The organism is Brenneria nigrifluens DSM 30175 = ATCC 13028 (assembly GCF_005484965.1).
GTDB lineage: Bacteria > Pseudomonadota > Gammaproteobacteria > Enterobacterales > Enterobacteriaceae > Brenneria > Brenneria nigrifluens.
Genome location: NZ_CP034036.1, coordinates 2,235,913 through 2,293,583 on the forward strand (window position 1 = coordinate 2,235,913; position 57,671 = coordinate 2,293,583).

Here is a 57,671-nt window from a genome sequence, read left to right on the forward strand (position 1 = left end):
TAGCGATAGCCGTGTTCCAGCTCCGCCAACAGGATCTGCATGCTGAGTCCGTCAAGCAACAGGTTATCCAGACACAGCCACAGGCGGGCGGGCATGCCGTCCAGGTATCCTGCCTGCAGATCGAATACCGGCCAGACTTCGGGGTCGAGCACCTGGTGCGCCAGCTTTTCGCGCACCAGCAATGCCTCTTCAGGCGTATCGAGGGCGTGTATCGGTATCACATAGGCGGGAATCTGTTCGAGTACCTGTTGCCGTCCATCACGAACTACCGCCCGCAACATGTCGTGTCGGGCGATTAATCGGTTCCAAACCCTCTCCAGCCGCGCGATGTCCAGATCGACGATTTCAAATTCAACAAAAAAGTGTGAACCTACGCCGCCCAGGGCAAAGCCCGGCTGGCGCCCCACCAGATAGGCCTGTTGAACGTCGGTAAGCGCGAAAGGCTGGTAGCGTTCTTCAGGGTAATGAACGAATTGTTCTTCAACCGGGACGTCGGTTTTACGCAGCGTGGCGGCAAAATCCGCCAGTCGGGGATGGTTGAACAGGTCGCTTAATTGCGTTTCATAACCTGCCTGGTGGAGTTGCCCGGTCACACGGGTTGCCAGCAGGCTGTCGCCGCCTTGCCGGAAGAAGTCTGTCTCCCTGGTGACGTCGCCAATAGATAAGAGTTGCTGCCAAATGACGGCAACCTGTTTTTCAGTGTCGCCCTGGGGTAAATCCGCCTCGGCCCGGTTTTCAGCTTCAGGAGCGTGGCGACGCTTCAGCGCCTGATAGTCAATTTTCCCGTTAGCCGTCAGCGGTAAGGCGTCGACGAAGAAGAGTCGGTGCGGCACCATCCACCCCGGCAGGCGTTCGGCGAGGGCGGCCTGAAGTTTACGGGGCTCACGACGTAGTTGAATATCAGGAACCTGCAGAAGGAAACGCTGTAATCCCGCCACCTCATCGCCGTGCTGGCAATTCAGGGAGGCGTCGGAGAATAATGCTATCCAGTCAGCGCTATCCTGTAGCAATGCCTCCGGCTGCCCATGGGTCAATAACAGCGTGCTGAGCAAGGCGGATGGCGTTAACCGGCTGAATTCCATGACGTACATCAGCGCGCCGGGTACGGCAAGCTGCTGTAATGACGTTAGCATTTCTGCATTATCGGGCAGCAGACGATGCAGGGCGTTATTAACCCAAATAACGTCAGCAGAGTGAGACAGCGCCGCCAGCGTATCTGCGTTCCAGGGTAACAGGCGGGCGCCGGGCCAGGGGGCAAGCCTCTGCCGGGCGCTTAGTATCATCTCTTGGGCATGCTCAAGCCCGACATACTCAATCTGTTCGGCGTTGAGCAGTGTCAACAGGTACTCTGCGGCGCACCCCGTGCGGGCGCTTACCTCAAGCAGACGTACCGGGCGCCGTAAGCGCAGTGAAAGCCGTTGGCAAATTCTCGCCAGCTCCTCGATAAACAACGTGCTGGCTGGATGATTGAACGCCAGATTTTCCGGCGACCACTGCGCATCCCTCAGTAACGACAGCTCGTCGCGTGTGCCGTTAAGAATTTGCGATAAGGTTAATTCATGCCCTACTAAACGTGGGTTTTCACCACCGCATACTTCGCGGTCACAGACCAGATAACCTGATGCCGTAGGGGTCAGTCGTTGCTGCGCAACGAGAAATGCCAACCAGCGCTCCACCACGGCCTGCCAGCGCGGCTGGATAGCGAGTGAGTTCATCAGGGGAAGCGGATCGGCATAAAGGGATTGATTAGCCGCCAGTTTCAACAGGCGATGCTGAAGGAAATCGGCTATCTGCTCTGCGGATATCTCCGGTGAGATGACACGGCAGGGCAACGTTCCTGCAAGAGCGCTCCACTCCTCCGGTAGGGTCGGATCCCGGTGATGGGTAACGCAAAAAGCGTCGCCCTGAGGAACAACGTATGCCGCCAGCGTCTTTTCCTTTTCGCCGATCGTCAAAACGGTTGACTGCTTCACCCCGGCAAGCTGACTGAGCGCGTTTTCGATTTCGCCCAGTTCAATTCGATATCCTCCGACCTTGACCTGCTTATCGCGACGGCCCAGGAACTCTAATGTGCCGTCTGGCCAGTAGCATCCGAGATCTCCGGTGCGGTACCAGCACTCGTCCGACTGCGTCAAAAATTGCTGCTCGCTGCGTAGCGGATCGTTGAAATAGCCTTTCGCGACCCCGGAGCCGCCGATCCATAATTCACCCGGCACCCAGTCAGGGCAGTCCCGGCCCAGTTCATCCACCACCCGGTAACGTTGGTTGGTCAGCGGAAAACCGTAAGGGATGGAGCGCCAGTGGCCAGGTACATCTTTAATCTCGCAGGCGTTAGACCAGATAGAAGCCTCGGTGGCGCCGCCCATGGCGATAAATTGCCCTTGCGGCCGGAAGGCCCGATAGCGGATGGGGAGATCAAGACCTATCCAGTCGCCGGAAAGCATGACCGCTCGCAGGTTTTCCGGCGCGGAGTTGGCGAATCCTTCACACCAGGTCAGCAGCATATCGAACAGTGCCGGGACGCTGTTCCAGAGGGTGACCTGGTGGCGTTGGATCAATTCACACCATGCGTGAGGATCGCGCCGTTGATTTTCCATGACGATAACCAGCGCGCCGCCGGCGCTCAGTACGCCAAAAATATCATAGACCGATAAATCAAAATGCAGGGCGGAGAGGGCCAGTACCCTGTCATGCGGGCCAACCTGATAGCGCGTATTGATATCGCAGCAGGTGTTCAGCGCTCCCCGGTGAGAAATGACCACCCCTTTCGGCGTGCCGGTAGAACCGGAGGTGTAGATAATATAGGCCGGTTGCGCGGGGGAGCGTAAAACCGGATTGGCGATCGGTTCCGCCTCAATGGCCTGCTGCCAGATAAGGACGGGGACATCGTCTGACCAGACGTTGGCGTCGTGCTGGCAAATGAGCACCAGCCGGACGCTGGCGTCAGCGTAGATTTTCTCACGCCGCGCGGCGGGCTGGTCCAGCGAAACCGGAACGTAAACCGCGCCGGCCAGCAGGACGGCCAGAACGGCAACGATTTGCCCCGCGCCTTTCGACATCGTGATAACCACATTGTCGCCCGGACGGACCCCGCGTTCGATAAGCCTGCCCGCGCAACGGCGGGCATATTCGGTCAGCTCGCGATAATTCCACTGATAATGAGGGTCCGTCACCGCCAGCGCTTGCGGTTGCTGGAGGGCGATGCGGAAAATGCCTTCATGTAGCAGGCCTTCGGGAATGGGGGCGTCGGTGGCGTTGACCCGTTTGCGTATGGCCCGCTGGCTGGCGGGCATCATATCTGCGAAAGGTTTTCGCCAGACGGTTTCGTCATCACAGAGTTGGTTAATCAACTGGCAGTATGCGCCAAACAACGTCTCGACTAAGGCCGGAGGGAACAACGCGTCGTTGCTGTCCCATTGCAGGTAGACCTCGCCTTGATGCTCGAATGCCAGATGATCTATCCAGACCTGCGGGGTTTGCGAGATACCCCATTCCGGCTCGCCCAACGGTGAGTCTGCGCGGCTGCTGTAGAGAGAACGGCCTAAATTGCTGGTAAACACCACCGGGGCGCCATGGGGGTAACGCTGCTGGCGTTTGAGTTCACGGAGTAACTCGACGCCGGACCAATGGCGATGCTCCCAATCCTCGGTAAATGTTAGCTGGTTTTTGCGCGCCAGGTTGCCGACGGTATCGCCGTCGCAGGCGGTATCCAGCAGAAGAATATTGGTGAAATCGGCAAGCATCGCGCCGACGGCAGGGTGCAGCGGCTGGCGGTCGAATAACGTGACGTTAAGCAGCAACCGCGCCAGGCCGCCCCAGCGAGCCAGAACGGCAGAAAAACAGGTGCCCAGCGCCATTGTCGGCGTTACGCCATACTCACCGGCCAGTTTGCTAAAGGACATCCAACGTTTCGCCGGGACAATCATACGGCGCCGGGTATTACGGACTTCACGCAGCGTGGCTGGCTCACAGACCAGGGGCAAGACTGGCGCTGGCGGCAGCGCATCCGCTTTCGCCAGCCAGTAAGAGCGCGCTTCGTCTCTCAGTGGTTGATTGATGTTTTGCCTGTGCAGCAAATAGGAGCGGAAATCATAACCGGTATCGATAGCCGCCAGCGATTCTCCAGCCAGCAGCGCGTTAAGTTCATCGAAGAAGAGTGTAAAACTCGAGGCATCCATGATCAGCAGGTCAATGTTGACATGGAGGCAATGGCGATTGCCCGGCAAGAGCGTCAACTGAAAATCAAACGTTTCGCCAGCCTCCACACGTAAAAGACGGTGGCTCAGGCGCTGGCGCAGTGCCTGCAGGTAGGCCTGGCCTCTCTCTGCATCGTTCTGGCGCAAATCATGAACGGTGACGCCATTCCAGTAAGGTTGTTGCAGATAGATTTGCTGGCCGTCGGTGCGAAAGGCGATATGCAACATCGGGTGACGTTGCAGCAATATATTGATGGCCTGCTCCAATCGCGGCGCCGTCAGGCCGCTGCCTTCGAACTCTTGATACAGGTGGCAACCCACACCGCCAAGCACCTGTCCCGGTATACGGCCTGTCAGATAGGAGTGTTGCACCGGAGTCAGGGGGAAAGGGACGCTATCGGTCATGTTCGGCCAGGCCGATTCGTCCGGCGGCGTTTCGTCATCCGGTTTTCCGGCTGAACGGCTGAGCATTAATTGGCGCCATTCTGCCAGAGTGGGGGCGGCATACAGTTCGCGAAGGGAAAGGCGATATCCATTCTTACGAAACCAGTGCAACCATCTCATTAATCTTATTGAATCCAGTCCTAACTGGATCAGATTGCTCTCTTCATGTAACTGTTTCGGCGTTAAATTCAGTTCCTGCGTTAGCCGCTGGCGTAATTGTTGATAATCAACTGCGTGTCGGTTGTCCGGTAACAGCGAATCCTGAGATGGGGCGCCAGAAATCATTCTCCCTCCTGATGGCACGTCTTACAGAAAAGCATTTCTCATATGAGAATAATTATTATTAACAATTGAATGCTACCCGAAACGGATTTATTTATGCCCGTTTCGGGTTAGTGAAAGTCGGAAAGAACAGAGGCCCGGATGACGGTATCCAGGCCTCTGTAAGGGAAGGTTTTACGGGGAGCGGAACTCAGGGTTACATCACGCGCTTAAAGGTAGAAGGGGTTACGCCAAACTGTTTCTGGAACGCGACGGAGAAATGGCTGGCGTTGGTATAGCCCAGATCGGCCGCCACCGTCATTACCGATGTATTACCGTTGGCCAGTCGTTTTCTTGCTTCCTGCATTCGCTCCGCCTGGAACAGACCATAGACGCTGTTGTTGAACATAACGCGGAACCCCCGCTTAATTTTGAGTACGCTCAGACCTGCCTCCCTGGCCAGATCGGCAACGCCCGGCGCTTGCGTCAGGTCAGCCAGCAGCAGATCCTTCGCCCGCAGCAGTTTTTGCCGTTCCACCGGGTTGAAGTGACAGGAGAGACAGTTAGCGTCTTCGCGGTGTTCATCCAGCACCAGGCTGAGCATGACCAGACTTTGTCCCTGCAACCATAGCGTTGACGGCTTTTGTTCATGGCTGAAGCCGCTGTGCATCCGCATCAGCGCGTGGCGCAAGGCCTGAGCCGTTAAGTGGGTTTCGGCATTACAATGCTGCTGCTGGCAACAGCAGTGGGAGTCGATCTTATTCTTGATGACCGCGCTAATATCCGGCACCCACTGCGCAAGGATTTCAGGGCTGAATGAGAGGGTAATGCTCTCGAATCGGCCACAATAGGAGGCGCTGCCGCGGCAGTCTGGCGTATGGGTAATGTAATGGCGATTGCGCGCGAGCTCCCAATCGATATGGCGCCTGATGCCCTGGATCGCAAAGCGCGATGTGCCTTCCAGGATGCACGAGAAGTTAATCCTGCCCAGATCGTCGTGCAACTGCAGCGTCTCAGGCTGCGCAAAATGGCCCCTCCAGAGCAAAATATCCATGCCTTCCTGCAACGAATAGCGCAGCAGTTCACACTGGGCAGGCATATTTCCATCGTTTGCGGGTTCCCCGACCACCAACTGGTGAATAGAGATTTCAGATTGCGTTTGTGATGACTCTGTCATGGCCTGGTTATCTCCCTGTGGCTTGGACCAATGCGGGTATAAATAGAACCGAATGGGGTAGATGGATTATTGATAATGGTTATTATTCACATTAATTCTCAGAACGCCACCCTGAATTGTCGTTTTTGGCGTCTGTACAAATTCATCAGGAAATTCAGTCAATCCCATGTCATCTCAATCATCCAATACTGAACCGTTGTCCCGATTTCCTCTTTGGCAGGTGATTACACCGGTTCGCCGGAAGGTTATTTTTGCCATGGCGCTGGCGGGCCTGGCGGCATTGACCAGCCTGGGGGCGCTCCTTTTTCTGGCATGGAGCCTGCGCGACATTCGCGCTATGCCTACCGTTATTCCAGTCTATCCGCTGAGCGGCGTGATTAGCTGCGTTGTGTTGACCTTTGTTCTGCGCCTGCAGGCATTTAATACCTCTCATTATGCGGCTTTTCATCTGGAGAACATTCTGCGCGGCAGGTTAGCCCATAAGGCATTGCAGCTTCCGCTTGGCGTGTTACAGCAAATGGGCAGCGGGTCAGTGGCGAAGGTGATGCTGGACGATGTTAAGTCGCTACATATTTTTGTGGCTGACAGCTCGCCGCTCTATGCCCGCGCGATAATCATGCCGCTGGCGACAATCATTATTTTATTCTGGCTGGACTGGCGGCTGGCAATTGCGACGCTGGGGGTACTGGCCTTTGGCTTGATTGTACTCATGCTGGCCCGCCAGCGCTCGGAAGACATGGTCCAGCGCTATCATAAGACCCGCGAGCAAGTCAGCGCGGCTGTTATTGAGTTCGTGCAGGCCATGCCCGTGGTGAGAACGTTTGATAGCGGCAGCACCAGCTTTTTGCGCTATCAACGCGCCCTTGAGGAGTGGGTTGATGTGCTCAAAACCTGGTATCGTAAAGCCGGTTTTTCGGCGCGTTTTTCCTTCTCGATTCTGAATCCTCTTCCGACCTTATTTGTCCTGATCTGGTCGGGATACGGCCTGCTGCACTATGGCAGCTTTGATTTTATCGCCTGGGTGGCTGTTTTACTGCTGGGCAGCGGAATGGCCGAAGCCGTGATGCCGATGATGATGCTCAATAATCTGGTCGCGCAAACGCGCTTAAGCGTTCAGCGCATTTATCAGGTTCTGGCGATGCCGGAGTTATCGCTGCCGCGATCCGACCAGCAGCCGAAAGATGCGAGCATTACCTTTGAGCAGGTGAGTTTTCATTATCCGCAGGCGCGCGCCGACGCCGCGTTGCAGGAGGTGAGCTTTCATGTGCCTGCCGGGCAAATTGTGGCGCTGGTCGGGCCAAGCGGCGCCGGGAAAAGCACCGTGGCGCGCTTGCTGCTGCGTTATGCCGATCCAGACAAAGGCCATATTCGCATTGGCGGCGTGGATCTTCGCGATATGCAGACTGACACCCTGATGCGGCAACTCTCGTTCGTGTTTCAGGACAACTTCCTTTTTGCCGACACCATCGCCAATAACATTCGTCTGGGCGCGCCGGATACGCCGCTGGAGGCGGTGATTTCGGCGGCCAGGGTGGCGCAGGCCCATGAATTCATTAGCACGCTGCCAGAGGGCTACAACACGCGGGTAGGGGAACGCGGGGTATTTCTCTCCGGCGGCCAGCGGCAACGCATCACCATCGCGCGAGCGCTTTTGCAAGACCGTCCCATCCTGGTGCTGGATGAGGCGACGGCGTTCGCCGATCCGGAAAACGAAGCCGCGCTTATCAAGGCGCTTGCGGCGGCAATGCGCGGCCGGACGGTCATTATGATCGCGCATCGTCTATCAATGGTGACTCAGTCCGATGTGATATTGCTGTTTTCCGAAGGGCAGCTAAGGGAGTCGGGTAGCCATGCGCAGCTGTTGGATCAAGGCGGCATGTATCAACGGCTTTGGCAACAATATCAGCAGGCGCTGCATTGGGTGCCGGGTGGAACAAGGGAAGAGGTGGTGGAAAATGAAGGTAAGTAATCCTGCGGATAACCTGGCCTGGCGCGTGATTTGGCGCCAACTCATCTCCAGCGTTGGCACTCAGGCAAGCATACTGCGCCGCAGTATGCTTGCCTTGCTGCTGGCTGCAATCATGCAGGGGATCGCCTTTGCCTGTCTCTATCCGATCATTGATGCGCTGTTACGGGGCGAAGCGCCGCAACTTCTCAACTGGGCAGTGGCTTTCAGCATCGTAATGATCGTGACGCTGGCGCTACGGTGGTATGGCCTGGGCTTTGAATACCGTGGACATCTGGCGCAGGCCACCCATGAGTTACGGCTCCGCCTTGGCGAGCAATTACGCCGGATGCCGCTGGAGAGACTCCAGCGCGGCCGGGCGGGCGAAATGAACGCCTTGCTGCTGGGCAGCGTGGATGAAAACCTCAATTATGTAATTGCGATAGCCAATATATTGCTGCTCACCATTGTCACGCCGCTGACCGCGTCAGTGGCGACATTGTGGATAGACTGGCGGCTGGGGCTGATTATGTTGCTGATCTTCCCCTTGCTGGTGCCGTTTTATTACTGGCGACGCCCGGCAATGCGGCGACAAATGCAAACCCAGGGTGAGGCGCACCAGCGGCTGAGCGGCGATATCGTTGAGTTTGCCCAGGGGATGATGGTGTTGCGCACCTGCGGCAACGATGCCGATAAAAGCCGGGCGTTGCTGGAGCATTTCAATGCGTTGGAAGCCTTACAGACCCGCACTCACCGTCAGGGCGCCAGCGCGACGATGTTGATCGCCAGCGTCGTGGAGTTGGGCCTGCAAGTGGTGGTGTTATCCGGGATCGTATGGGTGGTCACGGGCACATTGAACCTCGCCTTTCTGATTGCGGCCGTCGCGATGATTATGCGCTTCGCAGAACCGATGGCGATGTTTATCAGCTACACCTCGGTTGTGGAACTGATAGCCAGCGCCCTGCAGCGTATTGAACAGTTTATGGCGATAGCGCCGCTTCCCGTCTCAGAACAAAGCGAGGTGCCGCAGCGCTACGATATCAGCTTCGAAAACGTTAGCTATCGCTACGATGACGGCGAAGGTCACGCGCTCAATAACGTTTCTTTGACATTCCCGGCCGCCGGTATGAGCGCGCTGGTGGGCGCCTCCGGCGCAGGCAAAACTACGGTCACCAAACTATTAATGCGCTATGCCGATCCGCAACAAGGGCAAATTTCTATTGGCGGCGTCGATATTCGTCATCTGACGCCGAAACAGCTCAATAGCTTGATTTCTGTCGTTTTCCAGGATGTCTGGCTGTTTGATGACACGCTGCTGGCGAATATCCGCATTGCGCGCCCACAAGCGACGCAACAGGAGGTTGAAGAGGCTGCCCGCGCGGCTCAGTGCCTTGAGTTTATTTCCCGTCTTCCGCAAGGCTGGCTGACGCCAATGGGGGAGATGGGCGGACAGCTATCGGGCGGCGAGCGCCAGCGGATTTCTATCGCCAGAGCATTATTGAAAAATGCGCCGGTCGTCATTCTGGATGAACCGACCGCAGCGTTGGATATTGAAAGCGAACTGGCGGTACAGAAAGCTATCGATAACCTGGTCCACAACCGGACGGTGATTATCATCGCCCACCGCTTATCAACCATCGCCGGGGCCGGAAACATCCTGGTGATGGAAGAGGGGCAAGTGGTTGAGCAGGGCGCGCATGCGCAATTGCTCTCCCGCAATGGACGTTATCAGGCGCTGTGGCAGGCGCAAATGGCCGCTCGCGTGTGGCGCGACGAAGGGGTTTCCACGCCTGGAGAATGGATCAATGAGTGAAGTTCAGTCGAATGTGAAACCGCTGACGTTGACGACCGGGCGGGTAATTTTTGCTATTGCAGGCGTCTATGTGACGCAGAGTCTGGTATCGGCATTGTCTATGCAGTCCTTGCCCGCGCTGGTGCGCGCCGCCGGCGGATCGCTGACGCTCGCCGGCGCGACAACCCTGTTCATGCTGCCCTGGGCGCTGAAGTTTATTTGGGCGCCATGGATCGAACGCTGGCGGCTTCCGCCCGATAGCCAGGAGCGCCGTTCTCGAATGTTGATCCTGCGCGGTCAGGTCGCGTTAGCGGCGATCTTGACGATCGCCGCGGCGATTGGCTGGTTCGGGCAAGAGGGGGGATTTCCCGATATGCAAATAGTCGCCTTATTTGTTCTGTTCATGGTGGCGGGCACGGTTGCCTCCACTATTGATATCGCCAGCGACGGCTTTTGCGTCGATCAGTTGACCCATGCCGGCTATGGCTGGGGAAACAGCGTGCAGGTCGGCGGCAGCTATCTGGGAATGATGTGCGGCGGCGGGGTGTTCCTGATGCTGGCGGCAGCGTCTGGCTGGCCTGCCGCAATGCTGATGATGGCGCTGTTGATTATAGTGTTGTCATTCCCGCTGTGGCGCGTTACTGAGCCGACGCGAACGATGAGTATCCCGCATGTTCCGGCGTTAGGTTACGCGTTAAAGAGGAGACAAACGCGCCTGGGATTGCTGCTGGTATTGATTCTGAATTCAGGGATGCGTTTCGTGCTGCCTCTTCCGGCTCCGCTGCTGCTGGATCACGGTTTGAGCATGTCAGCGCTGGGCGCGCTGTTTAGCGGCGGCAATATTGCGGCTGGCGTAATAGGGACGCTGGCAGGCGGGCTACTCATGAAATACAACCCGCCCGGCAGAGCGCTGTTGGTAGCCTATGGCGTCCAGGGGATAGCGCTGCTGGCGGTGGTTATGACGCTCTGGATGGCGCCGAATCATCTGCTGTTGCCGGTACTCAGGTGGGTGGTCATTGTCCAATCCATTACGCTGGCCTGCGCGTTGGTCTGCCTTTACGCCACGCTGATGTCGCTTTCATCGCCTTTGCAGGCCGGCGTCGATTTCACGCTTTTTCAATGTACTGACGCGGCAATTGCCATTTTGGCAGGCATTGCCGGCGGCATTGTTGCTCAACATTTTGGCTATGCAGCCTGCTTCCTGTTTGCCGGGGCATTCACTTTGCTGGCGGCATGGGTTGCTTATATCCGGCTGCATTCGGCAAGAGAACTGATGATTGACTCGGGAGAATAACGATTACACGTTAAACAAAAAGTTCATCACGTCGCCGTCTTTCACTATGTACTCTTTACCTTCCGAGCGCATTTTTCCCGCTTCTTTAGCGCCTTGCTCGCCTTTATAGGTAATGAAGTCTTCATAGGAGATGGTCTGGGCGCGAATAAAGCCTTTTTCAAAGTCGGTGTGAATTTTACCCGCCGCCTGCGGGGCGGTGGCGCCGACGGGAATGGTCCAGGCGCGGACTTCTTTCACCCCGGCGGTGAAGTAGGTTTGCAGATTCAGCAGTTCATAACCGGCGCGGATAACGCGGTTCAGACCCGGCTCGGTCAGCCCCAGCTCGGCCATAAACTCTTCGCGATCGGCGTCGTCCAATTCAGCGATGTCCGACTCTACCGCGGCGCACACTGCCACCACGACGGAACCTTCGCTCGCCGCGATTTCACGGACTTTGTCGAGGTAGGGGTTATTTTCGAAGCCGTCTTCGTTAACGTTGGCGATATACATGGTTGGCTTGAGCGTCAAAAAGCTCAGGTAGCGGATGGCCGCTTTGTCTTCTTCGGACAGATCCAGCGAGCGCAGCATGCCGGCGTTTTCCAGCTGCGGCAGGCATTTCTCCAATGCCGCCAGCTCGGCCTTGGCGTCTTTATCGCCGCCTTTGGCTTTCTTCTGTACGCGATGGATGGCGCGCTCGCAGGTATCGAGGTCGGACAGCGCCAGTTCGGTGTTGATGACGTCAATATCGTCCGCCGGATCAACTTTATTATTCACGTGGATGATGTTGTCGTTTTCGAAACAGCGCACCACGTGGCCGATGGCTTCCGTTTCGCGGATGTTGGTCAGAAACTGGTTACCCAGGCCTTCCCCTTTGGAGGCGCCTTTCACCAGCCCGGCGATATCGACAAATTCCATGGTGGTGGGAAGAATACGCTGCGGCTTGACGATTTCCGCCAGCTTGTCCAGACGCGGATCGGGCATCGGCACCACACCGGTATTCGGCTCAATGGTACAAAACGGGAAGTTGGCCGCTTCGATACCGGCTTTGGTCAACGCATTGAACAGAGTGGATTTACCGACGTTAGGCAGCCCAACGATACCGCATTTGAATCCCATGGTTATATCACCTTAAATTACTTATTAATCAGATAATTAGTTAAAATCATCTGTGAGAATGAAAATCTTCCGGCCGATTATACACGGAATGTCGATTTATCTCGATCCGCATCAGCCTGCGCGTTATGCCGCCTTGAAAGCATGCAGCCGGTTCATCGCCTTGACCATATCCTCTTTGAGCAGGATCTCGGTACAGCGCACCGCCTCGTCAATCGCCTTATCTATCAATGCCAGCTCGCTTGACGGCGGTTTACCCAGCACAAAGCCGGTGACCTTGTTTTTATCGCCGGGGTGGCCGATGCCGATACGCAGCCGATGAAAGTCAGGGTTATTGCCCAGTTTGCTGATGATGTCTTTCAGGCCGTTGTGACCGCCGTGGCCGCCGCCCAGTTTGAGTTTGGCAACCCCCGGCAATAAGTCCAGTTCGTCGTGTGCGACCAGAATTTCAGCGGGCTGAATACGGTAAAACGTCGCCATCGCCGCCACCGCTTTGCCGCTCAGATTCATAAAGGTGGTCGGGACCAACAGGCGAATGTCGTGCCCGGCCAGCGTCAGGCGCGAGGTATAGCCAAAAAATTTGCTCTCTTCCTTCAGCGGCTGGCGCTGGGCCTCGGCCAGGCGGTCCACGTACCAGGCTCCGGCATTATGGCGGGTTGCCGCATATTCGGCGCCGGGGTTGGCCAGGCCGACGATTAACTTGATGCTGCTCACGATAAGTTTCCAGATTGGGCGTTTCAAGCGCTTAACGCCGCGTGATGTACATAAATGACGGTAGAAGTGCGCTAGTTTACACACAGGGCAGGTTGATCGCCAAATATGTGCGGGGTATTCCTCGCCGGCGCCATTGATTACCTATGGTGACTATTTCAATAGTTGTATATTTAGTTGTTAATTCGTAAAAAAATATTAATTTGTCGCATTCATCTGTGATCGTTCACGCAAATGCAATTGCCTCATTGGCTATAATTACAGCAACGCAAGGATGGATTGCTCTATTTCATTCATCCGCCGATGTTTATCTGGAGGTGACAGATGAAACGTAAAAACGCAATCACGATTGGCAACGGTTTAATGGGACTCGGCATGGTGCTGATGGTCGGCGGGATCGCCTATTGCATCATCAGCCAGTTCGCCAAACTGAACCTGCCGCAGTTTATCGCCTATCTGGATCTGATCACTATTTTTGCCGGCGCCATCTCCTGGCTGGCCGGGGCGCGTATCAGCGGCCGTGAAAAAGTGTCCGATCGTTACTGGTGGGTAAAACATTTTGATAAACGCTGTCAGCGCCAGCGCCATTCATAGATCGCGATCATAAAAACTGCACCCTTACTTGTTGCCTTTCGGGGTGCAGTTCCTCTTGTTTATCATTAGTAACCGGATGCCCGGTTAAAAACGATCAATGCTCAAACATGGCGGAGATGGATTCTTCGTTGCTGATACGGCGAATCGCTTCGGCCAGCATTCCCGAGAGAGTCAGGGTACGGACATTCGGCAGCGATTTGATTTTGTCCGTCAGCGGGATGGTATCGCAGACGATCACTTCATCGATAACCGAATTTTTAATGTTGTCGTAGGCGTTCCCGGAAAAGATCGGATGCGTCGCATAGGCAAACACGCGTTTGGCGCCGCGTTCCTTTAACGCCTCGGCCGCCTTGCACAGCGTACCGCCGGTATCGATCATATCGTCAACCAGCACGCAGTCGCGGCCGGCAACGTCGCCGATGATATGCATCACCTGGGACACGTTGGCGCGCGGGCGGCGTTTATCGATAATCGCCATATCGGTATCATTCAACAGCTTGGCGATAGCGCGGGCGCGCACCACCCCGCCAATATCCGGAGAGACCACAATCGGATTCTCCAGATCCTGTTGCAGCATATCTTCCAGCAGAATCGGACTGCCGAAAACGTTATCAACCGGAACGTCAAAAAATCCCTGAATCTGTTCTGCGTGCAAATCCACTGTTAATACGCGGTCAACGCCCACGCTGGAAAGAAAATCGGCAACCACTTTGGCGGTGATCGGCACGCGGGCGGAGCGCACCCGACGGTCCTGACGTGCATAGCCGAAGTAAGGAATAACGGCGGTGATACGCCCCGCGGAAGCGCGACGCAGCGCATCGACCATAACAACCAGTTCCATCAGGTTATCGTTGGTGGGTGCACAGGTGGACTGGATGATGAATATATCACCACCGCGTACATTTTCATTGATTTGCACGCTGACTTCACCATCGCTAAAACGACCGACGGCGGCGTCGCCAAGGCTGGTGTACAAACGGTTGGCAATACGTTGTGCTAGTTCCGGGATGGCGTTACCAGCAAAAAGCTTCATATCAGGCACGAGAAGAACCTCAGGCTTGCGTCCAGAGAAATATTGTGCCCGCTATGATATCCGCAAGCGGGGTGCAACAACAGACACAATATGCATACGGGTGTATGAATTAAGTTTGATAGCACATAACCGAAAGCAGGCTGTTTATTATCAACACTTAACATTGCCCGGAAAGCGTACTTTGCAGCGGTGAGACATTAACGCCTCGCGCCACAAAACCATTTAACCATTCCGGGGCCTGGTCAAGCACCTGACGGGCTTCGGGCTCGGTGTCGAACTCGGCAAACACACAAGCACCCGTTCCGGTCAGGCGCGCCGGGGCGTATTCTAGCAGCCATGAAAGTAGCTGTTCAACCTCACGAAAACGTTTTCTTGCGATACTCTCACAATCATTGACGAAGGTCTGCTTTAATAGCGATTCCAACGATCGCACAGGAGAATTTCGCTTCAGCAGGGGATCGCCGAAGATCAGCGGAGTGGCAATACTGACCCCCGGGTGGGCCACCAGATACCATTTCTCCGGCGGATGAGCGGGCGTTAGTTTCTCGCCGACGCCCTCGGCAAACGCGGCACGGCCGTGAATAAACACCGGTACGTCGGCGCCAAGCCGCAGGCCGAGGTCCGCCAGCGCCTCGGCATCCAGACGGCATTGCCACAGATGATTCAGCGCCACCAGCACCGTGGCCGCATTGGATGAACCTCCTCCCAGACCGCCGCCCATCGGCAGCCGTTTATCGATGCTGATATCGGCGCCAAAGCTATCCGGGCGGATGCCACGGCTGATGCAATGCTGTTGCAGCAGCCGCGCCGCGCGAATAATCAGGTTCTGTTCGTTATCAACGCCGTCCAGCGGCGTAAGCAGGCGCAGGCGCTCGTCCTGACGTGGAATGATGGTCAGGGTGTCGCCATAGTCCAAAAACTGGAACAGGGTCTGCAACAGATGATAGCCGTCGGCGCGCCGTCCGGTGATGTAAAGAAACAGGTTCAGTTTGGCGGGCGAGGGCCATTTCTCAATCGGGGTGGGGCGCATGGGTTATTTGACCGTCCAGTTATCCATTTTTAACTTGATGCGCTGCTCGCCCTGAGTAAGCTCAAGGCTTTCCGGCAACGGCGGATTCACCTTATGGTTATAACTTTGATAGCTTACGGTCCAGTTTTGATCCCCCTGGCGGTAGGTCAGTTTATTAAGCAGATAGCCATCGTCGAGGGAGAAATCGCTCGCTTCCCCAGGCAAACCCAGAATCCACTGGCGCAGATTATTCAGCGGGATCGCCATTCCCGTCAGTTGACGCACCATATCTTCGGCATCTTCCCCCACATAGCGTTTACCCTGATTGTCGGTAATCTGTATGCTGTCCGGCTGTGCGCTCAGCTCCAGTTCGGTGCTGCCAAGCGGATTGGTCAGCAACAGTCGATAGCGCTGCGCCGATGACTCCTGCCAGAAAAAACGGGCATATAGCTTTTTGCTATCGGAGATATAGGCAAAGGAGCCGCGGGTCTGATATTGACTCAATTGCCGCACTTTTTGCTGGTGCTGCTGCCACTGCGGCGAGGTCGGGCTTTTCCCCGGCGACGTGGGTTGGTGAAGGCTACAGGCAACCAGCAGCAAACTGGCTAACGGCATAAGCCGCAGGCTACGGGCGGGATTTAATGGCATGTCGCTCAGTTCCTATCAAACAGATTTAGTATCGCAAAGCAGCCACGCTAACGGGCTTGCCGTTCGTCGTCAATGTTTGTCGTTTTCCAGCGTAAAGTATATACCCCGGATAGAGAACAACGCGCGCTGTCGCTTTTCTTGCTTCCCGGCATCAAGTAGAATGCCATGGCAGACGAAACCCATACTAACATCGGTATTACTCAAGAATTGTCAATGACCCTGCTCGCGCTTGGTATTAATCATAAAACTGCTCCTGTCTCTTTGCGGGAACGCGTTGTATTCTCGCCGGATACCCTGGGGCAGGCGCTGAATAGCCTGCTGCAGCAACCGCTGGTGCAGGGTGGCGTGCTGCTGTCCACCTGCAACCGCACCGAGCTGTACCTCAGCGTTGAAGAGCAGGAAAACCAACGTGAGCAACTGATTGACTGGCTGTGCGAATACCACCGACTGAATCGCGATGACTTCAGCGACAGCCTCTATTGGCATGAGGACAATGCGGCGGTCAGCCATTTGATGCGCGTCGCCAGCGGCCTGGATTCGCTGGTCCTGGGCGAGCCGCAGATCCTGGGGCAGGTGAAAAAAGCGTTTGCCGTATCGCAGCGCGGACAGTCGCTGTCCGGAGAGCTGGAGCGGTTATTTCAAAAATCATTTACCGTGGCCAAGCGGGTGCGCACCGAAACGGATATCGGCGCCAGCGCGGTTTCCGTGGCGTTTGCGGCCTGTACGCTGGCCCGCCAGATTTTTGAATCCCTTGCCGATGTTAATGTATTACTGGTGGGAGCGGGGGAAACCATCGAACTGGTTGCCCGTCACCTGCGCGAGCATCGGGTGCGTCGGATGGTGATTGCCAACCGCACCCGCGAACGCGCTCAGGCGTTGGCCGCAGAGGTAGGCGCTGAAGTTATCACCCTCGCGGAACTGGATGAGCAGCTTGCTCATGCCGATATCGTAATTAGCTCAACGGCCAGCACGCTGCCGATTATTGGAAAAGGGATGATGGAGAGGACGCTGAAAGCAAGACGCAATCAGCCTATGTTGATGGTGGATATCGCCGTCCCGCGCGATATCGAACCGGAAGTCGGCAAACTGCCTAACGTTTATCTCTATAGCGTTGATGATTTACACGCCATTATTCAGCACAACCTTGCTCAACGCCAGGCCGCCGCCATTCAGGCGGAATCGATCGTTCAGCAGGAAAGCGCCGACTTTATGGCCTGGCTGCGGGCGCAGTCCGCGGTCGAAACCATTCGTGATTATCGGGCGCAGGCCGATGAGCTGCGTTCGGAAATGACGGCCAGGGCGCTTGCCGCTATTCAGCAGGGAAACGATGTTGAAACGGTCATTCAGGAATTGACGCATCGCTTAACCAATCGTTTAATCCATGCTCCCACCAAATCTCTGCAGCAGGCCGCTCGCGACGGCGACCTGGATCGTTTACAAATTTTACGCGACAGCCTTGGGCTGGACTAGCATTTATCTCTCTTAACAGGATTTAACAGCCCGCATGAAGCTTTCTATTGTTGCTAAACTGGAAGCGTTACAAGAACGCCATGAGGAAGTTCAGGCGTTGCTCGGCGAGCCGAACGTGATCGCGGATATGGACCGTTTTCGCGCCTTGTCCCGTGAATACGCGCAGCTTACCGATATTACTCGCTGTTTCCAGAAATGGCGGCAGGTACAGGAAGACATACAAACCGCTGAAATGATGCTGGATGATGCGGAAATGCGCGAAATGGCGCAGGAAGAGTTAAAACAGGCAAAATTGACCGGCGAAGAGCTGGAACAGCAGCTTCAACTGCTTTTGCTACCGAAAGACCCCGACGATGAGCGCGGCTGTTTCCTTGAGGTACGTGCCGGCACCGGCGGCGATGAAGCCGCTATTTTCGCCGGCGATCTGTTTCGCATGTATAGCCGTTATGCCGAAACCCGCCGCTGGCGTGTTGAAGTGATCAGCGCCAGCGACGGCGAACATGGCGGCTATAAAGAGATCATCGCCAAAATTTCCGGCGATGGCGTTTACGGTCAGCTCAAGTTCGAATCCGGCGGTCATCGCGTACAGCGCGTTCCGGCGACCGAATCGCAGGGGCGCATTCACACATCGGCCTGCACTGTGGCCGTGATGCCGGAGGTCCCGGAAGCCGAACTGCCGGAGATCAGCCCCGCCGACTTGCGTATCGATACGTTCCGTTCATCGGGCGCCGGCGGTCAGCACGTCAATACCACCGATTCCGCCATCCGCATTACCCATTTGCCGACGGGCATTGTGGTCGAATGTCAGGATGAGCGTTCCCAGCACAAGAACAAAGCGAAAGCGCTGTCGGTGCTGGGGGCGCGTATCCGCGCGGCGGAAATGCAGCGGCGCCAGCAGGAAGAGGCGTCCACGCGGCGTAACCTGCTGGGCAGCGGCGATCGTTCGGACCGTATCCGCACCTATAATTTCCCGCAGGGAAGGGTGACCGATCACCGCATCAACCTGACGCTCTACCGCCTGGATGAGGCGATGGAGGGCAAACTGGATATGCTGATCCAGCCGGTGGTCCAGGAATATCAGGCCGATCTGCTGGCTGCGCTTTCCGAGCAAGAGTGATGAACTATCAAACCTGGCTGGCCGCGGCCAGCGAGCGCCTGGCGGCGGGGGAAAGCCCGAAGCGGGACGCGGAAATATTGCTGAGCTTCGTCACCGGCAAAGGGCGCACCTTTCTGCTGGCGTTTGGCGAAACCCTGCTGACGGATGCCCAGCGCCGGCGGTTGGATGCCTTGCTGGCGCGGCGAATTAGCGGCGAACCCATCGCCTATCTGACCGGGGAGCGGGAGTTTTGGTCGCTGTCGCTTGCGGTATCGCCGGCTACGTTGATCCCCCGTCCCGATACCGAGTGCCTGGTTGAACAGGCGCTGCAATGCCTGCCGCCAGAGCCGTCGAACATACTGGATTTGGGCTCCGGCAGCGGGGCGATTGCGCTGGCGATTGCCAGCGAGCGCCCGGACTGCCGGGTGACCGGCGTGGATGCCCAGCCAGATGCCGTCGCGCTGGCCGAACATAACGCCGCGCGGCTGGGCATTACCAATGCCCGTTTCTTGTTGAGCGACTGGTTTTCGACGCTGGCGCAGCAACGCTTCGCGCTTATCGTCGGTAATCCGCCCTATATCGATGCAGCAGACAGCCACCTGTCGCAGGGCGATGTGCGTTTTGAACCAGCCAGCGCGTTAGTGGCGGCGGAAGAGGGGCTGGCGGACCTGCGTTTTATTATTGCCAACGCGGCCGGCCATTTACTGCCGCGGGGATGGTTACTGCTGGAACATGGCTGGCGGCAAGGGGCGGCGGTGCGCCGACTGCTGCGGGATAACGGTTTTGCACGGATAGCAACCCGTCAGGATTATGGCAACAACGATCGCGTCTCGCTGGGGCAATGGCCGAAAGCGGTAGATAATAATTAGTTATGAGGAAATGCCTGTGGCACTCTTTTTAGGATTTGCCTATCTGCATATGGTGACCGTCGGCGCCAGCTTGTTTCTGTTTGTGCTGCGCTTTTTCTGGCTATGCCGCAAGTCCGCCATGTTGCAGCAACCTTGGGTCAGGATACTGCCGCATATCAACGACAGCTTATTATTGCTTAGCGGCGTCGGTTTGATCTTTGTTAACCACATTTATCCGTTTACCGCACAACAAAGCTGGCTGACGGAAAAACTGTTTGGCGTTATTATTTATATTCTCCTGGGCGCAGTTGCCCTGGGGAAACGCCCACGCAGTCAGAATGTGCGCTGGGTGGCGTTTATATTTGCCTTGGTATGCTTTTATCTGGTTATGCAGGTTTCGTTTACCAGGTTACCGTTGCTGATGGAATAACTATGAGTTCTATTGCTGATTTTGAATTCAACCGTTCACAGTTAAGTGAAGGTGTCGTATTAGTTTCACAGGCCATTCGCCGTGACTTCCCCGCCCTGGACGTGCGGAAAAATCTGCAACAGTTGGTTGACGATGCCCGCGCCGTTATCCCCGAGAACCTCGATCAGGATTTACAGCTGGAAAAACTCATAGAGCTTTTCTTCCACACTTGGGGATTCGGCGGAGCCAGCGGCGTTTATCGGCTTTCCGACGTTTTATGGTTGGATAAGGTGCTGGAATCCCGGCAGGGCATGCCGGTTTCCCTCGGCGTTATTTTTCTGCATATCGCCCATGAGCTTGGGCTGCCGTTGATGCCGGTTATTTTCCCGACCCAGCTGATTCTGCGGGCGGACTGGCTGGATGAAGAGATGTGGCTGATTAATCCGTTAAACGGCGACACCCTGAGCGAGCATGTGCTGGATGTGTGGCTGAAAGGCAACATCGGCCTTTCATCAGAGCTGTTGGATGAAGATCTGGATGAAGCGGAAAACGTGCTGATCGTACGTAAAATGCTGGACACGCTGAAAGTCGCTCTGATGGAAGAAAAGCAGATGGAACTGGCCCTGAGAGCCAGCGAAGCGGTATTACAGTTTGATCCCGATGACCCGTATGAAATCCGCGATCGCGGTCTGATTTACGCCCAGTTGGACTGCGACCATATCGCGCTGTCCGATCTTAACTATTTTGTCGAACAATGCCCGGAAGATCCGGTGAGTGAAATGATCAAAGTCCAGATTCACTCAATAGAGCAAAAACATATCGTTTTGCATTAACGCCTCGTGAGTTTACGCAATTTTGATTTATCCGATATTAAGGTAACTGCATGAAGAACAAAGTGGTCAAGATAGGGGATATCCCGGTAGCCAACGATCTGCCTTTCGTACTGTTCGGCGGTATGAATGTGCTTGAATCGCGCGATCTGGCGATGCGTATCTGCGAGCATTACGTGACGGTGACGCAGAAGCTGGGTATTCCCTACGTGTTCAAGGCGTCATTTGACAAAGCCAATCGTTCCTCCATTCATTCCTACCGCGGGCCGGGCCTTGAAGAGGGGATGAAGATTTTTCAGGAGCTGAAACAAGCCTTTGGAGTAAAAATCATTACCGACGTCCATGAATCAAGCCAGGCGCAACCGGTCGCCGAGGTGGTGGATGTGATTCAGTTGCCTGCGTTTCTGGCCCGTCAAACCGACCTGGTTGAAGCCATGGCGAAAACCGGCGCGGTGATTAATGTGAAAAAACCCCAGTTCGTCAGCCCGGGGCAGATTGGCAATATCGTCGACAAATTTATCGAGGGCGGCAACGATCAGGTTATTCTGTGCGATCGCGGCAGCAACTTCGGCTACGATAATCTGGTGGTGGATATGCTGGGCTTTAACGTTATGAAGCAGGTATCCAACGGTTCGCCGGTGATTTTCGACGTTACTCACGCATTGCAATGCCGCGACCCGTTTGGCGCGGCTTCGGGCGGACGCCGGGCGCAGGTGACAGAACTTGCCCGTGCGGGCATGGCGGTGGGTCTGGCGGGGCTTTTTATCGAGGCGCATCCCGATCCGGCCAACGCGAAATGCGACGGACCTTCCGCATTACCGCTGGATAAGCTGGAGCCTTTCCTGAAGCAGATCAAAGCCATTGACGATCTGGTGAAAAATTTCCCGGAACTGGATACCAGCAACTAAGCGATTACTGTGCCTAAAAAAGCCCGCATAACGCGGGCTTTTTTGCTTCCGCGCTAGCGTTATTTATATAGGTCGGCGCTGATGGTCATGTTCGAGCCTTTATTCTCCCACTTCCTGGTGATGTGATAGTATTTGGCGCCTTTTTCACCGGCGCGTTTGGCGACGGCCTCAGATACCGCGGGTTCGGTGTTGAAGTTACCGCGGAAGGTAATCGAATCAAACGGCACCATCTGCGCGGCGGTGGCGTTATTTAATTCCTCGATCTTGGTGCCGTCAGATAACGTTACGGTGTAACGGCCACCTTTTGATGACTGCGTTTCAAAGAAGTTACCGATATTACGGCTCGGGCTGCCGGAATTGGCGACGCCGGGGATTTCCACTTTGGCGGCTGCGGCTCCGCCGGCTGCCAGGGCGGCCCGGCCGGCATCGGAATCGGCGGGAATAAGGTCGGTGCTTTGGATCTGACGTTTTGGCGCATCGGCTTTATAAACGTAAGCGGTGACTTTCTGATTAGCGCCGTTGGAGTTAATGTCAACCTGGCGCACGATGTAGAACGAATCCGCATTTTTTTCTTTCGCCGCTTTGGCGATGGCATCGTTCAGATCGGGCTGACTGCGGAAGAATCCCCCCACGGTAACGGTATCAAAAGGTTCCAGACCGTAGGCAACGTCTTTCGGTAGTTCTTTAACGCCATGGAAAGTGCGGTATTTGACCTCTTTGCTCACTTTCGGCGCATCTTTATGATAGAGGTCGACCGTGACCTGCGAGTTGCCGCGGGCGTTTACATCCATTATGCCCTGAACATAGAAAGCGTCGGCACCGTGTTTATCTGCCTGTTTCGACGCCGCGGCGACCGCTTCATTGATGGCGTTAAAACGGCCGATAAAGGTAATACGCTCAAATGGCTGCACCGCTTCAGCCTGCTCCGGCGTAAGTTCCTGCGCTGCCTGTGCTGAAAATGCAGCTAATGAAAGTAACGTGGACGCAATAACAGTAGTTTTCAGCTTCATAAAAAATCCTTTCGCCTGACGCATTGGGTTTACAACGTGCTTAGCAATCAAGATGTAACGGGAATAGTCGCCGATTATCGCACGGAATAAACACGCATGCTTTAGCATTTTAAAAAACATCGCAACGATCTTTTATCCGCGTGGATGAAGAAAAACTGTAATAATAACGGTTAATGATTATTTAACTTACATAAGGGATATTTGCGCCGTTCTGCGCATCAACCATGCCCGCAACAGGCCATTTTTGTGAAATACCCCAGAACAATTCGTTAATAATAATGCTACAAAAGAGACGGCTAAGAGTGTTTTTTGACCAAAAAAAGCGAACGACGTCGGTGATGACCCGGCTTTTAGATGAAATTCGTTTTATGTATGGATCATCGATCACATTTTCAGTAGGTTATAGGTGAATTTGCTCAAAGAGCGATATATAGCAAAAGACAGACAGCGTGCAATAAATCTCGGCTGAATCATGTTACCGGTGGGATTATAATAACCTTCGTTAAAAAATAAGCGAAAAAGGGAATCAGTATGCGTATTGGTGTTCCAAAAGAACGGTTGGCCAATGAAGCACGGGTTGCAGCAACGCCGAAAACGGTCGAACAGCTGCTAAAACTCGGCTTTGAGGTCTCGATAGAACAAGGGGCGGGGAAACTTGCGAGTTTTGACGACGCGGCTTATACGGAAGCCGGCGCGTCAATCGCCGACAGTACCGAAGTCTGGCAATCCGACATTGTCCTGAAGGTCAATGCGCCGCAGGAAGATGAAATTGAGCTCACCCGGGCGGGGAGCACCATCGTCAGTTTCATCTGGCCGGCGCAGAATCCTGAACTGCTGGAAAAACTGGCGGCGCGCCAGGTGACGGTACTGGCGATGGACTCGGTTCCCCGCATTTCCCGCGCCCAGTCAATGGATGCGCTTAGCTCGATGGCGAACATCGCCGGTTACCGCGCCATCGTGGAAGCGGCCCATGAGTTTGGCCGTTTCTTTACCGGTCAGATTACCGCAGCGGGCAAGGTTCCGCCGGCCAAGGTGATGATTATCGGCGCCGGGGTTGCCGGTCTGGCGGCGATCGGCGCCGCCGGAAGTTTAGGCGCTATCGTACGTGCTTTTGATACCCGTCCCGAAGTCAAGGAACAGGTCAAAAGTATGGGGGCCGAGTTCCTGGAGCTCGACTTTGAAGAAGAGGCGGGCAGCGGCGACGGTTACGCCAAAGTCATGTCGGAAGCCTTTATCAAAGCGGAAATGGAACTGTTCGCCGCCCAGGCGAAAGAAGTGGATATCATTGTCACCACCGCGCTTATTCCTGGTAAGCCTGCACCGCGGCTGATTACCAAAGAGATGGTGCAGGGCATGAAATCCGGCAGCGTGATCGTCGACCTGGCCGCGCAGACGGGCGGTAACTGTGAGTTAACCGTTGCCGACCGCGTTACCGTCACCGAAAACGGCGTCAAAATTATCGGTTACACCGATCTGCCTAGCCGCCTGCCGACCCAGTCTTCCCAACTTTACGGCACCAACCTGGTCAACCTGCTGAAGCTGTTATGCAAAGAGAAGAACGGCGAAATCGACGTTGATTTTGAAGACAATGTCATTCGCGGCGTGACGGTAGTCAAAAATGGCGAAATCACCTGGCCCGCGCCACCGATTCAGGTTTCCGCCCAGCCGCAACAGGCGAAACCCGCCGCGGCCGCTGTCAAGGCTGAGGAAAAGCCGGCTTCGCCATGGAAGAAATACGCGTTCCTGGCTATTGCGATCCTGCTGTTTGGCTGGCTGGCGAACGTGGCGCCGAAAGAGTTTCTGTCGCATTTCACCGTATTCGCCCTGGCATGCGTGGTGGGATACTACGTGGTGTGGAATGTCAGTCATGCGCTGCATACGCCGTTGATGTCGGTAACCAATGCGATATCGGGCATTATCGTCGTAGGGGCATTGTTGCAAATCGGTCACGGCGGATGGGTATCCTTCCTTTCCTTTATCGCCGTATTGATTGCCAGCATCAATATTTTCGGTGGGTTCACCGTCACTCAGCGCATGCTGAAAATGTTCCGCAAAAACTAAGGGATAACACATGTCTGGTGGATTAGTTACAGCGGCATACATTGTTGCCGCGATTTTGTTTATATTCAGTCTGGCGGGGTTGTCGAAACACGAAACTTCCCGGCAGGGGAATATTTTCGGCGTCGTCGGGATGGCGATTGCGTTGATCGCCACCATCCTGGGACCGGATGCCGGCAACGTTGGCTGGATTATCGTCGCCATGGTGATTGGCGGTTCGATCGGCGTCTATCTGGCGCGCAAAGTTGAAATGACCGAAATGCCGGAGCTGGTCGCCATCCTGCACAGTTTTGTCGGGTTGGCCGCGGTGCTGGTAGGGTTCAACAGCTTTCTCGACCACGGTGAAATTACCGATCCGGTACTGGTGAATATCCATTTGACGGAAGTCTTTCTGGGGATCTTTATCGGTGCGGTAACCTTTACCGGTTCGGTTGTCGCCTTCGGCAAATTGCGCGGCATCATTTCTTCCAAACCGCTGGCGCTGCCTCACCGCCACAAAATGAACCTGGCGGCGCTGGTGGTCTCTTTCCTGCTGCTTCTGCTGTTTGTTAATACCGGCAGCGTGGCGTTGCAGGCCGTCGCCTTACTGTTAATGACGGCGATTGCGCTGGTGTTCGGCTGGCATTTGGTGGCTTCCATCGGCGGCGCCGACATGCCGGTGGTGGTTTCCATGCTGAACTCCTATTCCGGGTGGGCCGCCGCCGCCGCCGGCTTTATGTTGAGCAACGACCTGCTGATCGTAACCGGCGCGCTGGTGGGTTCTTCCGGGGCGATCCTGTCCTATATCATGTGTAAGGCGATGAACCGCTCTTTTATCAGCGTGATTGCCGGCGGTTTCGGTACTGACGGTTCCTCCACAGGTGAAAGCGAAGAGATGGGCGAGTACCGCGAAGCGTCAGCGGAAGAGGTGGCTGACCTGCTCAAGAATTCGAGCTCGGTGATTATCACTCCGGGGTACGGCATGGCGGTGGCGCAGGCGCAATATCCGGTACACGATATTACCGCCAAACTGCGCGCGCGCGGCATCAATGTCCGCTTTGGCATCCATCCGGTGGCGGGCCGTTTGCCGGGCCATATGAACGTTCTGCTGGCTGAAGCGAAAGTGCCTTACGACATCGTGTTGGAGATGGATGAAATCAATGATGATTTCTCCGATACCGATACCGTGCTGGTTATCGGCGCAAACGATACGGTGAATCCGGCGGCGCAGGAAGATCCGCACAGTCCGATTGCCGGGATGCCGGTGCTGGAAGTGTGGAAAGCGCAGAACGTTATCGTGTTCAAGCGCTCGATGAACACCGGCTATGCCGGCGTGCAGAACCCCTTATTCTTCAAAGAAAATACGCAGATGCTGTTTGGCGACGCCAAAGCCAGCGTAGAGGCGATTCTGAAAGCGCTGTAAACAGCGCTGGAAAGCGAAAAAGCAAGGGGCGAGAAATCGCCCCTTTTTTATATCGACTGAACGCTACTTCTTATCATCCTCCTCGACTTCCTCATCCAGCGCGATGGGGGAGACGAAGTCATCAGGCTTGATCGCCAGCAGATCGCATTTCAGATGGTCGATCACATGTTCCACGGTGTTGCCGATAAACGCGGCGGAAAGACCGGTTCGTCCGAGCGAGCCCAACACCACCACGCCCACCTGCAGATGCTCGGCCAAATCGGGAATAACCTCCTCCGGCAGCCCTTTTTCCACATGGGTGACGCGTTCATCCAGATTGAATTTCTGACGCAGCGATTTCATCGCAATCAGATGTTGGCCGCGAATGGCGTCGTTGTAGACGCCGGGGTCGAAATCAGGCAGTTCAATGGCGATATTAATCGGGGTAACCGGATAGGCCCCGACAAGATGGACCTCGGTTTCATTGACCTGCTTAGCCAGCTCCAGCGTTTCCGATACCAGCTTGATATTAAGGGGATCGTGATACGGGTCTTCACTGGACAGATTAACCGCCACCAGCGCGCGGCTCTCCTCCGGCCAGGGTTGGTCTTTGACCATCCACACGGGACAAGGGCATTTACGCAATAGCTGCCAGTCGGTGGGGGTGAAAATAACCGCTTCCAGTCGATCGTGCTGATGCGCCATTTTCAATAACAGGTCATGCTGCCCGGCGATGACCTCGCGGATAATGGCTTCAAACGGCTTATTGTGCCAGACGACTTTGATCTCTATCGGTACGCCCGCTTCAAGATAATATTTGCATTGCTCGGTAATCCACTCGGTACGTTGCTGAATCACGCCCTGACGCATCTCTGTCCGTTCATCGGGAGACAAAAGGGTGGTCATCTCATAAGAAAAATCATAAATAGGCAGAAACGCTTTGATTCGGCCGCCAAGCCGCTGAACCAGATACACCGCCCGACGCAGCGCTGGCTGGTCATCCTGATTTGGGTCAATAGCTACAAGTAAATTCTGATACTTTGCCATAGGTCCTCCAAGCAGCCGTCAATTCACAGCCGGTAAATTAAGAGTACCCCAAGGGAATCGCTTTGGACAACTGATGATGAGAACCGGATCAATAAAATAGGATTATCACTGACCCGGCAATAGCTTAGGATTTATTCTGCGAGACGCCGGCAAGCCCGGAAAGGGCGCTGATATTTTCAATGGTGATATATTTGCCTTTTACGGCAAGAATGCCGCTTTTCTGAAAACGCCCCAGCAGCCGGCTGATGGTTTCCACCGTTAATCCCAGATAGTTACCGATATCGCCGCGCGTCATGGTCAAACGGAATTCACGGGGAGAAAAGCCGCGCTCGGCAAAACGCCGGGAGAGGTTATACACGAAAGCCGCCAGACGTTCCTCCGCATTCTTCTTCGACAGCAGCAGGATCATATCCTGATCGCCGCGAATTTCGCCACTCATCAAACGCATCATTTGCTGACGCAGATTGGGCATTTTGCCGGAAAGGTCATCCAGCGTTTCGAATGGAATTTCACACACCATCGAGGTTTCCAGCGCCTGAGCAAAGCTGGGATGCTGCGCATTGCCAATGGCATCAAAGCCGACCAGATCGCCCGCCAGATGAAAACCGGTGATCTGCTCATCACCCTGTTCGGTGATGGTATAGCTCTTAATCGTACCCGAGCGGATGGCGTATAAAGATTTCAACTCGTCGCCCGCTTTGAACAGCGCCTGTCCTTTCTGGATCGGCTTTTTCCTTTCAATGATATTATCGAGCTGATCGAGCTCGTGCTCATTTAAAGTAAACGGGATACATAGTTGACTGATGCTGCAATCCTGGCAGTGGATTGCACAACCGCCAGACTGGATGCGTCGGATAATGCGCTTTTCCGGTATCATAGTCTCTGCTCAGGCAATAATTGATATCGGTCAATTTTAACAGCTTTTATCGCCGGTGATAAGCCCGGTAATCCTTAGAACAGGCCAATAAATAGTGAACTAACAGAAAAAACGCGATTAGCCGCGAGGCGTAATTATTCGGTCTATCGACTCGCTAAAATAAAATGCAATTAACATCACATATTACAAGTGAAAAAGAGAAACACATCACGTTTCTTGACGACGGTATTAATATCGATGGTGTGCTTGGCGTGATGGTCCGTTATAAAAACAAAGCCATCATGACCTATTAATTAAACGCCTATTTACCCTGGGAAGGGTTAAACGTGGTATTTAATGGCAGTAAAGAGTAAAGGACGACTGGAAATGAAACTGGTCGAAAAATCCTATGTTATTAACGGCGGCGGCGACCAGGTGAAGCTGAATGATCTCTTCGGCACGCCGCAGCGCTTTCGCTGCGGCGTGCGTACATTTCTACTTAATAAATGGTTACTCAATCACGCCGCAGGCCAGACGCGCGCCGCCGCCGCCCAGTTTCTCCGGGCTGTCGGCGTAGTTATCGCCGCCGGCATGGATCATAAGAGCTTGATTTTTCACCTCGGACAGCGACTTTATCCGCGGCGCCAGCACCTGATAGGTGGCGCTGCCATCGGCGTTAACCACCAACCCGGGCAGGTCTCCCAGATGTCCCTGGTCGGTATAAGGCCCCAGATGCTTGCCTGTTTTGTCAGGATCGAGATGCCCGCCGGCCGCCTGCGCAGGCACGGTTTTGCCATCCTGTTCCGCCGGAGCGCAGCTGGCTTTTTCATGAATATGGAAGCCGTGGATCCCCGGGGCCAGTCCGGTTAACTTCGGGGTAAAAAGTAGGCCATAGGGGGTTTCCGTTATCGACACCTCGCCAAGCGCCTTACCGCTGCCGGTTGGCAGCGCTTCATTCAGGGTCACCGTGGTGCTGGCAGCGAATGCGGAACAGGAAAAGAACACGCCTGTCAGGATAAGAGCCTTCAGTTTCATTGTCTTTTGCCTCGATTGTTATTAGATCGGCCGATGGTTCAATAAGCCGATATCGTCATGCAGGATGAATGATGAATACATCTTGGAATGAAATAATAGTTGAGTCAGGGGAGGCGTCAAATCAGGGGGTTGTTTTCTGAGGAAAACAATGATGCCAAAGGCATGAAATGCCCGTTATTCACAGGCAGCAAGCGCCGCTCCCCCGGAACGAACCGGGGGAGGACGGCACTACTTCTCGGCGGGTTTAATCACCTTTAATATCACGCCCAGGCGTTCGCGTTGTTCGTCACCGACTTCGCGTGCGGCGGAATATCCCGCGTTTTGTATAATCATTTCATTAAGCGCGATCAGCCAATCATAAATATAAAACGCCGTATTGTTGGTTGGCGTGAGCGACAGCTTGGTCAGCCGCTGCGCCGCGCCCCAGTTCACCGCCTGTTTTTCCGGCTTGGCGAAAATTTTATGACCGCGATTGATACGGCTGGCGGGGCGCAGCGCCTCGTCCACCTGCTGGAAACCCAGCCAGGCGACGAAGTCTCCCAGCACGGTAAGCACCCGGGATACCTGACGATCGGCTTTACTTTCACGGTGTACGGATAACTGTTCGCTATCCGCCAGCATGCCGACCAGAGCGTCTTCGATCTCCAGCCGGATACTGGCGGTGATCAGTTCTTCCACCAGTATTTCGATGGTCGCTTTAGCCACCCCCAGCAGTTCTATTAACGGCGCATTTTCCGGCAGGCCGCGCAGATGGTTTATCCAGTAACGATAAACATGGTGGGCATATTCCGCTTCATAGCCATGATCGAGCGCCTGAACGGGGGAGGCGGGTTGATCGATATCGACGGGTTCGTCGGCAAACAGATCGATTTCGATCCCGATGCCAAAAGGCTCGGCGCTGCTTAACGGCACGCCGGGTTCATCGGCTTCCTGCTGATAGCCATAGCCCGGTTGCCCCTGCTGCTTCAGGTAGAGGCGGCGCAGCTCGTCGCGCGATGGCAATAATCTCTCCAGCAACTCGCCGTGTACGCCGGTGCGGGTCTGCAACGATTTAAGCAGGGTTTCGGCGATACGCTGTTTTTGCGCCGGATCGTCGATTTCCGCCGGCCGATACCAGTTGCCCAGCAGATTATCTCCCAGCTCGCGCTGGATTTCGCCGAGCTGTTCGCCGATGCGCCCGAGCTTCACTTCACGGTGGACCTCCGTACCCAGCCAGGCCGCCATGCGGCTTACGCCGCGTTTATCCATTGCCAGCATAGTGCCCCAGGCATCGCCGGGATTGCCGACGTAACGCTGTACCGCGGCGTCATAGTTCTGTCCGTGCGTAATGCGGCGATCAAAGCGGGTCACCGCCCAGATCAGCCCCGGCTTGCGGCGGCTGCGAACCTGCGCGTTTTCACCCTGAGTCTGTTTAACCCAGTAATCCAGCGCCTTGCCGACGGCTTTTACCTCGGAACGTTGGCCCGCGGCGCTGCAAACCATCAGTAAATTCATTTCCTGATTGTCGGTATAGCGTTCCAGCAGATAGGCGCGCTTGGCCCGCAACAGGCTATGCGCCAGGGGATGAGGATCCTTTTTCTCATCGCTGTCCCGCGGAGCGGCTACCGGCGGCGTATCGCCGAAACCGGGGAAATCCAGTATATCGACCTGCTCAAACAACGCTTCGCGGGGAGGCGAATGCAACGGGATCAGCAGTTCGGCCGCCAGCATCGTCAGTTCGGCCTGCGATAGCTCAACCGCTTTTCCCGCCCGACCGTTCAATACCGGCCGCAGCAACACCCCCGCGTCATCGGCGGCGTTGAGGCGCTCCAGCGCGGCGCCGTTAATCATGCCGTTGGCGGGACACAGGGCTTCATCCACCAGCACCCGGATCGGCGCCAGCACCTTGTGGGCGCCGGAAAGATGTTGCAGCGTATGGGCGAAATGGCGATAGGCGGCTGTCAGATCCTGACGCGCTCCCCAGAGCGGCGAGAACAGCTGCGCGCGGTCGTCAACGCTGAGGTACGGCGCCAGATCCACCGCCGCGGGCCAGAAGTGCGTCTCCAACTGCTTTTGCCGTTTGGCGTCATGACGCGCCAGATAATCCCACAGGGCGACGACCTCATCCGCGTTAACGCCGGCAACGGGCTCCGGCTGGCGGTGCAGCGACAGCACGCTCAGATGGTCGGCGATCTGCCGTTCGTCCAGCTCCTCGAACGCGTTTTCCTGTTGCTGCTCGTGCAGAAAGGCGTTGGCGATAATCTTGCCGATATCCGCTTCGCTGAGCAGTTGCAGCTGAACGGGAAAGGATTTATTTTTCACCGCCGCCTGACGGCTAAAGCGGGTCACCAACGCGGTGAGATGATTATCCGCGTTGATATGGGTAAGAAAATCAAGCTGCTGTCCCTCCAAAGAGGTTTCCAGCCGGCCATTCTCTCCCGCCGCCAGGGCGGAAATCAGATAAGATTTCCCCGCCTGCGACAGGCCAAAGAAACCGATGGCGATATCTTTCAGCGCTACGTCCGACAGATGTTGCGCCTTATTGCGGTGACGACGCAGTTTAACAATCAGCCTGTCGGCCTCAATGTCCAGCCGCGGCGCATGTTGCCGCGTGGTTTCGATCCAGTCGATCGCCCGATCAACGCCTTGCGCTACTGACTGTAGCTGGCTATGGAGTCGGCTCGACTGTTGTTTGGGCGTTAATGGTTTCATTTTCTAAATACGCTCCCGCTATCGATCCAATAATGGGTCGCCCCTGAGTCGTTAGCGGCTAATGTGTTCAATTTAAGCCGCAAATGCTGCGGCGGAATGCGGCTGCCGTCGTCCAGAACCGCATCGGCTATGGCGAAATGTTCCGGGCCGTGCCGATCGTCTCCGCCGGTCACCGCCAGCCTGACGCGCAGCACGCTGTCGCCGACCACCTTTCTCGCCAGTTCCTGATCGACAATCGACAGGATATACAGGGACGATGCCGGCCAACGTTCGTTGTCCAGTTGGCGGAAGCCCAGGCACAGAGACCCGCGTACCTGGAAGCCGCCGTCGGGATCGAGCGCAAAGTCCGGCGCATCCAGATCGATGTCGCCGTAATAGACATTGTCGGCGCTCAGGACGTTATTGCCGTCCATCATGCCAAGATAGCGCACGGTGGAATAGGGCTGAAAATCACCGACTTTAAAATAGAACCCCGGCAGCCGGAGATCCTGCGCCAGCAGGCAGAGCATCGCGCCGACGGCGGCGGTGGATTTCGGATTATCAATCCGCCCGCGTTTATTGAACGGATACCAGTCATTGGTGTGATAGCCATCCAGCGACAGCATGCGGTTGATCGGCAGCGGCTGCAAATGGCGGAACAACGCCTGAATGCCCGGAAAACGAGAAGGGCGCCCGGTTAACAGCAGCACGTCGCAGGAATAGAGGGAGACGACCTCGGACATCAAACGCAGGTTTTGGGTAATACCCATCCGGTTGGATAAAAATTCCCCATGCAGCTTGCTCAGTTTGAGGATCAGCGGCACCTGTAAAATATCGAAAGCGTTATCGTCAGGCAGTTCGCGCTGCACTTCGGTATTGACGTACTCCAGCACCTTCGGCGTGGGATGCTGCTCCAGCAGTTCGCCAAAGGAGGACTCTATTTCGGCGCTGGCGTCCAGCGGGTCGAAACCTTCATACGCTTCCAGAATCGAACGCCCGATGGGGATGAAAATCTGTAAGGTAACCTGCTGGCGCAACGTCAGTTGCCCGTCGATGCGCCCCTCGTTGCCGAACAGTTTGGCCATCAACACCTCGGGGCTGACCATGCCCGCCGTTTTCAGCGCCGCCTGTAGCGCCGGCAAGACATAAAGCTGGATAACGTCCAGCAGAATATCGTCTCCCGCCACCTTAAACCCTTCGCGGAACAGCAAACGCGGGATGATCTTGACGTTGCTGCCGACGCCGTCATCCAACAGATATTGGGTAATGGCCAAATCCGTGGTGCCGCCGCCGATATCAATCGACGCAATGCGTAACGTTTTACCCGCGGGCTCGTTTTCCGACGGTTCCTTATCCGGGCGCGCCATGCTGGCGAAAAAGTCTTCGGCGCGCCCGCCGAAATTGACCTGCGCTTCGTTGTACAGATACACCATTTGCCCGCAGGTGGCTTCATCCCACTCGATCTGCACTTCCGGCACCGGAACCCGGCTTTTCGCCCGGTCTTCCTGAGTAGTAAAATCGTCGTCAAGCGGATGCCAGCCCATGGATTTCCATACCAGGGCGATGGCTTCATTCATCCGGCGGCGAAAAATTTCCCGCTCCGGCTTCGGCATCGCCGAGGGCAGGGTAAGAATAATATTGCGCAACTGACGCGGCGCGCTGGCGTGGATCATTTTCTGGCGCTGGGCGGCGCTGTTCATCTGCATCAGCGCCTGTAACAGCAACTCGGACAGCATAAACGTCATCACCGAACTGCGGCTATAGTGCGGGGAAAAAACCGGCAAACGTTCCTCAAACGGCTGATGGTACAAAGGCCGGCCTTCGTCGTTGATCAACACGGTCAGCGGCATGGCCGTCGCCAGCGGCTCGTTCAGCGTACTGGTTTCGGGCTGGCTGAAGCGCCAGCCGGGCGCATAGCTCTCTTCATCCCACAGATAACGCCGCGGGCTGGAAATGCCGGTTGAGCCCTCCGCCCCCTGACGCAACAGCGCCATTCGGCCGGCTTCACGGCCGACGCGGGTAATGGACGGCCAGATAAAGGCATCGTCGCGCCCGCTTTCAACGGAAAAGTTCTGCTTGCCGAATTTGGCCTGGGCAAATTCAACCCGGCTTTCAAACAGCTCGTTATACAGGTAGTGGGGGTGGCCCAGATCGCGCAATTGCAGTTCGTACGTCTGCTTTAGTCCATTGCTTTCATCGGCGTGATCTTCCACTAAAATTCCGCAGGTGTGGGAGTTGCCCACGTCCAGAATCAGATCGACGTTGACGGCGGGTTCCTGCAACGTACTGGCGTTAATGCGTATTTCCGGCACCGATAGCTGATTGCCCAGCATATCCAGCAAATTCATATAATGCGCCTGATATTCAAATCCTCTGAGCGCCAGCTTAATTTCCCGCTCGTTGCGCTTTTCCCGCCTGATCGCCTGCTGGGTAAAAACCTCCCGCAGCCAGCCGTCCACCCAGGTATGATCAAGAAACTCGCCCAGTTCGTCGCTGTGATAGGCCAGCGCAAAGCCGCCCCCGGTTTTGATATCGTTCTCATTCGGCGCCAGAGATTCGTATTCGTGGCCCTCGGGGTAGACTTTGGTATCGAAGGCCAGGCAGATTCGATGCGTATTGCCGTCCTGGTCCGGGGTATCCAGCGCCAGAATCTGCATCCGCGCCCAGTTGTCCGGCCCGCCCATAAAGGTGCGCGGCGGGTTAAAACGCAAAAACGGCAGCGGCAGCCAGATTTTTTCCAGTAGCCTCAGCGACTGCTCGAGCGGAATGCTCAGTTCCGGCTTGACCACCTCCGGCGGGGCGCCCGCCGGCGACGGAAGGATATATTTATCCGTCTGCTGATTATAGATCAGGCGCAGCAACGGCCCATTGGCGCTTTTGCGCACATATTTATTGGGCAGCGCGGCGGATAATTCCGGTTTCAGGGCAAAATCCAGAAATTGAATGCCGCTGTCCTGAATAAGCGTAATTCTCTGTTGGTAATCGGTGATCGTCGCCAGCATTATGATTTACTCTCGCGCTTTATCGTCATGGGGAAGACCGCATCAGCGTTATAGCGACCGGTACACTCTGCGATGCCCGTCGCACTTCGTTTACATACCAGCTCCGGCATCTTGAATCTGCTATTGTCGCTGCAGCGCGCTCGATATCGGCTGTTGATGACCAGATTACCGGAACTCATCAATCCCGCCTCGATATCCGCCCGGCAGGTGATGCCGTCGCCATGGGTTATTCTTGCCGTACCCTTGCCGTTTTTAATCTGATACCTCAGACTCGGCGGACGGCCGGTAACGGTAATCGGGGTTCTGGCATCGACGGAAACCCGCCAGTTGCCGTTAAGGAAGTTGACCGTTCCCAACCTTACCGCGTCCGCCGGCATAACCAGTTCCTCTTTGCCGACCACGGCGGGCGGGGCAACCGGCGTTGGCTCCGGGATTACCGGTTCGGGAACCGCCTCTGGCGCCGGCGCGGCCTCTTGCGGCTCTGTCGCGGTTAACGGCGTTGCGGCTACGCGTTCAACCGGCGCGCTTTCCGGCGGCGACGCGGGACTTGCCGCTTCACTTTTCGCTTCCTGCACTTCAGGTTCGGCCGCCGGCTGCGGCTCTGGCTCGCGCACGGAAGCGGGCAACGCGCGTTTTTCCGGTTGTATGGTCGCCGCCAGTGGCGTTGGCTCCGGCGTCTTATCTTGCTGATCAAGCCATCCATAAATCTGTAGCGACAGAACCGCCAAGAGCGCCGCCGCGGGGAATAGCCACCACAGGCGCAGCCGTTGGCTGCGGGCGGCGGCCTGAGGTTTAGCAGCCGACTCCGGCGTGACGACGGGATCGAGCGACTGCGGCCGGGGCGGCGTTATCGGCGCGGCGGCGAAAACAGGGACCGCTTCCTCTTCCACCTGACGCAGGCAATCCAGCGCGTCGGCGCGGGATTTTTTATCCAGATTCACAAATCCCCAGAAGGTCAATACCGGTTTGCCGTCAACCAGATAAACGTGGTTGGGGCCAGGGAACTGGATAGCTTTCGCCAGCAGCACGCCAAAAAGCTGCTGTGCCGGTTTTTCCGCGCGTTGCGCCCGCTGGCTGATACCGGCGACGGCCTCCTGATAGGTTTCCAATTGCTTTAGCGCCGCAGCCCGTTGCTCTTCGCTGGCGGCAATCCAGGAGGTTATCTTACCTTCCACCGGCGCGTACCAGTCAATACGGTCGCCGCCTTCGTTCGGCTGCGGGATAGCCAGACAATCCGCAATCTGCTGTTGTTTTCTGAGGCGCAATGTTTCGCGTAGCTGAAGTGCGGATGCATAAACCGGCTGTCCGTTTTCGCCCAGAGCCAGAAAATCATCCAAACTCCCGCTACGTAAAAATAGTTTTGTCACGCAAAAAAGACCTTTTGTAATAGATGCATGAAGGCAGAAAACAGGGTGTAATCTGCGACAGGGTATACTTTAGTGTATTGATGGGGAATCAAATGCTTAAAGAAGGGGCAAAACCGGCAAATATTTAAGCCATAGAGTGCGGCGCTTCGTCAGGCGGCCAATCCCGTTGCCGCCGGAGTAAATCATTGGCAGTAAAACGCGCTAACGGCGGGGGCCGCGTAAATTGGTGTTGGAAGACCATTCATAGGTGGCGGAGACATCGGGTTTAAACTTGTTCTTTTTCTTCTCGGTACGCGCTTTCTTGGCAAGAATTTCCCTTTCTTTCATCAAGTTATCAATAAAATCATCTTTGATATGGTTGCTTTCAGAGTTGGTAAGCGTGCGACCGTGTTTTTTTCTTTCCTGGTCGAGCAGGGTTTTAAGTTGACGTTGTTCACTTTCCGTCATGTCTTTCTGAGTCAGTCTTGGCATGGGTATCGACCTGGTTTTGCGGACAGGGAACTTCATTGTAGAGGAAAACCGCGCGGCGCTCAGGAAAATTATTTCAATGTAAACGGTCATATTGCGTCTTTTTAATAGAGCGTGTCAGGAGTACCGCCGTTTCCTTGAAGAGAAGGTCAACGTTGCTCGTCAGGAGTACGATTATGATTAAGTAATTTCTTAATCAGCGCGGACATCTGTTCTGATAGCCTGTCAGGGCTGGCAGAAGCCAATAAATCGGAGGATGTAAGTGCTGATTAAACTTAAAAGGATGCGGTCACATAATGAAGACAGGAAACTGGCGCTGTGGCTAGCAACGACCGCCGGATTACTGAATGCCATAGCGCTTGGCGCTTTTGGTTTTTTCCCTTCCCATATGACCGGCAATACCTCGCAGTTATCCAGCGAGGTATCGACCACAGATTTAAGTGATATTATTTTCTTTGCTACGATTATCATTGCATTTGTTTGTGGGTCAGTAATTTCTCGCATAATTGTTATCTGGGGGATAATTAATAATAACAGACTTATTTTCTGTCAGATTCTTCTAGTTGAAGGCATTTTTTTAACTGGAATTTCTCTTTATGAGGTTTATTTGCACGCCTTCTCAACAAATCGTGAAATTATTATCGTCCTTTGCAGCCTGATGGGGTTGCATAATTCAACATCCACGCAACTTTCTAACGGCAGAGTCCGAACAACGCATATTACGGGGACGCTAACGGATGCGGGTATTTCTCTAGCATCAGTTCTTTCCGCAATGTTACGTCGGGATTATTCAAAAGATGCAAAAGCACAAAAAAGTCAGCTTAGAACGCACTTAACGACGATTTTTTCTTTTTTAACTGGAGGCATTGCTGGTCTTTCATTATTCAAATGGTTCGGTTTTAACTCCATGACCGCCGTCGGAGTCATACTGGCGACCGTTGCGCTATTTTCAATTATTACTGTTAACAGGCGCGTAAGGAAGAAACGAAAAATTAAACGCAACGGCTAAGCAGCGCGACGATGCAGGTCGAGGCAAAGAACTCGGGATATGAACAATACGACATAATGAACTAACAAACAAACTAAACACATGACAGCACCGGGAACGCCAGTTCCCGCCCATGCTTATATTGGTGCGCATAATGTATATTATGTTAAATAAGATAATAACCCTCACGACTAAACGACATCACCGGACCTCTCCTGCCGTCCTTGAACTAAACCTACGAATTTCCATCCCTGGTTATCTTTTCGCAGTCCTACTTCTGCTGCCGCCTAAACCGGGCAACCTTCGCCCTATTACCGCATAACGCCATGCTACACCAGCGGCGTCGATGTGCTTTGGTTCTGTCATAAAACCACAGGCTGCATTCAGGGTGCTCGCATTTCCGTACGAGTTCGAAACTCTTTTCGCTTATGATAAATAAAATAATTATCTGCCACATTCTATAAAAATCCTTCACCATCCCCATGTAACCATTAAAATAGCAATTTACTGGTTACTCAATTCATCCATACTAAAAATGCAGTAACCCCTAAAGCCACCTTTAACAGTTACAGAAAGGCGGCGAGAAATCCTGAAGCCGGAATCACTGTTCATATCATTTTGATGGAATATGTGATTAATATGACTGGATAAGTCAGTTCCCCGCCGCGGCAACCTTTTATACTGATAACTCGAGGGGGCACGGCGCCCTCGCCTTGCATCGTGAAGAACGTGACTTATCCAACTTATAAAGGGGATTTCCCAATGAAATTGACCAGCCAAAGCTTTGAGCAGGGTGCGCCCATTCCGGGCGAGTTTGCTTTTGCCGTTCAGGATGCGGAAAAGCATCTGGCGTTATCCAGCAATAAAAACCCGCATCTATCCTGGAGCGAGGTGCCGGACGCCACCCGGTCGTTGGTACTATTGTGTCTGGATCCTCATGCGCCAGGCTCACTTGATAACGTCAACCAGGAAGGAAAAGAAGTTGCGGCATCGGTGCCGCGCGTTAACTTTTTCCACTGGGTGCTGGTGGATATTCCCGCACAGGTTCGTGAAATCGCCGCAGGCAGCCACAGCGATGGCATTACCCCGCGGGGAAAAGCGTCGCTGCCCGCAGAGGCGGGAATACGCCACGGCATTAATGATTATACCGCCTGGTTTAAAGGCGACGAGCAGATGAGCGGCGATTACTACGGTTACGACGGCCCCTGTCCGCCATGGAACGATACCCTTGCCCATGATTATACCTTTACGCTCTATGCGCTTGATATTCCACGCCTGGAGCTGCAAGGCATGTTTGATGGTCCAACGGTATTATCGGCTATCGCCGGCCATATTCTGGCTGAAGCGAGTTTGACCGGCACGTACAGCCTCAATCCCAACGTACGTTAGCAGTTTGGCGGGGAAAACCGATGAAAGGCGACGTTCCAGATGTTACCAACGCTCCGTTGCCGGTAGAACGCTACCGGCTCTATTCGATGGCTCTGCCTTACCTGCAACATGCGCATCAGGTCGTCGATTTCCGTTTTTTTGATGCGACGCTGCTGCTGGTGAAATCAGGGCGATTGAACCTGCGCCGCGGGCAGGATTTATCCATGCAACTGGACAACGCCGAGCACATCATGCTGGTTGCCCCGCATACCCTGGCTAACGTAAGTAAAACCCCCGATGCGGCGACGGGGGCATTTCAGTCTTTATATCTGAGCTTTTCATCCGAGCTTATTGCCGCGTTTTATCGCGAGCGGGCGCAATTTTTTACCACGCTGACGCCCTTTTCCGGTTTTAAAACGCTCTCGTTGGACGACGAGCTGCGCGACACGCTGGATTACTGTTTGCGCGGGCTTAATAGCGGGGCGTCAAGTTATCCGGTGCAACAGCATCGTTTAAGCGGCGTGCTGATCGCCCTGGCCGAACGCGGGATCCTTTTTATGCCGCGCGACTCGGCCCCCCTCGGCGGCCGATTGACCGAGTTGCTGGCCGCCTCGCCGGAGTTCGCCTGGACGGCGGCGCATGCCGGCCGGCATCTTGGCATGAGCGAAGCGACGTTAAGGCGCCGGTTGGCGGAAGAACAGACCCACTTTCGCACATTGTTGCAGGATATCCGCATGCACCACGGGATGACGCTGCTGCAAACGACGCGCTGGAGCCTTTCTCAAATCGCCGATGCCTGTGGTTATCGCGCCGCGTCCCGCTTTTCATTGCGTTTTAAACAGCGATTCGGCTGTTCTCCCGCCGATATCCGCTGATGATTCAGACGCACCGCCACCCCTATCGAAAATAGTGCTCCTCCAGAATGGCGGCGCCATCGTCTATCGCCTTATGGATTGAGGTTACGGCGCGTTCGCCGTCTTTCGCGGCCAGGGCCAGCAGCAGCTCGTCATAATTATGCTGCCCTTGCGCCATTTCAGCGGACTGCGGATAAAGATAGTTAAAACAGGGGCCGATCTGTACCCAGAGCTGCTCGATAAGCGACGTCAGCGTCGGCATCCCGGCATATTCATACAGCGCGAAACGAAATTCACGGTTGGCCTGCAAGGCGTGCTCAACGTTTTGCTGCCGTTTGGCGGCCATAAATTGCGCATTAAGGGTTTGCAAGCGGGCCAGTTTTTCCGCATCTAGCGCGCCTGCCGCCTGTGACACCGCCAGACCTTCGAGCTTTTTACGAATCAGGGTGATCTCCTGATATTTACCCAGCGGTATGTTCGGCACCAAAAAGGCCTGCGCCGGGGTGGCGTCCAGCGCGCCCGCCGCCGCCAGGCGCAGCAGCGCTTCGCGCACCGGCGTGACGCTGGTCCCCAACTGCCCGGCGATCTCTTTTGTCACCAGCCGCGCGCCGGGTTTTAGCACGCCGACAATCAGGGCGGCTTTCAGCTTTGCCTCGACCTGCATCGTCAGGCTTAGCCGCTGCGCTTTTTCCATCTCAAACATAATGCCCCTTTCCTTTTAGCAAAAAATTGTCTTTCCTTTTGCGGTTTAATCCGTGGCCGGTCAGAAATGTATTATATAGGATATATTGTGTATCAAAAAGTTGAACGCTGATTAAGCAATGCCTGTTTTTAGCTAACGCGTTTTTAATTCCGCCGGCCTGCTGTTGGCGGCTTTACTTGGGGAAGAACCTAATGAGAATACCTGCCCGCAAGCTTGCGTCGCTGGCCCTGTTGTTCAGCCTGATGTCTCCGCTCGCCTCCGCTTCCGAACTGGTGATCGCCCAGTCGGCTTCCGCCACGGCGTTGGATCCCGGTTTTTTGAAAGAGCCGGCGACGCTGGTGGATAATCTGTTCGACACGCTGGTGATGCGCGATCCGCAGATGAACCTGCAACCCGGCTTGGCGCTCAGTTGGCAGGCGATTGATGATTCCACCTGGCAGTTCGAGCTGCGTCAGGGCGTCAAGTTTAGCAATGGCGAACCGGTTAACGCGCAGGCGGTAAAATTCTCCATCGAGCGAATTCTCGACCCGGCCAATCATGCGCCGACGATTTCTTATATCCGCACCATTAAATCCGTTGAGGTCATCGGCGACTATCGGGTGCAGATCCGCACCGCCGGGCCGGATCCGCTGTTGCCGACGCGTATGAGCCGCTACCCGGCCTATATTGTCCCGCCCGCCTATGTCGCTCAAGTAGGCAGCGCGCAGTTCGCCCGCAAACCTATCGGCAGCGGCGCCTATACCCTGGCCGAGTTCGTGCCGGACGAAAAAGTGGTTATGAAAGCCAACCCGGACTACTGGCGCGGCAAACCGGCCATCGACTCGGTTGTCTGGCGCCCTATACCTGAAGCTACCGCCCGCGTCACCGCGCTGCTGACCGGCGAGGTACAGCTGGTGGAGAGTGTTCCGGCGGATCTGGTGCCCGCGCTGCGCAATAAGCCGAATATTCATCTGGAACAGGTCAAAGGCGGCGGATTGACTATCTATCTGGGCCTTAAAAACGATCAACCGCCGCTCAACGATGCGCGCGTTCGCCAGGCGCTCTCCCTGGCGCTGAACCGCACCGCCTACACCAGCCAGCTGCTGCACGGTTTCGGCACGCCGACGGGCACCATGGCGGGCGCCAAGGATTTCGGTTATCAGGCCATTCCGGCGCCGGCACAGGATGTCGCCAAGGCCAAAGCGCTGCTGGCCGATGCGGGTTACCCTGATGGTTTTACCCTGCGTTTTCAGGCGCCGCGCCGCTATATCGCCAGCGCCGACGTGGCGCAGGCGATCGTGCAGGATTTGGCGGCGATCGGCGTCAAAGCCCAGCTTGAGGTGCCGGAGTGGTCGGTTTACACCCAGCAGGTGGCGGCGCAGAAACAGGCGCCGCTATATATGCTGGCCTGGGGCTCGACCCAAACCCTAGATGCCGATGCGGCGCTGTATCCGATACTGCATACCGGCGAACCCTATTCAACCGTCAGCCTGCCGGAGCTGGATAAATTGCTCAATGAAAGCCGCCTGACGGTTGACGCGGCAAAACGCGAAAAAATATTGCAGCAAATCCAGCTTGTGGTCGCGCAACAGCAACCCCTGATCCCGCTGTATCGCGAAGACTCGATCTACGCCAGCAGCAGCGCCCTGACGTTCACCGGCCGGCCCGATGCGCGCATCCCGTTGTTTGATCTGAGGCTTAAATGATCCCCTGGTATACGGCATGGCGCAGAAAGCCCCGTCGTCTCTTTTATGGCGACGGGGTGCTGGGCGGCCTGCTGCTGACGACGGCGATCGCCGCGGCGCTGGCGTCGCCCTGGCTGCCTCTCCCGGATCCGCTGACCAACAACCTTGCCGCTATCTTCCTGCCGCCGGGCAGTGACAGCACATCGGGTACGCACTGGCTGGGCACCGACCAACTGGGGCGCGACCTGTTGGCGCGTATTCTGGCGGGAACCCGGCTGTCGCTGTTTATCGTGCTTATGGCGGCATCCATCGCCGCGGTGATGGGCTCAATGCTCGGCATGTTGGCGGGCTATGTGGGCGGCTGGCTGGACGCGGTGATTATGCGGTTGATGGACATCCAGCTGTCCGTGCCCTTTATCTTGCTGATTTTGCTGGTTATGGCGCTGTTCGGCACTTCGCTCGCCAACATTATCGCCATCATGGGCGTAACCGGCTGGGCGGTTTATGCCCGCGTCGCCCGCGCTAAAACGCTGGAGATCCGCGAACTGGAATATATCGAATCGGTGCGCGCCATGGGCTTTTCAACCGCGCGAATTTTATTGCGCCACGTGTTACCCAATCTCATCACCCCGCTGGTGGTACTGCTGACGCTGGATATTCCCCGGCTGATCGTCCTCGAAGCCTCGATAGGTTTTCTCGGTATGGGCATTCAACCACCCACGCCGACGCTCGGCAACCTGATCGGCGAAGGGCGCTCCTCGATGCTGCTCGCCCAATGGCTGGTGCTGTATCCGGGGTTGTTTATCGCCGCGCTGGTCGTCGGCACCAATCTGCTGGGCGACAGCCTGTCGCGCCGCACGCATACCAGGATCGACTAAGATGCCGCTATATATTTTGGCTCGTCTCGGACAGGCGGTACTGGTGATGTTTGGCGTCTCGCTGCTGATTTTTTTCAGCCTGCATCTGACGGGCGACCCGGCGGCGTTAATGATGCCCCCCGGCGCCTCCCAGCAGGAAATCGCGGCATTTCGCCACAGCATGGGCTTTGATCGCCCGTTATTATGGCAATACGGCCGCTACCTCCATGACGTGCTGCATGGCGATTTAGGGGAGTCGTTGCGCTACAGCCAGCCCGTCACCGCCCTTATCGGTCAGCGTCTTCCCGCCACGCTGTTGCTGGCGGCGACCGCGCTGGCGTGGAGCACCCTGGTCGGATTAATGCTCGGCATCTTCAGCGCCCTGAAGCAAAATAGCCCCTGGGATCTGATCGCGCGGCTGATCGCCTTCAGCGGCCAGGCGGTGCCGGTATTCTGGCTGGGCCTGCTGCTGATTATGCTGTTCAGCCTGAATCTGGGCTGGCTGCCCTCCGGCGGCTATGGCGGCGCGGCGCATCTGATCATGCCGGCGTTAAGCCTGGGGGCCTATTATATGAGCGCCATCGCCCGCCTGATCCGCTCCAGCCTAATCGACGTATTGCAACAGGACTATATCCGCACGGCGCGGGCCAAAGGGCTGAGCCAGTGGCGCATCGTGGTGCGTCACGCTTTGCGCAATGCGCTGATCCCGGTCGTCACGGTACAGGGTATGTATTTCGCCTCGTTGCTCGGCGGCGCGCTGGTCACCGAAATCATCTTTGCCTGGCCGGGTATCGGACGCCTGGCCGTTCAGGCTATTCAAAACCGCGACTTCCCGCTGGTGCAGGCGATTGTTCTGTTGGCGGCGCTGACCTTTGTCGGCATTAATCTGATTATCGATCTGCTCTATGTGGTGCTCAACCCGAGGATCCGCCTGTGACCGAACCTCTTGATGCGTCTGTGCAGGACACCCTTGAATTACTGACGGCGATCGCGCCTTTTCGCAGCGTTGCCGGCGAGATAGAGCAGCAGCGCGGGCTGGCGCAGTGGCTGGAAAGCTGGCTGGAGACCGAGCTGGGCGCGCGGCCGATCCTGCCCGTCCGCCGGCAGCTGTCGTGCAGCGCGCCGCCGCTGGTCCATACCCGGCTGGAGATGGGCGCGGCGAAAACGCTGGTGCTGTACAACATGTACGACGTGATGCCCGCCACGTCGCAGGGATGGGATATCCCGCCCTTTACCGGCGGCGTGACGGAGTGGCCGACCCTTGGCGCGGTATTTATCGCCCGGGGCGCGGAGAATAACAAAGGCCCGCTGGCGGGAATGCTGATGGCGGTTAAACGTCTGCTGGCGGCGGGAAAGCTGACCGTCAATATTGAATTTATTCTTGAAGGCGAGGAAGAGACCGGCAGCGGCAACCTGCGGCGTTATCTGGCCCAGCGTCCCTGCCCGATTTCCCCGGCCGCGGCGGTGCTCTTTCCGTCGTTATGCGAGTACGGCGGCGGCGAACCGCGGGTTTATCTCGGCTTCACCGGTCTATGCAGCGGCAGGCTGTTGGTCAGCAGCGGCCCCTGGGGCGGCCCGCAGGCCGCCATTCATGCCAGTAACGCCGGCTGGATAGCCAACCCGGCATGGCGGCTGGTCGATGCCCTGAATGCCATCGCGCCCGCCCATGCCAATGGCGTGCTGGATAGCCTTATCCCCGATAAAGAAGCCGATGCGCTGCTGGCCGAACTGGCGAAAAATTTCAGCATGGCGGATGAGCTGCGTTTTCGCCGCAGCGCAAGGCCGTTCGTCACCGGCGACGCCCTGAGCTGCCTGCGGCAGTGGCTCGGCGCCGCCGTACTCAACCTGGCCGAGATACATACCGATCCGCCGGGCGGCAAGGGGGTGATCCCCTCTCGCGCCACGGCGGAGCTGGCCTTACGCATACCGCCGGGACTTAGCCCTGAGCAGTTGATAGCCGGCGCGCGGCGACGGCTGGCGGCGCCCGGGCTGGAGGGCGTCGAACTACAGCTGGACGACAGCTATCCCGGCTACCGTTTCAGCCGTCGCGCCGCCGGCGTTAGCGAGTTGCTGGCCAGCTATCGACGCCACCAAGCCAGGCCGCAAATCTGGCCGTGGGCGCCGGGGTGCGCTCCCGCTTACGCCTTCGCGCCGGTGGCGCCGGCGTTTCTTATCGGCGGTCTGGGCCACGGCGGCAACGCTCACGGCGTTAATGAATTTGTCACGCTGCGCGGATTACGGCGCTTTCAGCAATCGCTGACCTGCTGGCTGCGCGCATTTTGATTTTATTACCCGGCGCCGCGGCGCCGCGATATCAGGATAGGCAAGATGAAAACGGTAGATGACTTTGAACGTGTGGCACTCGGTTTCTTTCCCACTCCCCTTGAGCCGCTGAAGAATCTGGGGGCGGCGCTGGGGATCGAGCTGGAAATCAAACGCGACGATTACACCGGGTTTGGCGGCGGCGGCAACAAAGTCCGCAAACTGGAATACCTGATGGCCGATGCCTGCCGTCAGGGAGTAAATGTGGTGATCACCACCGGCGGCCACCAATCCAACCACGCGCGGATGGTGGCCGCGGCGGCGCGAAAATTCGACATGAGTCCGGTGCTGGTGCTGCGCGGCAATCCGCCGGAGCGCTATCAGGGCAACCTGCTGCTGGATAAACTGTTCGGCGCCGAGCTGGAGTTTCTCGATCCTGAAGGCTATTTCAGTCAGATAGCCGACGCGATGCAGGCGCACGCCGATGCCGCCGCCGTGCGCGGCCTGAAAGCCATGATCATCCCCCTCGGCGGCGCCACGCCATTGGGCGCCCTGGGGTATGTGCGGGCGGTGGAAGAGATTGATTCCCAGCTTAAGGAGCGCGGGCAACGGCCCCCGGAAGTAATTGTCGCGCCAACGGGGTCCGGCGGCACGCTGGCCGGTTTGTACGTCGGCGCGCGCCAATACTGGCCGCGGACCAAAATCGTCGGCATCAGCGTCAGCGCCAAAGCGCCCTGGTTTCAGCCGCGCATCTCCGCCATGGCGCAGGAGTGCGCCGACCTACTGCAATGGCCGCAGCGCTGGGCGCCGGAGAATATCTGGATCGAAGACGATTTTGTCGGTGCGGCGTACGGCGTGCCTTCGGCGGGCGGTATCGAGGCGATTTACCGCGTGGCGCAGGCCGAAGGGGTATTGCTGGACCCGGTCTATACCGGCAAGGCCATGCACGGGCTGATCGACCTGGTCGAACGGGGGGAAATCGCGCCGGGGGCGCGGGTGCTGTTCGTCCACTGCGGCGGCTCGCCAGCGCTGTACCCGTTCGCGCAAACGTTGCTGGAACGCTGAGATGCGGCCGACGTTACGTTATCTCAGCCAGCAGGATGTGTTACAGCTGGGCGGCGCCGATCCGCACCGGGCCTTGCAGGATGTTATCGACGTGGTACATCTGATGCGCGGCGGCGAAGCCCATATGCCCGCGGAAACCCATATCGATTTGGCGACGCCGCTCGGCAAGGCCTACGCCCTGCCCGCCTACGTCGGCGGACGCTTTAACGCGGCCGGGGTCAAGTGGACGGCGCACCGTCCCCAGGCCGGGGATGCGCTGCCGCAGGCGCTGGCGCTGACCCTTATCAACCGCGCCGACAGCGGCGTGCCCGTCGGACTAGTGGAAAGCGCGCTGCTGACGGCGACGCGCACCGCGGCCGTCTCGGCGATCGCGCTGCGCTATGCCGCGCCGCGGCCGGTGAAACGGGTGCTATTGCTGGGCGCGGGCGTTCAGGCGCAAGCCCATATCGCCATGCTGAAATCCCTGTTCCCCGATCTGGAGCAGCTGATCTGCTGGAACCGCACCGAGCAGAAACGCGCGCGCCTGCTGGCGAATGCCGGCGATCTGCCGTGGCCGGTGGCATGCCCCGCCACTCTGGCTGCGGCCCTTGCCGGCGAAGCCGATGCGCTTATCACCTGTACCAGCGCCACGCAGCCCTTTCTTGGCGCGTCGGTGCTGCGTGAAGGCACCATCGTGCTGCAAATCGGTTATCACGAAATGAGGTTCTCCGGCATCCGCCGGGCCACTAAAGTCGTCGCCGATCTGTGGGGCGATTTCAGCCGGACCAGCGCCAAAAGTCTGTTTCAGATGTACCGCGCCGGGCGCTTTTCCCCCGACGAACTGGCCGCCGATCTCGGCCACCTGCTGCTTGACCACTGGCGGCCCGCGGCCGACGACCGGGTGTACTTTTCCTCTTTCGGCCTGAACGTTTTTGATATCGCCCTCGCCGCCCGCCTGCTGCAGGATGCCGAACGGCAGCAGCGCGGCCGCTTATTACCGTTGTTTCCAGGAGTTCAGTGATGTTGATAACAGCCCAAGAGATTTTGACGCAACAGCGACTGGGGCAATCCTACCTGTTGATTGACGTGCGGGAGGAGGCCGACTGGCAAGCCGCCACGCTGCCGGGCGCGGCCAGCATGAACGTTTACGACTATTTTATTCCCGATTGCACCGCCGAGGGGCTGGCGGCGATGGCGGCATCCTTTCAGGCGGCGTGGCGGCAACTGACGCAGAATAATAGCGGCATCCCGGTTTTTTTCGAACGGCAGGTAGGGATGCGTTCTCCGCGCGGCGCCTGGTTCGCCTGGCTTATCGGCCGGGAAGACGCCCTGATTCTTGACGGCGGCGTCGACGCCTGGCTGGCGGCGGGAGGAAGCTTACAGCCGGGAAACGGCCCGCGCGCGGCCATATTGGCCCACGATGCCGAAACCAGGCCCCCCGCGCGGCTGACGGCGCGCCAACGGCGCTGGGTCGCCAGCCGCGACGAAATACGGGCCGCGGACGATATCACCACGGTGATCCTTGATGTACGGCGGCCGGCTGAATTCGACGGCAGCTTTGTCCATGACTGCTGTCGCCGCGCCGGACGTATACCCGGCGCCCGTCTTTTATTCTGGCAGGAGGTCATCGAAGAGGGCCATTTCCTGCCGGGCGACAGGATTGCCGAACTGGCAGCGGGCGTCGGGTTATCCCCGCAACAGCGCATTATGATTTACTGCCATCGAGGCGCGCGCGCCGCCACGGTTCTCGCCGCGCTGCGGCTGGCGGGCTATCAAAACCTGGCGGTTTACGTCGGCTCCTGGCATGAGTGGGCCGAACATGCCGAACTGCCGCTGTTAACCGGTGCGGCGCAATAATAGCGCCTGGCGAATATCCGGCGCGGCGGCGATCAGCTCGCGGGTATATTCATGCCGCGGCGCGTTAAGTACCTGAGCGGCTGCGCCATATTCCACCACCTTGCCGCGATACAGCACCGCCACCCGATCGCAAACCTGACGCACCGCGCCCAAATCATGGCTGATAAACAGGATCGTCAAGCCAAGCTGTTGCCGTAGTTGATTGAGCAACGCCAGTATTTGTCCGCGAATCGACAGGTCCAGCGCAGAAACCGCTTCGTCGGCCACCAGTAAATCGGGCTCCAGCGCCAGCGCGCGGGCAATGGCGATGCGCTGGCGCTGGCCGCCGGAAAACTCCCCCGGCAGGCGGCGGGCGTGCTGCGGCTCCAGCCCCACCAGTTCGAGCAGTTCGGCGACGCGCGCCGGGATTTGATTTACCGGCCGGAGCTTATACACGCGCAGCGGCTCCGCTATCTGCTCGCCGATGGTCATTTTGGGGTTCAGGCTGGCGTAAGGATCCTGAAAGATAATCTGCGCGCGGCGGCGTAAAGCCTGTTTCTGCGCTTTGCTGGCCCGCCGGAGATCGGCGCCGTCGAAAATCACCTCGCCGTCGTCCGCCGGGATCAGTCCTATCGCCGCCCGCCCCAGGGTGGTTTTTCCCGACCCCGACTCGCCGATCAGCCCGACAATTTCACCGCGGTAAATATCGATGGTGGTGGGAAACAATACCGTCCGGCGCTCCCTGTTGAAAAAAAACCGCGCCCGTTGCCGCGGATAGCTTTTGGTCAGGGCGCGTAAACTGAGCAACGGCCGACCGGCGTCGGACTGGGTCGGCGCCAGGGGCTTAGACTCCGAGGCGGCAATCAGTTTTTGCGTATAGGGATTTTGCGGCGAATTGAGCAGCGTAGGAACATCCCCCTGCTCGACAAGTTGACCGCGATGCAGCACATAGGCGCGATCGGCATAGCGCGCCACCACGCCGAGATCGTGGGTTATCAGTAAAATGCCCATCGCCATCTCCCGCTGCAACTCCTGCAATAACGCCAGGATCTGCGCCTGAATAGTGACGTCGAGCGCGGTGGTGGGTTCATCCGCAATCAGCAGCGCGGGTTTGCAACTGATGGCGCCGGCGATCATCGCCCGCTGGCGCATGCCGCCGGAAAGCTGGTGAATATACTGTCCGGCGCAGTGCGCGGGATCGATAATCCCGACGCGATCCAGCAGTTCTATCGCCTGGCGGTGCGCCTGTCGCCAGCTTAACTGCCGGTGACGCACCAGCACTTCGGCAATCTGCTCGCCGATTTTCAGCACCGGGTTCATGCTGGTCATCGGTTCCTGAAAGACGGTGGCAATCTGCCTGCCGCGTAACCCTGCGGGGAAAGGCTGCTGCGGGCCGGCGATAGTCGTGCCATTAAACATAATGGCGCCATGATGCTGCCGCACGCCCTCAGGCAACAGCCCCATCAGCGCCAGCGCGCTAAGGGTTTTGCCCGACCCCGATTCCCCCACCAGCGCGACAATCTCGCGGCGGTCGACATAAAAGGAAATGTCATTAACCAGAGCAAGCCCATCGACGGTGCCTATGCCGAGTCCGGTTGCTTGCAATAAATGTGTCGCTGATGACATAGATCGCCGCCTGCCAGAGAAAGGTGAGTAAAGAATATATCCTATATTCTCTCTCCGCAACGCGGCGGGCTTAGTCCAATTTGGGATAAGGTATGCCTCTCGCCTTGGTTTGCGTAACCGTTGATTATTGCATACAGTTAAAGGCGGCAATGCAAACCACATTTCATTTTCCTTATCAGTCTGATAGTAAAATCAGTAGCGGACCGTCGCGCAACGCAGCGTTCACACCCATCGTTATTGTTCGTGTATCCCCGATAATTTATGGAGATCCCATGTCAGAATTGAGCGCCAATCTGATGATTTTCAGCGACCTCGACGGTTCACTGCTCGACCACGACAGCTACGGTTGGGAACCTGCGCGTCCCTGGCTGGAACGGCTGGCGCGGCATAAGATCCCGGTTATCATCACCACCAGTAAAACCGCGGCCGAAGTTGAGCGGCTGCAATACGAGCTTGGCCTCGACCACCTTCCCTATATTGCCGAAAATGGCGCGTTGATCGCCTTGCCGGCCAACTGGCACGGGCACCCGGACTATCCGCGCAAGATTTTCGCCGCCGACTACGCTTTTATTTGCGCCCGCCTTCATCAGCTGCGGGACAATCAAGACTTCCGCTTTAAAGGCTTTGCCGATATGGATGCCGCCGAGGTCGCCGCATTAACCGGATTACCGCTGCACGGCGCCGCGCTCGCCCGCCGCCGCGAAGCCTCCGAGCCGCTGCAATGGCTGGGCGATACGGATTCCCTGGTCCGCTTCCGGCTGGCATTGACGGATCTCGGGTTATCGCTGACCCAGGGCGGGCGTTTTTATCACGTGATGGGCGGCGGCGTCAGTAAGGGAACGGCGGCCAACTGGATAAAAGAACAGTACCCGGCTAAAAACGATAACCGGGTACGAACAATTGGCCTGGGCGACGGGCCGAACGATGTCGCCCTGCTGGCGGCGATGGATAACGCGGTGGTGATTAAGGCCAAGGGAAATCAGCTTGTCGACCTGCCGGAAAGCTATACCGGCAAATTATACCGCACGCGCAACATGGGGCCTGACGGCTGGAGCGAAGGCCTGGACCACTTTCTGGGTGATTCTCTTTCATCTTGAAATATCGATAAGATAAAGAACAATTTGTAGGGGAGAATACGATGAGTGAATTTTATCAGGATGGAATAATTACCAACTTTCACAATCTGACCCGGCGCAGCGTGGAAGAACTGGAATACGATTTACAGGTGTTTTCCGGGCAAAACAGCATGGGACTTATCCTCCCGTCCCTTTATTCGGAGCTGGAAGGGCCAGCGCTGGACAAGATTGTCGAGCAGTTGTCCCAGGTGCGCTATCTCGGCGAGATTGTCATTGGTCTGGACCGGGCGGACCGGGAACAGTTTCAATACGCGCGCAAGTTTTTCTCCCGCCTGCCGCAGCGCCACCGTATCTTGTGGAACGACGGTCCGCGGCTGAAGCAACTGAGCGATGAGCTGGCGGAGAGATCGCTGTCGCCCACGGAGCCGGGCAAAGGGCGCAACGTATGGTTCTGTGTCGGTTACACGCTGGCGTCGCGGCGCACCTCCTGCGTCGCTCTGCATGATTGTGACATCGTCACCTATGAGCGCGGCATGCTGGCCCGCCTGCTCTATCCGGTGGCGAATCCGTATTTTCATTATGACTTCTGCAAGGGCTACTATGCGCGCGTGGCCGATGGCAAGCTTAACGGGCGCGTCGGCCGTCTACTGGTTTTCCCGCTGCTGAAGTCGCTGCAAAATGTTTATGGCAATTCCGACTATCTGGAGTATATGCGCAGCTACCGCTATCCGCTGTCAGGCGAGTTCGCCATGCGCACGCATATCTTAAATAACCTGCGCATTCCCAGCGACTGGGGGCTGGAAATCGGCGTGCTGTCGGAGATCCACCGCGGCACGGCGACCAGCCGTATCTGCCAGGTCGATATCGCCGACAACTACGATCATAAACACCAGCCGATATCGGAAGACGACCCCAGTACCGGCCTGCAACGGATGGCCATCGATATCACCAAGGCGCTGTACCGCAAGCTGGCTATTCAGGGCGTGAACATTACCAGCGACTCTTTCCGCGTGCTGCGGGCGACCTACTACCGTACCGCGCTGGATATGATCGACGCTTTCGAACACGATGCCCGCATGAACGGTTTGCAGTTCGATCGCCATAAAGAAGAGTCCGCCGTCGAGCTTTTTTCCGACGTGATTACGCTTTCCGGCCAGGTATACAGCGACAGTCCGGGGGACAAACCCTTCGTGCCCAGTTGGAACCGCGTACAGTCCGCTTTCCCCGATGTGCTTGAACGGTTATACAACGCGGTCGAGGCGGATAACCAGGACGACTGAACGAGTTGAATGACCGCGCCCCGCCGCCTCCCGGCGGCGATGAATCAGCGTGAATAATCAATAATAGTAGCGCATCACTCTGCGATGTTATGGAACTGGATTTTTCAGATAAAGTGGCACAGAGTGATGACTGTCTTGCAATCTGTCAGGGAGTTAACCATGCAATGACGTTAGCCGACTTCCCCTGCTGTACCCGTACTGGCATCAGGCGCAAACCGCCGCCGACCGCTTTGGCAGCGCCGATTTGTCGCTTATCGCTCCGTATTTAACATAATCAAACACCGTCAGAGGGAATAACAACATGATAATTTTCGTTACCGGCGCCACGGCCGGATTCGGCGAAGCAATTACCCGTAAATTTATCCAGGAGGGCCATAAAGTCATCGCCTGCGGCCGTCGTCAGGAACGACTGGATGCGCTGAAAAACGAGTTGGGAACCTCCTTGCATACCTTACGGCTTGACGTTCGTAACCAGAAATCCATCGACCAGGCCATTACCTCGCTGCCCGCCGCCTGGCGCAACATCGATGTTCTGGTGAACAACGCCGGGTTGGCCCTGGGCCTGGAGCCAGCGCATAAAGCCTATGTGAACGACTGGGAAAACATGATCGATACCAATAACAAAGGGCTGGTTTTTACCACTCGCGCGCTGTTGCCGAATATGGTCAAGCGTAACGCCGGGCATGTGATCAATATCGGTTCCACCGCCGGCAACTGGCCTTATGCGGGCGGCAACGTATACGGCGCCACCAAAGCCTTTGTGCGCCAGTTCAGCCTTGGCCTGCGGGCGGATTTGTTCGGCACCCGGGTTCGCGTCACCAATATCGAGCCGGGCCTGGTCGGCGGCACGGAGTTTTCCGCCGTGCGCTTTAAAGGCAACGAAGACAAGGTCAACAAAACCTACGACAAGACCCAACCGCTTACCGCGGAAGATGTCGCCGAAGCGGTTTTCTGGGTCGCGACCTTGCCGGCCCACGTTAACATCAACTCCCTGGAAATGATGCCGGTCAGCCAGTCTTTCGCCGGGCTGAACGTTTATCGGGAGGAGTAGTCCCGTCTGGGGCGGAGTCTCTCTTCGCGCCCCGGCCGACGTCCGCGGTTATATTGCCGTTGATGTGAAGAGTGATACACTCCGTATCCTAAGCGTTTGCCTCCATATATCTGTCAAGGTGAATTATGAACCCACACTCCGTTGTATCTCTGTTCCGGGCCTTGATCCCGCTGTCCGTGATATTGGCTTGCGCGGCCTGGCAGCCGGCCGCGCTGGCGGATACCCGTCATATTATCGTCGAATCGGGCGACAGCAGCTTATCGAAAGAAGCGGCGCGCCAAAGCGGCGAACAGTGGAATGCCACCCATTCGTTGCGTAATAAAGTCAATGCGCGCGTCGAGAAAGAGTTTGATAAAGCTGAAAAGGCGATTGACGGGCGGGAGAAGTGCGACGCCAGTTATAACGTCAACGCCTATTGGGAAGCCAACACCGAGCGTTGTCTGGATCGCCGGACCGGCCGTCCGGTGACCCCCTGATTTTTAGTCTACGCTTGTAAAACAGGCATCATCGGCCTGGCGGCGACAATGCCGGGCGATGGGCGGGACTTTTTTCAGATAAAAGGGTGACAAGATGAAAAAGGCAATTATTTTTGGCGCGGCTTTATTGGTGATTTCCCCTCTGGCGGCGCAGGCGTCCTGTGAAAGCGTTAAAGCGGATATCTCACAGAAGATCATCAACAACGGCGTGCCGGAGTCAGGTTTTACGCTTGATATCGTGCCTAACGATCAGGTGGATCAGGTCGGCGGCCAGGTGGTCGGCCATTGCGAAAACGACTCGCAAAAAATCGTTTATACCCGCCACGCCGATGGCGAAACCAGCGCTGAAAGCGCGCCATCCACGGCGGATGGTCAGCCAGAAACCACCGCACAGTAAGTCTCTATTATCAACCAAGGCACGAACGCCGTGCCTTGTTCCTATTCCCGCTCCGCTTGCGCATGCTGCGGTCGCTGGTTCGCCGGGATCATCCATGCTGAAAATAACGTCATCACCGCGATCAGCGCGGAAACGATAAACACCCAATGCAGAGAAGATGAAACCTGCCAGGAGAGCGACTCAAGCTCCGTCGCGCTCATCATGCCGCGGCTGTGGACATCCATCAGCGTTTGCAACGGGTCGTGCATTTCCGGCAGACGCCAGTGCAGATTGATATTCAGCGTGGCGCCGAGGATCGCCGTACCCAGCGCGGACCCCAGCATACGGGTGAACATGGTTGACGCCGTCGCAATACCGCGAATGGAATAGTCCACCGAATTCTGGATCGAGACCAGAAAGGTGATGTTGCTCAACCCCATCCCCGCCCCGATAAGAAAAGCGGCGATACGCGCCCAGGCCAGGTCGCGGCCAGGATCGAGCATCAGCAGTATCAGGCTGCCGGCAATCAGCACCACGCCCCCGCTGACGGCGGTAACCCGATAGGATGTCCACAGCATTAATCTGCCGCCCAAGGTGCTGGCCAACGGCCAGCCGATAGACACCAACGCCAGAATGCTGCCGGCTTCCAGCGGCGTTCTCCCCATCACGCTCTGAATAAAGGTCGGCAGAAAAGCGCTGACCCCCATCAGGGCCGCACCGATAATCAAACCGCCGAGGTTGCCGGCGACGATCACCCGGCTACGCCATAGCGCCAGCGGAAAAAGCGGTTCCGGTGCGCGTTTTTCCTGCCTGAATAATAAAATACCGCCCAGCGCGCTGACGGCCAGCAACGGGACGATCCACAGTCCGAGCACTTCCGCTTGTAGCAGCGCCATCAACAGGCTGGCGACGGTGACGGAGAGATAGAACGCGCCGGCCCAGTCCAGTTTATGCCGACGAACCTGATTAACCGCGGGCAAATAACGGGCCAATAAAAATATCGACAGTAATCCAATCGGCACGTTAACCCAGAAAACCAGCGCCCAGTTGAAATGCTGCACGATAAACGCCCCCATAAGCGGGCCGACAATCGCCGATACTCCCCAAACGCTTGAGAGGTATCCCTGAATTTTAGGCCGCTCCATCGAACTATACACATCGGCGACAATGGTAAAGGCAATCGGGGTAATCGCCCCGGCGCCCAGCCCCTGAATAGTGCGAAACAGAATTAACCAGCCCATATTGGTAGCAAAACCGCATAGCACAGACCCCAGCAGAAAAATAATGGTGCCGATGAAAAAGACGCGTTTACGGCCGAAAAGATCGGCCAGCCGACCGTAAATGGGAATACTGATCGCCTGCGTCAGCAAATAACCGGCGAACACCCATCCCAGTAATGAAAAACCGCCCAAATCGGCAATGATCGTCGGCAAGGCCGTCGCCACGATGGTGACCTCAATGGCCGCGGTAAACATCGCCAACATACAGGCAATCAACACCCAGTGACGATGCGGTAGCGGAGGATGTTCAGAATGATTCGTTGTTTTCATTAAACTTTCTGCTTGGAGAATAGAATCAGTGGTTGAGTATATCAGTTGTTATCCCGCTGAGGGGCGGATGCGGTGGGGAAAAGAGAACTCCCGCGGGTTGCGGGAATTTGCCAAACCTGATGACGGGCGGCACATATTATCGCGATGAGTAATTCACCGCGGAAAGGTCGATATAGGAAGATAAATCACGCTGCTCGGCACGGGGTAAATAAGGCAGCTCGCCCAATTGCGGGGCGGGGATTTTTTTACGCAGCGCGCTAATAATTTCAGCGTAATTCGCCAGCCCCGGATTAATGCGGTTGGCGACCCAGCCCACCAGCGGTAATCCGTCATTAATAATCGCCTGAGCGGTTAATAACGCATGACTGATGCAACCCAGCTTAATGCCGACCACTAAAACCACCGGCAGTTGCTCCTGAACCACCCATTCGGAGTAGGGGCGCAGATCGTTCATCAATGTGCGCCAGCCGCCGCTGCCCTCGACCACCACCACGTCGGCGATGCCGCATAGGTAATGCAATCCCTGCGTCATGGTGCAGTAATCAACGGGATGCTCGCTGGCGCTGATTTCATCTTCCCGCAGCGCGATGGGATTCACCCTGTCGTAGGGTAAATCAAGCGAAGAGGCGGCCTGCAGCAGCAGCGCATCTTTATTCCGCAGCCCCTCTTCCGTTTCCACAGATCCTTTTGCTATCGGTTTATAACCCGCCACCGGTTTGTTGGTCATTGCCAGTTTTTGCAATAACGCTCTGGATACGACGGTTTTACCGACCGCGGTATCAGTGCCTGTAACAAAAATGCGTTTCAACATAAGAAAACTCCGGAGGCCACCTGAAAATAAAAATAACCAGCACTGCAAAAAATGCTTCCAAGCGTGGAAGTCTAGGCGATACGCCATTCTGGCAGCTTGCGTTAGCTCAAGTTAGCTCAATATTTTATTTCTCCGACCGCGCGTATTGGAAAACGGCAATGCACAGAGAAAAAGAAACACCCGCGGTTAACCCTGCAACAGCTTCACCAATAATGAACCGTTATACAGCGCATCTTTGATCAAGGCGGCGCCAGGCATAGTGCCCTGATTATAAAAGCGGGTCGCTTCTACCTGGATATTGTGGCTATAAGGAGGAAAAGATTGCTGATGAATACATCCCATCATCGCCGGATATAAAATACCGGCCGCTTTATTTAGCGGGGAACCGATTAAAATTTTATCGGGATTAAATAAATTAACCATAATGGCGACGATACGGCCGACGTTATTACCGACGTCGTTAATAATATCCCTGGCCAGTTGATCGCCCTTCAGTCCTGCTTCACAGAGACTGTCCACCGTCAGCGGAGAACCATGCAGCATCGAACTCATCGATGAACTCATGCGTTGCTGCGCCAGCTCCAACATGCTTTCCGTACTGGCGACCGTTTCAAGGCATCCGTGATTACCGCAATAGCAGCGTTTACCATAAGGGTCCACCTGGGTATGCCCTATTTCCACCAGATTACGGCTTCCGGCGTGCAAAATACGCCCGCCGGTAATCACCCCCGCCCCGACATTATGATCAATCACCACCTGAATAACGTTCTGACAACCGCGGGATGCGCCATACAGCGCCTCCGCCATGGTCCAGGCGCAAATATCATGCTGTACAAAAACCGGCAGCCCGGTTCGCTGCTCCAGGGCCGCCCCTATCGCCATCTCTTCAACGTCATAGAACGGCATGCGGTGGATCACGCCGGTGACGGCGTCGATCATGCCCGGCGCGGTGATGGCGATGGCGGTCAGCCGCTCTAGCCGCTTTTGATGCCGGATAAAGAACTGGTCGATTTCGTTCAGAATGCGCTGGAGCAAAGGTTGCGGATGTTCGGCGGGAAGAGGAACGCTATCCTCGACGACCAGTTTACTGCTCAGATCGCGCAGCGCCAGCGTGATGGCATTGTGGCTGATGCGCGCCGAAAGGTAATGCCAGGCCTCGGTATCAAGAATCAGACCGATGGCCGGACGCCCCCTGCTG

Annotated in this window: 47 protein-coding genes and 2 pseudogenes (2 of these 49 only partly in view); 28 read left to right on the top strand and 21 right to left on the bottom strand. The window is 56.4% G+C overall.

Features of this window, described 5'->3' with window-relative positions; genetic code table 11:
* Positions 1-4,925 carry the 5' portion of a non-ribosomal peptide synthetase gene (locus EH206_RS10420; protein WP_009112728.1) on the bottom strand. 1,183 nt of this gene lie to the left of the window's left edge, so 4,925 of the gene's 6,108 nt are visible here — the first part of the coding sequence; it begins with the start codon at positions 4,923-4,925; the stop codon falls past the left edge of the window.
* Between the two features lie 193 nt (positions 4,926-5,118).
* A complete protein-coding gene (gene ybtA / locus EH206_RS10425; RefSeq protein ID WP_009112729.1) occupies positions 5,119-6,078 on the bottom strand; it encodes a yersiniabactin transcriptional regulator YbtA in 960 nt (319 codons plus the stop codon).
* A 256-nt stretch (positions 6,079-6,334) separates the two neighbouring features.
* Between ybtA and ybtP the strand changes: the two genes are divergently transcribed.
* The 3 genes from ybtP to ybtX are packed head-to-tail and all read left to right on the top strand — an operon-like array spanning position 6,335 to position 11,109.
* Positions 6,335-8,047, top strand: a complete 1,713-nt coding sequence (gene ybtP / locus EH206_RS10430) for a yersiniabactin ABC transporter ATP-binding/permease protein YbtP (RefSeq protein ID WP_040343165.1) — start codon at positions 6,335-6,337, stop codon at positions 8,045-8,047.
* Entirely contained in the window at positions 8,034-9,836 is a 1,803-nt protein-coding gene (ybtQ, locus tag EH206_RS10435) for a yersiniabactin ABC transporter ATP-binding/permease protein YbtQ (RefSeq protein WP_009112731.1), read from the top strand. The genes ybtP and ybtQ overlap by 14 nt, the downstream gene beginning before the upstream one ends.
* Positions 9,829-11,109, top strand: coding sequence for a yersiniabactin-associated zinc MFS transporter YbtX (ybtX, locus tag EH206_RS10440; RefSeq protein ID WP_009112732.1), 1,281 nt, complete (start codon positions 9,829-9,831; stop codon positions 11,107-11,109). Before ybtQ ends, ybtX begins: the two co-directional genes overlap by 8 nt.
* A 3-nt stretch (positions 11,110-11,112) precedes the next feature.
* On the opposite strand, the gene ychF is transcribed toward ybtX, so the two are convergent.
* Positions 11,113-12,204, bottom strand: coding sequence for a redox-regulated ATPase YchF (gene ychF, locus EH206_RS10445; protein WP_009112733.1), 1,092 nt, complete (start codon positions 12,202-12,204; stop codon positions 11,113-11,115).
* A 123-nt stretch (positions 12,205-12,327) separates the two neighbouring features.
* Complete coding sequence (pth, locus tag EH206_RS10450; protein WP_009112734.1) at positions 12,328-12,915, bottom strand: aminoacyl-tRNA hydrolase; 588 nt, start codon at positions 12,913-12,915, stop codon at positions 12,328-12,330.
* Between the two features lie 321 nt (positions 12,916-13,236).
* On the opposite strand from pth, the gene ychH reads away from it, so the two are divergent.
* On the top strand, positions 13,237-13,506 hold the full coding sequence (gene ychH / locus EH206_RS10455; protein ID WP_009112735.1) for a stress-induced protein YchH: 270 nt from the start codon (positions 13,237-13,239) through the stop codon (positions 13,504-13,506).
* A 94-nt stretch (positions 13,507-13,600) separates the two neighbouring features.
* Here the strand turns inward: ychH and prs are convergent, their stop codons facing one another.
* The 3 genes from prs to lolB form a co-directional block, all read right to left on the bottom strand.
* Complete coding sequence (gene prs, locus EH206_RS10460; protein WP_009112736.1) at positions 13,601-14,548, bottom strand: ribose-phosphate diphosphokinase; 948 nt, start codon at positions 14,546-14,548, stop codon at positions 13,601-13,603.
* A 148-nt stretch (positions 14,549-14,696) separates the two neighbouring features.
* Entirely contained in the window at positions 14,697-15,569 is an 873-nt protein-coding gene (gene ispE, locus EH206_RS10465; protein ID WP_009112737.1) for a 4-(cytidine 5'-diphospho)-2-C-methyl-D-erythritol kinase, read from the bottom strand.
* A 3-nt stretch (positions 15,570-15,572) separates the two neighbouring features.
* On the bottom strand, positions 15,573-16,196 hold the full coding sequence (gene lolB, locus EH206_RS10470; RefSeq protein WP_009112738.1) for a lipoprotein insertase outer membrane protein LolB: 624 nt from the start codon (positions 16,194-16,196) through the stop codon (positions 15,573-15,575).
* A 213-nt stretch (positions 16,197-16,409) separates the two neighbouring features.
* On the opposite strand from lolB, the gene hemA reads away from it, so the two are divergent.
* The 6 genes from hemA to kdsA are packed head-to-tail and all read left to right on the top strand — an operon-like array spanning position 16,410 to position 21,757.
* Positions 16,410-17,666 (top strand): glutamyl-tRNA reductase, encoded by a 1,257-nt coding sequence (gene hemA / locus EH206_RS10475; RefSeq protein ID WP_040343854.1) that lies wholly within the window; start codon positions 16,410-16,412, stop codon positions 17,664-17,666.
* A 34-nt stretch (positions 17,667-17,700) separates the two neighbouring features.
* Positions 17,701-18,783 (top strand): peptide chain release factor 1, encoded by a 1,083-nt coding sequence (prfA, locus tag EH206_RS10480; protein WP_009112740.1) that lies wholly within the window; start codon positions 17,701-17,703, stop codon positions 18,781-18,783.
* The gene (prmC, locus tag EH206_RS10485) at positions 18,783-19,631 is read left to right on the top strand and encodes a peptide chain release factor N(5)-glutamine methyltransferase (protein WP_009112741.1); all 849 of its coding nucleotides are present in this window, start codon (positions 18,783-18,785) and stop codon (positions 19,629-19,631) included. Before prfA ends, prmC begins: the two co-directional genes overlap by 1 nt.
* 10 nt (positions 19,632-19,641) lie before the next feature.
* Positions 19,642-20,040 carry a SirB2 family protein gene (locus tag EH206_RS10490; RefSeq protein WP_040343167.1) on the top strand — a complete coding sequence of 133 codons (399 nt, stop codon included), beginning with the start codon at positions 19,642-19,644 and terminating at the stop codon, positions 20,038-20,040.
* A gap of 2 nt (positions 20,041-20,042) precedes the next feature.
* Positions 20,043-20,852 (top strand): invasion regulator SirB1, encoded by an 810-nt coding sequence (sirB1, locus tag EH206_RS10495; protein WP_009112743.1) that lies wholly within the window; start codon positions 20,043-20,045, stop codon positions 20,850-20,852.
* Positions 20,853-20,902: 50 nt separating this feature from the next.
* On the top strand, positions 20,903-21,757 hold the full coding sequence (gene kdsA, locus EH206_RS10500) for a 3-deoxy-8-phosphooctulonate synthase (RefSeq protein ID WP_009112744.1): 855 nt from the start codon (positions 20,903-20,905) through the stop codon (positions 21,755-21,757).
* 59 nt (positions 21,758-21,816) lie between these two features.
* On the opposite strand, the gene ydgH is transcribed toward kdsA, so the two are convergent.
* A complete protein-coding gene (ydgH, locus tag EH206_RS10505) occupies positions 21,817-22,767 on the bottom strand; it encodes a DUF1471 family protein YdgH (RefSeq protein ID WP_009112745.1) in 951 nt (316 codons plus the stop codon).
* A gap of 531 nt (positions 22,768-23,298) precedes the next feature.
* Here ydgH and pntA point away from each other — a divergent pair.
* On the top strand, positions 23,299-24,828 hold the full coding sequence (gene pntA / locus EH206_RS10510) for a Re/Si-specific NAD(P)(+) transhydrogenase subunit alpha (RefSeq protein ID WP_009112746.1): 1,530 nt from the start codon (positions 23,299-23,301) through the stop codon (positions 24,826-24,828).
* 10 nt (positions 24,829-24,838) lie between these two features.
* Entirely contained in the window at positions 24,839-26,227 is a 1,389-nt protein-coding gene (gene pntB, locus EH206_RS10515; protein ID WP_009112747.1) for a Re/Si-specific NAD(P)(+) transhydrogenase subunit beta, read from the top strand.
* A 63-nt stretch (positions 26,228-26,290) separates the two neighbouring features.
* On the opposite strand, the gene uspE is transcribed toward pntB, so the two are convergent.
* Entirely contained in the window at positions 26,291-27,253 is a 963-nt protein-coding gene (gene uspE, locus EH206_RS10520; protein WP_009112748.1) for a universal stress protein UspE, read from the bottom strand.
* A gap of 124 nt (positions 27,254-27,377) precedes the next feature.
* On the bottom strand, positions 27,378-28,130 hold the full coding sequence (locus tag EH206_RS10525) for a fumarate/nitrate reduction transcriptional regulator Fnr (RefSeq protein ID WP_009112749.1): 753 nt from the start codon (positions 28,128-28,130) through the stop codon (positions 27,378-27,380).
* A 218-nt stretch (positions 28,131-28,348) separates the two neighbouring features.
* On the opposite strand from EH206_RS10525, the pseudogene EH206_RS23400 reads away from it, so the two are divergent.
* Positions 28,349-28,577: pseudogene (locus EH206_RS23400) on the top strand (gfo/Idh/MocA family oxidoreductase); the annotation flags it as partial.
* 42 nt (positions 28,578-28,619) lie between these two features.
* On the opposite strand, the gene sodC reads toward EH206_RS23400, so the two are convergent.
* The 5 genes from sodC to EH206_RS10555 all read right to left on the bottom strand — a co-directional run bounded on the left by sodC (position 28,620) and on the right by EH206_RS10555 (position 36,654).
* On the bottom strand, positions 28,620-29,144 hold the full coding sequence (gene sodC, locus EH206_RS10535; RefSeq protein ID WP_009112750.1) for a superoxide dismutase family protein: 525 nt from the start codon (positions 29,142-29,144) through the stop codon (positions 28,620-28,622).
* 228 nt (positions 29,145-29,372) lie between these two features.
* Positions 29,373-31,835 carry a putative virulence factor gene (locus tag EH206_RS10540; protein ID WP_009112751.1) on the bottom strand — a complete coding sequence of 821 codons (2,463 nt, stop codon included), beginning with the start codon at positions 31,833-31,835 and terminating at the stop codon, positions 29,373-29,375.
* Positions 31,832-34,816: a virulence factor SrfB gene (locus EH206_RS10545; RefSeq protein ID WP_009112752.1), complete on the bottom strand. Its 2,985-nt coding sequence runs from the start codon at positions 34,814-34,816 to the stop codon at positions 31,832-31,834. Before EH206_RS10545 ends, EH206_RS10540 begins: the two co-directional genes overlap by 4 nt.
* Entirely contained in the window at positions 34,816-36,183 is a 1,368-nt protein-coding gene (locus EH206_RS10550) for an SrfA family protein (RefSeq protein WP_009112753.1), read from the bottom strand. Before EH206_RS10550 ends, EH206_RS10545 begins: the two co-directional genes overlap by 1 nt.
* Before the next feature lie 201 nt (positions 36,184-36,384).
* Positions 36,385-36,654 (bottom strand): YjbD family protein, encoded by a 270-nt coding sequence (locus tag EH206_RS10555; protein WP_009112754.1) that lies wholly within the window; start codon positions 36,652-36,654, stop codon positions 36,385-36,387.
* Positions 36,655-36,913: 259 nt separating this feature from the next.
* Between EH206_RS10555 and EH206_RS10560 the strand changes: the two genes are divergently transcribed.
* A complete protein-coding gene (locus EH206_RS10560) occupies positions 36,914-37,660 on the top strand; it encodes a YoaK family protein (RefSeq protein ID WP_009112755.1) in 747 nt (248 codons plus the stop codon).
* A 250-nt stretch (positions 37,661-37,910) separates the two neighbouring features.
* On the opposite strand, the pseudogene EH206_RS10565 reads toward EH206_RS10560, so the two are convergent.
* Positions 37,911-38,054, bottom strand: a pseudogene (locus tag EH206_RS10565) (CGNR zinc finger domain-containing protein); the annotation flags it as partial.
* A gap of 347 nt (positions 38,055-38,401) precedes the next feature.
* Between EH206_RS10565 and EH206_RS10570 the strand changes: the two are divergent.
* Together EH206_RS10570 and EH206_RS10575 are read left to right on the top strand one after the other, a co-directional pair.
* Positions 38,402-39,028 (top strand): YbhB/YbcL family Raf kinase inhibitor-like protein, encoded by a 627-nt coding sequence (locus EH206_RS10570; RefSeq protein ID WP_009112756.1) that lies wholly within the window; start codon positions 38,402-38,404, stop codon positions 39,026-39,028.
* A gap of 20 nt (positions 39,029-39,048) precedes the next feature.
* Positions 39,049-39,882: a helix-turn-helix transcriptional regulator gene (locus EH206_RS10575; RefSeq protein WP_009112757.1), complete on the top strand. Its 834-nt coding sequence runs from the start codon at positions 39,049-39,051 to the stop codon at positions 39,880-39,882.
* Between the two features lie 22 nt (positions 39,883-39,904).
* Here the strand turns inward: EH206_RS10575 and EH206_RS10580 are convergent, their stop codons facing one another.
* Positions 39,905-40,564: an FCD domain-containing protein gene (locus EH206_RS10580; protein ID WP_009112758.1), complete on the bottom strand. Its 660-nt coding sequence runs from the start codon at positions 40,562-40,564 to the stop codon at positions 39,905-39,907.
* Positions 40,565-40,755: 191 nt separating this feature from the next.
* Between EH206_RS10580 and EH206_RS10585 the strand changes: the two genes are divergently transcribed.
* Genes EH206_RS10585 through EH206_RS10615 form a run of 7 tightly spaced genes read left to right on the top strand, consistent with a single transcriptional unit; the run spans position 40,756 to position 48,248 of the window.
* Positions 40,756-42,249, top strand: a complete 1,494-nt coding sequence (locus EH206_RS10585) for an ABC transporter substrate-binding protein (protein ID WP_009112759.1) — start codon at positions 40,756-40,758, stop codon at positions 42,247-42,249.
* Positions 42,246-43,106, top strand: coding sequence for an ABC transporter permease (locus EH206_RS10590; protein WP_009112760.1), 861 nt, complete (start codon positions 42,246-42,248; stop codon positions 43,104-43,106). Before EH206_RS10585 ends, EH206_RS10590 begins: the two co-directional genes overlap by 4 nt.
* Before the next feature lies 1 nt (position 43,107).
* Complete coding sequence (locus EH206_RS10595) at positions 43,108-44,022, top strand: ABC transporter permease (protein ID WP_009112761.1); 915 nt, start codon at positions 43,108-43,110, stop codon at positions 44,020-44,022.
* The gene (locus EH206_RS10600) at positions 44,019-45,368 is read left to right on the top strand and encodes a M20/M25/M40 family metallo-hydrolase (RefSeq protein WP_009112762.1); all 1,350 of its coding nucleotides are present in this window, start codon (positions 44,019-44,021) and stop codon (positions 45,366-45,368) included. The genes EH206_RS10595 and EH206_RS10600 overlap by 4 nt, the downstream gene beginning before the upstream one ends.
* A 45-nt stretch (positions 45,369-45,413) precedes the next feature.
* Positions 45,414-46,412, top strand: coding sequence for a 1-aminocyclopropane-1-carboxylate deaminase/D-cysteine desulfhydrase (locus EH206_RS10605; RefSeq protein WP_009112763.1), 999 nt, complete (start codon positions 45,414-45,416; stop codon positions 46,410-46,412).
* A gap of 1 nt (position 46,413) precedes the next feature.
* Complete coding sequence (locus tag EH206_RS10610; protein ID WP_009112764.1) at positions 46,414-47,412, top strand: ornithine cyclodeaminase family protein; 999 nt, start codon at positions 46,414-46,416, stop codon at positions 47,410-47,412.
* Entirely contained in the window at positions 47,412-48,248 is an 837-nt protein-coding gene (locus EH206_RS10615; protein WP_009112765.1) for a sulfurtransferase, read from the top strand. The genes EH206_RS10610 and EH206_RS10615 overlap by 1 nt, the downstream gene beginning before the upstream one ends.
* On the opposite strand, the gene EH206_RS10620 is transcribed toward EH206_RS10615, so the two are convergent.
* Entirely contained in the window at positions 48,228-49,853 is a 1,626-nt protein-coding gene (locus EH206_RS10620; RefSeq protein WP_009112766.1) for a dipeptide ABC transporter ATP-binding protein, read from the bottom strand. The two genes, EH206_RS10615 and EH206_RS10620, sit on opposite strands and share 21 nt — an antisense overlap.
* A gap of 272 nt (positions 49,854-50,125) precedes the next feature.
* Between EH206_RS10620 and EH206_RS10625 the strand changes: the two genes are divergently transcribed.
* From EH206_RS10625 to EH206_RS10650, 5 genes are all read left to right on the top strand, one after another.
* Positions 50,126-50,950 (top strand): mannosyl-3-phosphoglycerate phosphatase-related protein, encoded by an 825-nt coding sequence (locus tag EH206_RS10625; RefSeq protein WP_009112767.1) that lies wholly within the window; start codon positions 50,126-50,128, stop codon positions 50,948-50,950.
* Between the two features lie 41 nt (positions 50,951-50,991).
* Entirely contained in the window at positions 50,992-52,209 is a 1,218-nt protein-coding gene (locus EH206_RS10630; protein WP_009112768.1) for a glycosyltransferase family protein, read from the top strand.
* Between the two features lie 301 nt (positions 52,210-52,510).
* The gene (gene ydfG / locus EH206_RS10640) at positions 52,511-53,260 is read left to right on the top strand and encodes a bifunctional NADP-dependent 3-hydroxy acid dehydrogenase/3-hydroxypropionate dehydrogenase YdfG (protein ID WP_009112769.1); all 750 of its coding nucleotides are present in this window, start codon (positions 52,511-52,513) and stop codon (positions 53,258-53,260) included.
* Positions 53,261-53,385: 125 nt separating this feature from the next.
* Positions 53,386-53,736 (top strand): DUF1283 family protein, encoded by a 351-nt coding sequence (locus EH206_RS10645; RefSeq protein ID WP_009112770.1) that lies wholly within the window; start codon positions 53,386-53,388, stop codon positions 53,734-53,736.
* Between the two features lie 94 nt (positions 53,737-53,830).
* Entirely contained in the window at positions 53,831-54,133 is a 303-nt protein-coding gene (locus EH206_RS10650; protein WP_009112771.1) for a DUF1161 domain-containing protein, read from the top strand.
* Positions 54,134-54,174: 41 nt separating this feature from the next.
* Here EH206_RS10650 and EH206_RS10655 read toward each other — a convergent pair whose 3' ends face one another.
* The 3 genes from EH206_RS10655 to mlc all read right to left on the bottom strand — a co-directional run.
* On the bottom strand, positions 54,175-55,662 hold the full coding sequence (locus tag EH206_RS10655; RefSeq protein WP_009112772.1) for an MDR family MFS transporter: 1,488 nt from the start codon (positions 55,660-55,662) through the stop codon (positions 54,175-54,177).
* Positions 55,663-55,798: 136 nt separating this feature from the next.
* On the bottom strand, positions 55,799-56,473 hold the full coding sequence (bioD, locus tag EH206_RS10660) for a dethiobiotin synthase (RefSeq protein ID WP_009112773.1): 675 nt from the start codon (positions 56,471-56,473) through the stop codon (positions 55,799-55,801).
* 186 nt (positions 56,474-56,659) lie between these two features.
* On the bottom strand, positions 56,660-57,671 hold the 3' portion of the coding sequence (gene mlc / locus EH206_RS10665) for a sugar metabolism global transcriptional regulator Mlc (RefSeq protein WP_009112774.1). Its footprint extends 206 nt past the window's final position; only the last 1,012 of its 1,218 coding nucleotides appear in the window; the start codon falls outside the window, past its right edge; it ends in the stop codon at positions 56,660-56,662.

Coding starts and splice junctions, on each gene's coding strand:
- ybtA (WP_009112729.1), bottom strand. CDS start 6,078: ATGACAGAGTCATCACAAACGCAATCTGAAATCTCTATTCACCAGTTG.
- ybtP (WP_040343165.1), top strand. CDS start 6,335: ATGGCGCTGGCGGGCCTGGCGGCATTGACCAGCCTGGGGGCGCTCCTT.
- ybtQ (WP_009112731.1), top strand. CDS start 8,034: ATGAAGGTAAGTAATCCTGCGGATAACCTGGCCTGGCGCGTGATTTGG.
- ybtX (WP_009112732.1), top strand. CDS start 9,829: ATGAGTGAAGTTCAGTCGAATGTGAAACCGCTGACGTTGACGACCGGG.
- ychF (WP_009112733.1), bottom strand. CDS start 12,204: ATGGGATTCAAATGCGGTATCGTTGGGCTGCCTAACGTCGGTAAATCC.
- ychH (WP_009112735.1), top strand. CDS start 13,237: ATGAAACGTAAAAACGCAATCACGATTGGCAACGGTTTAATGGGACTC.
- ispE (WP_009112737.1), bottom strand. CDS start 15,569: ATGCGCCCCACCCCGATTGAGAAATGGCCCTCGCCCGCCAAACTGAAC.
- lolB (WP_009112738.1), bottom strand. CDS start 16,196: ATGCCATTAAATCCCGCCCGTAGCCTGCGGCTTATGCCGTTAGCCAGT.
- hemA (WP_040343854.1), top strand. CDS start 16,410: ATGACCCTGCTCGCGCTTGGTATTAATCATAAAACTGCTCCTGTCTCT.
- prfA (WP_009112740.1), top strand. CDS start 17,701: ATGAAGCTTTCTATTGTTGCTAAACTGGAAGCGTTACAAGAACGCCAT.
- prmC (WP_009112741.1), top strand. CDS start 18,783: ATGAACTATCAAACCTGGCTGGCCGCGGCCAGCGAGCGCCTGGCGGCG.
- EH206_RS10490 (WP_040343167.1), top strand. CDS start 19,642: ATGCCTGTGGCACTCTTTTTAGGATTTGCCTATCTGCATATGGTGACC.
- sirB1 (WP_009112743.1), top strand. CDS start 20,043: ATGAGTTCTATTGCTGATTTTGAATTCAACCGTTCACAGTTAAGTGAA.
- kdsA (WP_009112744.1), top strand. CDS start 20,903: ATGAAGAACAAAGTGGTCAAGATAGGGGATATCCCGGTAGCCAACGAT.
- ydgH (WP_009112745.1), bottom strand. CDS start 22,767: ATGAAGCTGAAAACTACTGTTATTGCGTCCACGTTACTTTCATTAGCT.
- pntA (WP_009112746.1), top strand. CDS start 23,299: ATGCGTATTGGTGTTCCAAAAGAACGGTTGGCCAATGAAGCACGGGTT.
- pntB (WP_009112747.1), top strand. CDS start 24,839: ATGTCTGGTGGATTAGTTACAGCGGCATACATTGTTGCCGCGATTTTG.
- uspE (WP_009112748.1), bottom strand. CDS start 27,253: ATGGCAAAGTATCAGAATTTACTTGTAGCTATTGACCCAAATCAGGAT.
- EH206_RS10525 (WP_009112749.1), bottom strand. CDS start 28,130: ATGATACCGGAAAAGCGCATTATCCGACGCATCCAGTCTGGCGGTTGT.
- sodC (WP_009112750.1), bottom strand. CDS start 29,144: ATGAAACTGAAGGCTCTTATCCTGACAGGCGTGTTCTTTTCCTGTTCC.
- EH206_RS10540 (WP_009112751.1), bottom strand. CDS start 31,835: ATGAAACCATTAACGCCCAAACAACAGTCGAGCCGACTCCATAGCCAG.
- EH206_RS10545 (WP_009112752.1), bottom strand. CDS start 34,816: ATGCTGGCGACGATCACCGATTACCAACAGAGAATTACGCTTATTCAG.
- EH206_RS10555 (WP_009112754.1), bottom strand. CDS start 36,654: ATGCCAAGACTGACTCAGAAAGACATGACGGAAAGTGAACAACGTCAA.
- EH206_RS10570 (WP_009112756.1), top strand. CDS start 38,402: ATGAAATTGACCAGCCAAAGCTTTGAGCAGGGTGCGCCCATTCCGGGC.
- EH206_RS10575 (WP_009112757.1), top strand. CDS start 39,049: ATGAAAGGCGACGTTCCAGATGTTACCAACGCTCCGTTGCCGGTAGAA.
- EH206_RS10580 (WP_009112758.1), bottom strand. CDS start 40,564: ATGTTTGAGATGGAAAAAGCGCAGCGGCTAAGCCTGACGATGCAGGTC.
- EH206_RS10585 (WP_009112759.1), top strand. CDS start 40,756: ATGAGAATACCTGCCCGCAAGCTTGCGTCGCTGGCCCTGTTGTTCAGC.
- EH206_RS10590 (WP_009112760.1), top strand. CDS start 42,246: ATGATCCCCTGGTATACGGCATGGCGCAGAAAGCCCCGTCGTCTCTTT.
- EH206_RS10595 (WP_009112761.1), top strand. CDS start 43,108: ATGCCGCTATATATTTTGGCTCGTCTCGGACAGGCGGTACTGGTGATG.
- EH206_RS10605 (WP_009112763.1), top strand. CDS start 45,414: ATGAAAACGGTAGATGACTTTGAACGTGTGGCACTCGGTTTCTTTCCC.
- EH206_RS10610 (WP_009112764.1), top strand. CDS start 46,414: ATGCGGCCGACGTTACGTTATCTCAGCCAGCAGGATGTGTTACAGCTG.
- EH206_RS10615 (WP_009112765.1), top strand. CDS start 47,412: ATGTTGATAACAGCCCAAGAGATTTTGACGCAACAGCGACTGGGGCAA.
- EH206_RS10620 (WP_009112766.1), bottom strand. CDS start 49,853: ATGTCATCAGCGACACATTTATTGCAAGCAACCGGACTCGGCATAGGC.
- EH206_RS10625 (WP_009112767.1), top strand. CDS start 50,126: ATGTCAGAATTGAGCGCCAATCTGATGATTTTCAGCGACCTCGACGGT.
- EH206_RS10630 (WP_009112768.1), top strand. CDS start 50,992: ATGAGTGAATTTTATCAGGATGGAATAATTACCAACTTTCACAATCTG.
- ydfG (WP_009112769.1), top strand. CDS start 52,511: ATGATAATTTTCGTTACCGGCGCCACGGCCGGATTCGGCGAAGCAATT.
- EH206_RS10645 (WP_009112770.1), top strand. CDS start 53,386: ATGAACCCACACTCCGTTGTATCTCTGTTCCGGGCCTTGATCCCGCTG.
- EH206_RS10650 (WP_009112771.1), top strand. CDS start 53,831: ATGAAAAAGGCAATTATTTTTGGCGCGGCTTTATTGGTGATTTCCCCT.
- EH206_RS10655 (WP_009112772.1), bottom strand. CDS start 55,662: ATGAAAACAACGAATCATTCTGAACATCCTCCGCTACCGCATCGTCAC.
- bioD (WP_009112773.1), bottom strand. CDS start 56,473: ATGTTGAAACGCATTTTTGTTACAGGCACTGATACCGCGGTCGGTAAA.